The sequence below is a fragment of the Brevundimonas sp. AVps5 genome (assembly GCF_058681515.1).
On the sequence record NZ_CM178740.1, the window covers coordinates 1,727,670 to 1,785,340 of the forward strand.

At 62.3% G+C, this 57,671-nt stretch carries 48 protein-coding genes and 2 pseudogenes (1 of these 50 only partly in view); 19 read left to right on the forward strand and 31 right to left on the reverse strand.

The window, feature by feature from the left end; all coding sequences use genetic code 11:
- Positions 1-8: 8 nt before the first annotated feature.
- On the forward strand, positions 9-1,457 hold the full coding sequence (locus ACW18A_RS08955; RefSeq protein WP_492021381.1) for a dihydrolipoyl dehydrogenase: 1,449 nt from the start codon (positions 9-11) through the stop codon (positions 1,455-1,457).
- Positions 1,458-1,879: 422 nt separating this feature from the next.
- Here ACW18A_RS08955 and ACW18A_RS08960 read toward each other — a convergent pair whose 3' ends face one another.
- From ACW18A_RS08960 to ACW18A_RS09000, 9 genes are all read right to left on the reverse strand, one after another.
- Positions 1,880-2,050, reverse strand: coding sequence for a hypothetical protein (locus ACW18A_RS08960; protein WP_492021382.1), 171 nt, complete (start codon positions 2,048-2,050; stop codon positions 1,880-1,882).
- 227 nt (positions 2,051-2,277) lie between these two features.
- Positions 2,278-2,493: a hypothetical protein gene (locus ACW18A_RS08965; protein WP_492021383.1), complete on the reverse strand. Its 216-nt coding sequence runs from the start codon at positions 2,491-2,493 to the stop codon at positions 2,278-2,280.
- Positions 2,493-3,743: a thiolase family protein gene (locus ACW18A_RS08970; protein ID WP_492021384.1), complete on the reverse strand. Its 1,251-nt coding sequence runs from the start codon at positions 3,741-3,743 to the stop codon at positions 2,493-2,495. Before ACW18A_RS08970 ends, ACW18A_RS08965 begins: the two co-directional genes overlap by 1 nt.
- Before the next feature lie 69 nt (positions 3,744-3,812).
- Entirely contained in the window at positions 3,813-4,277 is a 465-nt protein-coding gene (locus ACW18A_RS08975; RefSeq protein ID WP_492021385.1) for a nuclear transport factor 2 family protein, read from the reverse strand.
- 192 nt (positions 4,278-4,469) lie between these two features.
- On the reverse strand, positions 4,470-5,066 hold the full coding sequence (locus ACW18A_RS08980; RefSeq protein WP_492021386.1) for a pyridoxamine 5'-phosphate oxidase family protein: 597 nt from the start codon (positions 5,064-5,066) through the stop codon (positions 4,470-4,472).
- Positions 5,063-5,695, reverse strand: a complete 633-nt coding sequence (locus tag ACW18A_RS08985; protein WP_492021387.1) for a DJ-1/PfpI family protein — start codon at positions 5,693-5,695, stop codon at positions 5,063-5,065. The genes ACW18A_RS08980 and ACW18A_RS08985 overlap by 4 nt, the downstream gene beginning before the upstream one ends.
- Before the next feature lie 41 nt (positions 5,696-5,736).
- Complete coding sequence (locus tag ACW18A_RS08990; RefSeq protein WP_492021388.1) at positions 5,737-6,756, reverse strand: zinc-dependent alcohol dehydrogenase family protein; 1,020 nt, start codon at positions 6,754-6,756, stop codon at positions 5,737-5,739.
- 29 nt (positions 6,757-6,785) lie between these two features.
- Positions 6,786-8,855, reverse strand: coding sequence for a 2Fe-2S iron-sulfur cluster-binding protein (locus tag ACW18A_RS08995; protein ID WP_492021389.1), 2,070 nt, complete (start codon positions 8,853-8,855; stop codon positions 6,786-6,788).
- 58 nt (positions 8,856-8,913) lie between these two features.
- Positions 8,914-9,525 (reverse strand): glutathione S-transferase family protein, encoded by a 612-nt coding sequence (locus ACW18A_RS09000; RefSeq protein ID WP_492021390.1) that lies wholly within the window; start codon positions 9,523-9,525, stop codon positions 8,914-8,916.
- A 162-nt stretch (positions 9,526-9,687) separates the two neighbouring features.
- On the opposite strand from ACW18A_RS09000, the gene ACW18A_RS09005 reads away from it, so the two are divergent.
- The 6 genes from ACW18A_RS09005 (at position 9,688) to ACW18A_RS09030 (ending at position 13,545) form a co-directional block, all read left to right on the forward strand.
- Positions 9,688-10,584, forward strand: coding sequence for a LysR family transcriptional regulator (locus ACW18A_RS09005; RefSeq protein ID WP_492021391.1), 897 nt, complete (start codon positions 9,688-9,690; stop codon positions 10,582-10,584).
- Between the two features lie 111 nt (positions 10,585-10,695).
- A complete protein-coding gene (locus tag ACW18A_RS09010) occupies positions 10,696-11,055 on the forward strand; it encodes a hypothetical protein (RefSeq protein ID WP_492021392.1) in 360 nt (119 codons plus the stop codon).
- Entirely contained in the window at positions 11,055-11,240 is a 186-nt protein-coding gene (locus ACW18A_RS09015; RefSeq protein WP_492021393.1) for a hypothetical protein, read from the forward strand. Before ACW18A_RS09010 ends, ACW18A_RS09015 begins: the two co-directional genes overlap by 1 nt.
- 255 nt (positions 11,241-11,495) lie before the next feature.
- Positions 11,496-11,780, forward strand: coding sequence for a hypothetical protein (locus ACW18A_RS09020; RefSeq protein ID WP_492021394.1), 285 nt, complete (start codon positions 11,496-11,498; stop codon positions 11,778-11,780).
- Positions 11,781-12,200: 420 nt separating this feature from the next.
- The gene (gene moaA, locus ACW18A_RS09025) at positions 12,201-13,301 is read left to right on the forward strand and encodes a GTP 3',8-cyclase MoaA (protein ID WP_492021395.1); all 1,101 of its coding nucleotides are present in this window, start codon (positions 12,201-12,203) and stop codon (positions 13,299-13,301) included.
- 1 nt (position 13,302) lies between these two features.
- Complete coding sequence (locus tag ACW18A_RS09030) at positions 13,303-13,545, forward strand: MoaD/ThiS family protein (protein WP_492021396.1); 243 nt, start codon at positions 13,303-13,305, stop codon at positions 13,543-13,545.
- A 99-nt stretch (positions 13,546-13,644) separates the two neighbouring features.
- On the opposite strand, the gene ACW18A_RS09035 is transcribed toward ACW18A_RS09030, so the two are convergent.
- The 8 genes from ACW18A_RS09035 to ACW18A_RS09070 form a co-directional block, all read right to left on the reverse strand.
- Positions 13,645-14,337: an IS6 family transposase gene (locus tag ACW18A_RS09035; protein WP_492021397.1), complete on the reverse strand. Its 693-nt coding sequence runs from the start codon at positions 14,335-14,337 to the stop codon at positions 13,645-13,647.
- Positions 14,338-14,385: 48 nt separating this feature from the next.
- Entirely contained in the window at positions 14,386-14,763 is a 378-nt protein-coding gene (locus ACW18A_RS09040; RefSeq protein WP_492021398.1) for a hypothetical protein, read from the reverse strand.
- 27 nt (positions 14,764-14,790) lie between these two features.
- Positions 14,791-17,016: a TonB-dependent receptor domain-containing protein gene (locus ACW18A_RS09045; protein WP_492021399.1), complete on the reverse strand. Its 2,226-nt coding sequence runs from the start codon at positions 17,014-17,016 to the stop codon at positions 14,791-14,793.
- Between the two features lie 216 nt (positions 17,017-17,232).
- Entirely contained in the window at positions 17,233-18,090 is an 858-nt protein-coding gene (locus ACW18A_RS09050) for a DUF2306 domain-containing protein (RefSeq protein ID WP_492021400.1), read from the reverse strand.
- A 169-nt stretch (positions 18,091-18,259) separates the two neighbouring features.
- Positions 18,260-19,192: a hypothetical protein gene (locus ACW18A_RS09055; RefSeq protein WP_492021401.1), complete on the reverse strand. Its 933-nt coding sequence runs from the start codon at positions 19,190-19,192 to the stop codon at positions 18,260-18,262.
- Positions 19,189-20,061 carry an ABC transporter ATP-binding protein gene (locus ACW18A_RS09060; protein ID WP_492021402.1) on the reverse strand — a complete coding sequence of 291 codons (873 nt, stop codon included), beginning with the start codon at positions 20,059-20,061 and terminating at the stop codon, positions 19,189-19,191. The genes ACW18A_RS09055 and ACW18A_RS09060 overlap by 4 nt, the downstream gene beginning before the upstream one ends.
- Before the next feature lie 4 nt (positions 20,062-20,065).
- A complete protein-coding gene (locus tag ACW18A_RS09065) occupies positions 20,066-20,449 on the reverse strand; it encodes a GntR family transcriptional regulator (RefSeq protein ID WP_492021403.1) in 384 nt (127 codons plus the stop codon).
- Positions 20,450-20,635: 186 nt separating this feature from the next.
- On the reverse strand, positions 20,636-21,100 hold the full coding sequence (locus tag ACW18A_RS09070; RefSeq protein ID WP_492021404.1) for a hypothetical protein: 465 nt from the start codon (positions 21,098-21,100) through the stop codon (positions 20,636-20,638).
- A 71-nt stretch (positions 21,101-21,171) separates the two neighbouring features.
- Here ACW18A_RS09070 and ACW18A_RS09075 point away from each other — a divergent pair, with 71 nt between their 5' ends.
- Both ACW18A_RS09075 and ACW18A_RS09080 read left to right on the forward strand, forming a co-directional pair.
- Positions 21,172-22,131, forward strand: a complete 960-nt coding sequence (locus ACW18A_RS09075; RefSeq protein WP_492021405.1) for a LysR family transcriptional regulator — start codon at positions 21,172-21,174, stop codon at positions 22,129-22,131.
- A complete protein-coding gene (locus ACW18A_RS09080; protein WP_492021406.1) occupies positions 22,128-22,601 on the forward strand; it encodes a GNAT family N-acetyltransferase in 474 nt (157 codons plus the stop codon). Before ACW18A_RS09075 ends, ACW18A_RS09080 begins: the two co-directional genes overlap by 4 nt.
- A 59-nt stretch (positions 22,602-22,660) precedes the next feature.
- Here ACW18A_RS09080 and ACW18A_RS09085 read toward each other — a convergent pair whose 3' ends face one another.
- The 8 genes and pseudogenes from ACW18A_RS09085 to ACW18A_RS09120 form a co-directional block, all read right to left on the reverse strand.
- Entirely contained in the window at positions 22,661-23,353 is a 693-nt protein-coding gene (locus ACW18A_RS09085) for an IS6 family transposase (protein WP_492021407.1), read from the reverse strand.
- Between the two features lie 68 nt (positions 23,354-23,421).
- Positions 23,422-23,619, reverse strand: a pseudogene (locus tag ACW18A_RS09090) (IS6 family transposase); the annotation flags it as partial.
- Between the two features lie 72 nt (positions 23,620-23,691).
- The gene (locus ACW18A_RS09095; protein WP_492021408.1) at positions 23,692-24,426 is read right to left on the reverse strand and encodes a 4'-phosphopantetheinyl transferase family protein; all 735 of its coding nucleotides are present in this window, start codon (positions 24,424-24,426) and stop codon (positions 23,692-23,694) included.
- 117 nt (positions 24,427-24,543) lie between these two features.
- Positions 24,544-30,906 carry an amino acid adenylation domain-containing protein gene (locus tag ACW18A_RS09100; protein WP_492021409.1) on the reverse strand — a complete coding sequence of 2,121 codons (6,363 nt, stop codon included), beginning with the start codon at positions 30,904-30,906 and terminating at the stop codon, positions 24,544-24,546.
- Between the two features lie 62 nt (positions 30,907-30,968).
- The gene (locus tag ACW18A_RS09105; RefSeq protein ID WP_492021410.1) at positions 30,969-31,433 is read right to left on the reverse strand and encodes a phosphopantetheine-binding protein; all 465 of its coding nucleotides are present in this window, start codon (positions 31,431-31,433) and stop codon (positions 30,969-30,971) included.
- A gap of 224 nt (positions 31,434-31,657) precedes the next feature.
- Positions 31,658-33,598, reverse strand: a complete 1,941-nt coding sequence (locus ACW18A_RS09110) for an alpha/beta fold hydrolase (protein ID WP_492021411.1) — start codon at positions 33,596-33,598, stop codon at positions 31,658-31,660.
- A 36-nt stretch (positions 33,599-33,634) separates the two neighbouring features.
- Positions 33,635-34,129: a hypothetical protein gene (locus tag ACW18A_RS09115; protein ID WP_492021412.1), complete on the reverse strand. Its 495-nt coding sequence runs from the start codon at positions 34,127-34,129 to the stop codon at positions 33,635-33,637.
- Between the two features lie 34 nt (positions 34,130-34,163).
- Positions 34,164-34,409, reverse strand: a complete 246-nt coding sequence (locus tag ACW18A_RS09120) for an MbtH family protein (protein WP_492021413.1) — start codon at positions 34,407-34,409, stop codon at positions 34,164-34,166.
- Positions 34,410-34,908: 499 nt separating this feature from the next.
- Here ACW18A_RS09120 and ACW18A_RS09125 point away from each other — a divergent pair, with 499 nt between their 5' ends.
- From ACW18A_RS09125 to ACW18A_RS09160, 8 genes are read left to right on the forward strand one after another with little or no spacing between them, the layout of a single operon-like run.
- The gene (locus tag ACW18A_RS09125; RefSeq protein ID WP_492021414.1) at positions 34,909-36,210 is read left to right on the forward strand and encodes a lysine N(6)-hydroxylase/L-ornithine N(5)-oxygenase family protein; all 1,302 of its coding nucleotides are present in this window, start codon (positions 34,909-34,911) and stop codon (positions 36,208-36,210) included.
- A gap of 10 nt (positions 36,211-36,220) precedes the next feature.
- Positions 36,221-37,258: an NAD(P)/FAD-dependent oxidoreductase gene (locus ACW18A_RS09130; protein WP_492021415.1), complete on the forward strand. Its 1,038-nt coding sequence runs from the start codon at positions 36,221-36,223 to the stop codon at positions 37,256-37,258.
- Between the two features lie 27 nt (positions 37,259-37,285).
- The gene (locus ACW18A_RS09135) at positions 37,286-39,595 is read left to right on the forward strand and encodes a class I tRNA ligase family protein (RefSeq protein WP_492021416.1); all 2,310 of its coding nucleotides are present in this window, start codon (positions 37,286-37,288) and stop codon (positions 39,593-39,595) included.
- Positions 39,592-42,954 carry an amino acid adenylation domain-containing protein gene (locus ACW18A_RS09140; RefSeq protein WP_492021417.1) on the forward strand — a complete coding sequence of 1,121 codons (3,363 nt, stop codon included), beginning with the start codon at positions 39,592-39,594 and terminating at the stop codon, positions 42,952-42,954. Before ACW18A_RS09135 ends, ACW18A_RS09140 begins: the two co-directional genes overlap by 4 nt.
- A gap of 1 nt (position 42,955) precedes the next feature.
- Positions 42,956-44,476 (forward strand): AMP-binding protein, encoded by a 1,521-nt coding sequence (locus tag ACW18A_RS09145; RefSeq protein WP_492021418.1) that lies wholly within the window; start codon positions 42,956-42,958, stop codon positions 44,474-44,476.
- Complete coding sequence (locus tag ACW18A_RS09150; protein ID WP_492021419.1) at positions 44,464-44,718, forward strand: acyl carrier protein; 255 nt, start codon at positions 44,464-44,466, stop codon at positions 44,716-44,718. The genes ACW18A_RS09145 and ACW18A_RS09150 overlap by 13 nt, the downstream gene beginning before the upstream one ends.
- On the forward strand, positions 44,675-45,346 hold the full coding sequence (locus ACW18A_RS09155) for a GNAT family N-acetyltransferase (protein WP_492021420.1): 672 nt from the start codon (positions 44,675-44,677) through the stop codon (positions 45,344-45,346). Before ACW18A_RS09150 ends, ACW18A_RS09155 begins: the two co-directional genes overlap by 44 nt.
- Entirely contained in the window at positions 45,343-46,374 is a 1,032-nt protein-coding gene (locus ACW18A_RS09160; protein WP_492021421.1) for a C45 family autoproteolytic acyltransferase/hydrolase, read from the forward strand. Before ACW18A_RS09155 ends, ACW18A_RS09160 begins: the two co-directional genes overlap by 4 nt.
- Before the next feature lie 43 nt (positions 46,375-46,417).
- On the opposite strand, the gene ACW18A_RS09165 is transcribed toward ACW18A_RS09160, so the two are convergent.
- Positions 46,418-47,332 carry a beta-ketoacyl-[acyl-carrier-protein] synthase family protein gene (locus tag ACW18A_RS09165; protein WP_492021422.1) on the reverse strand — a complete coding sequence of 305 codons (915 nt, stop codon included), beginning with the start codon at positions 47,330-47,332 and terminating at the stop codon, positions 46,418-46,420.
- 54 nt (positions 47,333-47,386) lie between these two features.
- On the opposite strand from ACW18A_RS09165, the gene ACW18A_RS09170 reads away from it, so the two are divergent.
- Together ACW18A_RS09170 and ACW18A_RS09175 are read left to right on the forward strand one after the other, a co-directional pair.
- Positions 47,387-49,684, forward strand: a complete 2,298-nt coding sequence (locus tag ACW18A_RS09170) for an iron-containing redox enzyme family protein (RefSeq protein ID WP_492021423.1) — start codon at positions 47,387-47,389, stop codon at positions 49,682-49,684.
- A 15-nt stretch (positions 49,685-49,699) separates the two neighbouring features.
- Entirely contained in the window at positions 49,700-50,866 is a 1,167-nt protein-coding gene (locus ACW18A_RS09175; RefSeq protein ID WP_492021424.1) for an acyl-CoA dehydrogenase family protein, read from the forward strand.
- 261 nt (positions 50,867-51,127) lie between these two features.
- Here ACW18A_RS09175 and ACW18A_RS09180 read toward each other — a convergent pair whose 3' ends face one another.
- The 5 genes and pseudogenes from ACW18A_RS09180 to ptsP all read right to left on the reverse strand — a co-directional run.
- Positions 51,128-51,994: an alpha/beta fold hydrolase gene (locus ACW18A_RS09180; RefSeq protein WP_492021425.1), complete on the reverse strand. Its 867-nt coding sequence runs from the start codon at positions 51,992-51,994 to the stop codon at positions 51,128-51,130.
- Positions 51,995-52,206: 212 nt separating this feature from the next.
- On the reverse strand, positions 52,207-52,956 hold the full coding sequence (locus ACW18A_RS09185; protein ID WP_492021426.1) for an isocitrate lyase/PEP mutase family protein: 750 nt from the start codon (positions 52,954-52,956) through the stop codon (positions 52,207-52,209).
- A gap of 73 nt (positions 52,957-53,029) precedes the next feature.
- Positions 53,030-53,509 (reverse strand): annotated as a pseudogene (locus tag ACW18A_RS09190) (IS6 family transposase); the annotation flags it as partial.
- Between the two features lie 100 nt (positions 53,510-53,609).
- A complete protein-coding gene (gene nagE, locus ACW18A_RS09195; RefSeq protein ID WP_492021427.1) occupies positions 53,610-55,322 on the reverse strand; it encodes an N-acetylglucosamine-specific PTS transporter subunit IIBC in 1,713 nt (570 codons plus the stop codon).
- A protein-coding gene (ptsP, locus tag ACW18A_RS09200; RefSeq protein ID WP_492021428.1) for a phosphoenolpyruvate--protein phosphotransferase crosses the window boundary here: on the reverse strand, positions 55,319-57,671 show its 3' portion. It continues 182 nt past the right edge of the window; only the last 2,353 of its 2,535 coding nucleotides appear in the window; the start codon falls outside the window, past its right edge; its stop codon occupies positions 55,319-55,321. Before ptsP ends, nagE begins: the two co-directional genes overlap by 4 nt.

Below are 57,671 nucleotides of genomic sequence, written 5' to 3' on the forward strand. Positions count from 1 at the left end.
AAACAATCATGGAATACGTTTCAGTACTGAAGGTGGACGTCGCTATCATCGGCGCAGGAAGCGCGGGCATGTCGGCGTACAAGTCGGCGCGTCGTTTCACCGAGTCGATCCTCGTGATCGAGGAGGCGGTCTATGGCACGACCTGCGCCCGCGTCGGCTGCATGCCTTCAAAGCTTCTGATCGCGGCCAGTGAGGCGGCGTACCATGCCGGTGAAGCCTCGAAATTCGGCGTCAGAACCGGTTCGATCCAGGTCGACGGCAAGGCCATCATGGCGCGAGTGAAAGAGGAGCGTGATCGCTTTGTCGGATTCGTTGTCGAGGACGTCGTGGGCTGGCCGGACGCACACAAGGTTCGGGGTTCGGCAAGGTTTGTCGGCCCGAACCGACTGGTTCTTGATGATAACACCCTGATTGAGGCCGATCGTATTGTCATCGCCACCGGGTCGCGACCGACCTGGCCGTCGGCATGGAACGATCTCGGCGAGCGCCTGATCATCAATGACGATGTGTTCGACTGGGACGATCTGCCTGGCGCAGTTGCAGTTTTCGGTAACGGTGTGATCGGCCTCGAACTCGCCCAGGCTCTTCACCGGCTCGGCGTTCGCGTCAAACTTTTCGGGCTTGGTGGACTGGTCGGACCGTTGACCGACCCGGCCATCATCGAGAGCGCGCGACAAGCCTTCGCTGCCGACTATCGTTTCATGCCTGCAACGGAAGTGCTGGCAGTAGAGAGAGACGGTGACAGCGTCGTCGTGACCGAGCGGCTTGGAGGCCGCGAGATCAAGGAGCGCTTTGACTATCTGCTGGCCGCGACCGGACGCAGACCAAACCTAGACCGACTGGGGCTCGAGCATGCGGGAATTGTGCTCGACGAACGCGGAACGCCGGTCGGCTGGGATCGGAGCACCGCGCGCATCGCCAACAGCCGCATCTTCCTCGCCGGTGACGCGGCTCCGGACGCCCCGCTCCTGCACGAGGCATCAGACGCCGGCCGCATCGCTGGCGAGAACGCGGCACGCTTCACCCTTGTCGCGCCGCGTCATCGCCGGACCCCGCTCGGGGTCGTGTTCTCCGACCCGCAAATCGCGATGGTCGGGCAGACCCATAGAGACCTGCTCAAGAGCAACACGCCGTTCAGCGTCGGCACGATCGACTTTGCGGGTCAGGGACGCGCCCGGGTCGCAGGGCGCAATATGGGTCGGCTCAACGTCTATGCCCACACAGAGACTGGTCGCTTCCTCGGCGCCGAGATGGTCGGGCCTGCTGCCGAACATCTCGCCCACCTGCTCGCCTGGTCAATAGAAGCGGAGCGGACCGTCCAGCAAATGCTCGACAGCCCGTTCTATCACCCGGTGATCGAGGAGGGAGTGCGGACCGCTCTGCGAAATGCGCGCGATGGACTCTCGACTTCCGCCACAGAGTCCGAGTCCTGCATAGATTGCCGATTGGCGGCCTGACGTCAGACCCTGACATCTCGAATGCGACGGCTCACGGTGACCCGACCTGCTCTGGTCGAACGGTCGTTGTGGGCGTTTGCAGACTTCAAGGCCGAGCCCGGGTCCCGGTGGGAACCGCGCAAGAGCCGCAGTTCAGCCTCAGTGTCCTCACAGCAGAACCCGTAAGTCCTACGCTGCGGAGGACACCGGCAAAGTCTCAGCCGAGACTATTCAGCCGTCGGCTGGCTGAAAAAGACAAGTCGGACGAAAGTGAGAGCCAGAAGCGCGAGCACGCCGCACACCGCTGTCGCCTCGATCGGCAGCATTTCTGCCGCGAGGTACCGCCCGAGTGCGAGGGCTGAAGACGAGAAAAACAGCAGGTTGCCCAAACCCAGGGGCCGCGCATAAACGCCGCCGATCGGCCGCCCCCGTGACACCCAGTTCTAAGTAGCGAGGACCAGCACGCCTATGCCGGCGAACTTGGCGAACATCCGGGTGACGAACGAGATTTCGAGGCCCAACGAACCGGCGACCTCGTCTGCCGCGAAACCGGCGAGCCCACCCGCAGCGAAGAGCAGGATACTGCTGTCCGTTAGGATAGTCCGGCTGCTCATCGGGTTTCTCTCCTTCGGGTCAATATCGTGGCCATCGTTTACTGGCATTTGCCCCGCACGGTCATTCCGTGGGTCATCTCAGGTCAACGCGGCCAGACCCAGGTATCATCAGGAAAAACAGGACACCGGTTGAGTTGGACGGTGCCGCCAGGCCGCATCTCAGTGATGCGCACGGACGAGGTATTCCCGGAACGCGCCCCGATGACTCGTTTTTCGATATCAATCCATTAGCGACGCCGACCCGCACGCGTTGCCGCGACCAAGGGCCAGACTATCCAGGGGAAAATGATCAGAAAGAACATGGCCTGCGCCATCAGGCCGACTTCATCCTTGAGCAGGAAGAAGGCCACACCCGCGTAGGCCAACAACAGGTACCAGCCGGCGACATAGCGCTCAAACCACTTGGGCCGTTCTGCAACCAGACAGTCAAGACAGATACGCATCAGACTGCCTCCACCAACAGGACCGTGCCTTGACCGCCGTCGGCACAGATGGAGATGACGGCGCGGCTGCCCGCCGGCAGGCTGGCCAGCTGGTGCGCTGTCTGGCTTAGAATGCGCGCCCCTGTTGCGGCGAACGGATGGCCCAGCGCCAGACTTCCTCCCAGAGGATTAAGCCGATCACGCGGAAACTCTCCGAGATCTCCGATCCCAGGCGCGTGTTTCGCGCGCGCGTCAGGATCCGAGGCCACAGCAATATTGGCCAAAACCTGGGCCGCGAAAGCCTCGTGGATCTCCCAGAGCGCTACGTCTTCGAAGCGAAGCCCGTTGCGCGCCAGTAGCCGCGGGATCGCATAGGCAGGCGCCATCAGCATGCCGTCGGTACGGAAATCGAGCGCGCCGAGTTCAAAGTCGACCAACCTGACAGCGGCCACGCCCGAACCCAAACTCGCAAGGCCCTCGGCTGAGGCAACCCACACACCGGCGGCGCCATCGGTCAGCGGCGAAGAGTTTCCCGCTGTCAGCGTTCCATTGGCCGTATCAAACACCGGGCGCAAACCGGCGAGTTTTTCAGCACTCGTATCGGCGCGAACCAGTCCGTCGCGCGTCTGGCCCGCATAGGCGATTACCAGGTCCGAAAACGCGCCATCCTGCCAACCTCGCGCTGCCTTCTGATGGCTGGCGAGCGCAACGGCATCCTGATCGGCCCGGGAGATGCCAAGCTCTTTCGCCGTTTCCTCCATGTGATCGCCCATGGAACGGCCCGAGATGCGGTTGCTCCAGCCCTTCCTGGGCAGGGCAAAATCCGTCGAGCGTAACTCGCCAAAGGCGCGCATCGCGGCAGCAGGGTCGCTCGCAGCCAGCGCCACCAGACGCGCCGAGACGCGCTCATCAAGCGCGATCGGGGAGCGACTCATCTGCTCAACACCTCCAACCAACGCAAGTTCGATACCGCCCCGCCCGACGAGTCCGGACGCCTGGATTGCGCCCATCAGGCTGGTCGAACAGGCCATCTGGGTGGAGTAGGCAGGGATCGTCGGATCGAGTCCTGCGTCGAGCGCCGCCTCGCGCGCGATGTTGGAGAGCGACAGGCTGGGTATCACCTGACCCCAGACGATCAGGTCGGGGCGCGCGCGGTCAGCCATTGCCTGCAAAACAGCCGCGGACAGCGTGAGCGGGGTTTCCTCGGCAAATGCGGCACCCGCCTTCACGAATGGTGTTCTGGGTCCGGCAACAAAAAAGACGTCAGACATATCTCGGCTCCTGGATAGCTATGCCCGCGGGCCGATCGGCGGCAGGCTCATCTGTTCGGGACAACACGGTCACAGACCGAGATCTGACAGGCCCGGGTGGTCGTCGGGCCGACGGCCAAGCGGCCAGCGGAACTTCCGTTCGTCCTCACCGATCGGATGCTCGTTGATACTGGCGTGGCGGCGATGCATCAGGCCATCGGCGACGAATTCCCAGTTCTCGTTCCCGTAGGCGCGAAACCAGTTGCCGCTGTCGTCGTGGTATTCGTAGGCGTAGCGCACAGCGATACGGTTACCCGTGAAGGCCCACAGTTCCTTGATCAGGCGATAGTCCAGCTCCTTCGCCCATTTGCGTTCGAGGAATGCCTGCGCCGCAGCGCGTCCACGCGGAAACTCGGCACGGTTTCGCCAGATCGTATCCTCTGTGTAAGCCAGCGCGACTTTCGCTGCGTCGCGACCGTTCCAGCCATCCTCGGCCAGGCGCACCTTCTCGCGCGCAGTCTCGGCAGTGAAGGGCGGCAACGGAGGGCGAGACATGGCAACTCTTCATTTCTGTAAGCCAAAAAAGCTGACCGGGCGGGGCGGGGGAAGTCCCGCCCGGTCGACGACACATTCGCCAAACGGCGGCGACGCATCGGTCATCAGGTCAAAGGGTCGTTATGAAGCCTGATGACGGAACAGATTTAGAGCTGGGGCGCCCGATGCAGAACGCTGCTTCCGGACAATGGATTATTCCACAGATCGATATGCCGCGATCTGCTGTTCGAGCGACGCAATCCGCGCATCACGTTGTTCAATGGCCTTGGCCACATCTTCTGCGAGGAACATTTGGGGGATATGCTGGGTGCAGTTGGCATCCCATGCCTCGATTTCGAACAGGATCACCTGTTCAGCCCGTGCGCGATAGCCTGCGGGCATCAGACTTGCCTCAAGAGCGGCGTCGCCCTCAACCACACGGGCAGTACCCCAGATCTTGATCCGCTGACGGTGGGCATAGTCCATCAAAAAGATGAAAGCTCTCGGGTTCTCCGCCAGGTTACCGGTCGAAATGAACTGCCGGTTGCCCTTGAAGTCGACGAAGGCAAGCGAATGCTCGCCAACAACGCGCAAGAACCCCGGCGGGCCACCACGGTGCTGGATGTAGGGCTGACCCTCGGCACTGGCCGTCGCCAGATAGAAGCTACGCATCTGATGAATGAACGCTGCCAGATCGGCATCAACAGTCCTGCCCATCTCCATCCGCTCATAGATCGAACGGGACTTCTTGCGCGCCTGCGCTGCCTTCACTGACGGTGTGAAGGCCACGTCGACCGGCTGGCGGGTCATGTGACGCTCACCTGCGGCGTCCGTAGCCAGATCGGATCAGGAACCGGAACCCGCATGAGCGCCCGGATATGGGCTGCATTCGCCTCGCTGGTCAGCATTGCCAACAGCCGCAGGGCAACCTCGATCGACGTGCCCGGACCGGTCGAGCTGATCAACCCGCGATCCTCGACCACGGCTTCATCAACAAAGATCGCGCCATGGCTTTCCAGCTGTGCTCGGCGCGTGCCACCGACCTGATGATAGGTGGTTGCGCGCCGGCCTTTCAGAACACCAGCAGAGCCCAGCGCAATCGAGGCCACACACACCGACGCCACGGGCCGACCGCTACCCTCGAAATATCTTATGATCTCGAGGAACGGCTCAGACAGCGCATCCGTGTAGAAGCCCGCGCTACCGAAGCCACCCGGAATCGCCAGGGCGTCGAAACCGGTCAGGTCAAGGTCAGTGACGAGGGCCTGCGGAATGACCGAAAAGCCGAATGTCGCCTTAAGGGGCGATTTGAGGCCGGCCGAAACCAGTTCGACCGGCTCGTTGCCGTCAATCGCAGCCCAACCGAAGACATCGGTAAATCCAGCCGCCTCAAGGGGTTCGAATCCGTCGGCGAGCAGCAACAAGACACGCTTGGCCATATGAATAGTCCTCAACAAAAACTCCGGATGTTCCGGACGGATCACTGATCGAATGAAACTGCGATCTTGCCGAAATGACTGGCCGAACGGAGGCGCTCGTAGGCCGCCGGAGCGTCGTTGAACGCGAAGACTTCGTCGACCAGCGGCCGCATGTTGTGCCTGGAAATGAAGCTGTTCAGTCGCTCGTAGTGTTCGACAGACCCGACGCAAATGCCGTTGATATCAGCGTTCTTGAACTGCAACGGGGTCAGGTTGGGCTGTGAACCAAAGCCGGTTAGAACCCCGATCTGGGCGATCCGTCCGCCGGGCGCGATCGCGGCGATCGAGCGATCATAGGTATCCGGACCACCGAGCTCGAGGATGTGGTCAACGCCCTGGCCGCCGGTCAGAGCCAGCGCTGCTTGCTCCCAGTCGGGCTGGTTCCTGTAGTTGATCGTCTTCCAGGCACCGAGCGCAACGGCGCGCTCAAGCTTGGCATCAGACGATGAGGTGACGATCACCTTGGCATCTTGCGCGACGGCGAGTTGCAGGGCGATCAGGGCGACGCCGCCGGTTCCCTGAACCAGGACAGTCTCACCCGCCTGTAGATCTCCACGCTCAAACAGCGCGTGCCAGGCCGTGACGCCAGCACAGGGCAAGGCCGCTGCTTCCACAAAATCTAGATGATCGGGAATTGCGACGACCGCAGTCTCATCGCTGACGAAGTATTCGGCGAGCACACCGTCCGTTTGGCCGCCGCCCAGTGCGTTCGATAAATGCGACTGAGAAAACCTGCCGCCGACCCATGCCGGAAAGAAGTTCGGGCTGACGCGATCGCCGATTTTCCAACGGGTGACAGACGACCCGACCGCAGCGACAATGCCCGCCGCGTCAGACAGCGGAACAAGTCCGTCACGCGTTCCATCAGGATCTGCGATATTCAACAAGTCCCTGTAGTTAAGGCTCACCGCCTTGACCTTGATCAGGATTTCCGTGGCTGAGGGTTCCGGTACGTTTTTCGTGGCCGGCTTAAGCACCAGGGACGCGCCGTCGCGCCCCAGCACATAGGATCGGGAGTTCATTCTGATTTTCCTTCTGGATTGGGCGGCTTCTACAGGTCGAGGATCAGGCGTTCGCCTTTGTCTCCAACGGGCGCGGCCGGCACGGCGCAGCAGATCAGTGCATGACCGTCAGCGACCTCGGCATTCGGCGGCTCGGCATAGGTGACCTTTCCCGCGAGAATACGCGTGGCACAGGTCCCGCAGTTGCCAGTCCGACAGCTGAAATCCGGGTTCAGGCCGCGGGCTTCGGCCAGTTCGAGCAACGAGCCCGAACCCGGCTCCCACCGGGCCTCCTTGCCGGATTTCATGAAGGCGATTGGAACCGGCCGCGTGGCCACAGGCAGCACGGCCGGGGCGGGTCCGGAAAGGCGCCGCTTCAATGATGCAGGTCCGAAGGCCTCGGCGTGGATGCGCTCATCTGGTGTCCCGACATCGCGCAGTTGATCGTAAATCCCCTGCATGAAGGGCGGCGGCCCGCACATGTAGAAATCGTAGGCGTCGAAGGGCAGAACCGAACGGAAGAGATTGAGGTCGATGCGGCCGAGAGCCTCGAAATCCGTGCCTTGCTCCGCCCCTTCCGGGTTATCAAGAATCCGGATTATCCGGATGGCCTCGCCGCCCTGACGAGCAAGTTCGGCGATCTCGGCGTCGAAGGCGCGCTCGGCCAGGGTGCGTGCCGCAACGAACATATAGGTCGGTCGTACCCGCCGCTTACGCAGCCCTTCGAAGACGATCGCGCGTAACATGGCGAGCATCGGGGTGATGCCCACGCCGGCCGCGAGCAATACGGCCGGACGTGGCTCAAGCGGATCGACTGTGAAACCGCCGGCCGGCGCTCGCGCCTCGATCGTATCGCCTACTGCCAGATCATCGTGCAGGTGATTGGATACCAACCCCTGCCGTTTGACGCTGATCCTGTAGAAGCCGTCAGACGGCGCGGTCGATAACGTATAGGTCCGCTGTACCGGTACATCGTCAGTTCCCGGATACACGCGAATGGGCAAATGTTGCCCTGGTTTGTGAGCGGTGATGCCGTGTCCATCCGCCGGTTCGAGGTGAAACGACCGGATGACGCTGCTTTCGTCGACGATTCGAGCGATCCGAAACGGGCGCCAGCTTTTGCGCAAGCTTTCCGCTTCGAGCCGCGCACGCGTCTGGTTCCAATCGCCCGTCATCAAACTGTTGGGCGACCATCCATCGGGCTCAAAGCGGAACCGCATCGGCAGGGCCGCCGCGCGAAGGACCGCCTTGCGCGGGCGGAAAACCCACAGCCGCTCGGCCCCCTGGAATGCGGCGATCTCGTCGGATTCCAGCACCACTTCGGCATCGCCGGTGAGGTGCAGCATGTCCCCGGTTTCGAAGTCCGGGAAGACAAGGCCGGCCTTGGGATTGAGCAGAAAATTGCCCAATGTGTTGAAGTGCAGGTTTCCGGCAAAATCGGGAATGGTGAGTGATCCGTCGGCGTTGATCCTGACGAAGCCCGGCCTTCCGCCGCGGTGCGAGGCATCAACATGGCGACCCTTGGAGTCGTCGAGATAAGAGGACACGAAGAAGGTGTCCGCGCCCACGATCATTTCGCGAGCTCGCGCATCGCCGACATCGACCTCAACCGTTCTGGGAAGGTCGCTTACGTCATCGGGTTCTCGGACAAATTCGAAATCCCGCAACTGGATGTACTGCGGACAGTTTCCGAAGGAATGCTCGACCTCAACCTGAAAGCCGTCTCGGCCGGTATGGCCCAGCCTGCCATTCATCCGGTTGCGCCGACGCGTGTTCAGTTCGATCCCCAGGAGGCCGACAGCGGCACCATCGACAAGCGAAACGGTCGTCGGATCTTGTGGGTCCGGGTGGGTCAGAAATGCCAGTACACCTGGACCCGGGCTGCGCATGAACCCTGGGCGGCCACTCATGAGGGTGACCCAGGCATCACCCGCCGGATCAACCGACCCAAGCACGATGAACGGCAGTTGGCTGTAGAAGCTACGATGCTGGTCGGTCATGTAGTCGCGAACGACCCTACGGCCGAACTTTTCCATACGCTCGGCGACGCCGACCGTCCTTTGCATCGACACTTCGCCCTCATGGAAGGGGGAATGCGGTTCGTCAGTTTGTTGCATCATCGACCCCTCCGGAGGATTGCCCCCGGGACTGTCGTCCGACAGTCCCGGGGCTTGCAGATCAGGCGTTCAGGCCGACCGCAGTCCTGCCGAACTCGACGAAGTGCGGCAGCGCTTCGATACGGGCCAGCCACTGGTTGACGTTCGCATAGTCAGACAGGTCGACGTTACCTTCGGGCGCAGTCTTGATGTAGCTGTAGAGCGCGATGTCGGCGATGGTGGCGCGGTCAGCGGCGATCCATTCACGGCCTTCAAGCTCTGCCTCAATCAGCTTCAGGATTGCATGCGAGCGATTGATCACTTCCTCCGGGTTGAACCCGGCCTTGAAGATTGTGATCAGGCGAGCTGCGCCAGGACCAAACGCGATGTGTCCCGCTGCGACTGACAGCCAGCGCTGCACCCTGGCTGCGCCCAGCGCATCCTCGGGCAACCATTCGGTACGGCCGAATTTCTTGGCGGCATAGACCATGATTGCATTGGAGTCGGCGATGTATACGCCCTGGTCTTCCAGCACCGGCACTTGACCGAAGCGGTCCTTGGCCAGGTAGTCCGGCGTCTTGTGTTCGGCCTTGGTCAAATCGACGGTAACGATTTCCACATCGGCGCCAATCAGGGAAAGGAACAGCCGCGCCCGGTGGGAGTGACCGGAAATCGGGTGGAAGTAGAGTTTCATGCTCGAGTCCTTCTGAGAAATGCCGCCGAACATCGTATCCGGCCTGGCCCCAGATGGGCCTGATCGGGTCATGGTCAGAAGTACGGAAGGGCGGAAATCACCATTCCGAAAAACAGAATTATATGTATAAGAGCGACAAAATTCGCTTTGGAGACATCAACGATGGCGCGGCTGAATGCCATGCGAGTGTTCGTCAAGGTCGCAGAAGCGAACGGCTTTGCGGAGGCGGCGCGGCAGTTGAACATGAGCCCACCGGCGGTGACACGCGCCGTTGCAGCGCTCGAGGACCAGATCGGCGCCCGCCTCCTCACGCGGACAACACGATCTGTGAAACTGACCGAAGCGGGGGCGCGCTATCTTGATGATTGTCGGCGCATTTTAAGCGACATATCAGAAGCAGAGGCTGCGGCGGGCGGATCCTATGCAACGCCGACGGGCACCCTGACGGTGACAGCGTCTGTTTTGTTCGGACAGGATTTTGTCACCCCCATACTGACCGAGTATCTCGACCAGAACCCTGAGGTGAACATCCGGGCGCTCTTTGTGGACCGGATCGTGAATATGGTCGACGAAGGTCTCGACGTTGGTATCCGGATTGGCGAGTTGGCTGACTCCAGCTTCACAGCCATCCGCGTCGGGGCCGTCCGCAGGGTTGTGTGTGGCGCGCCAAGCTATTTCGAACGGAACGGTATCCCAAAGACCCCGGCTGAGCTTGAGGCTCACCGGATAATCGCAAGCTCGTCATCCTGGTCTTCGCTCGACTGGCGCTTTGGCAGTTCGGCAAAATCAATGGTGCGGATCGCTCCCCGCCTTTCGCTCAGCACCTATGCCGCGATGATCAAGGCAACCAAGCAAGGGTGGGGGCTGTCACGGCCACTTTCGTATCAGATAGGCCAGTCTCTGATCGACGGTGAACTGCAGACGATCTTATCCGAGTTCGAAGAAGATCCGCTGCCCGTCCACGTCGTGCACCCTGAAGGCCGCAGGGCATCTGCCAAGGTTCGCGCCTTTGTCGATCTGGCCGTAGACCGCCTGCGAGCGAACAGATTGATCAACTGACTTAATTCCACGAGCAGGAACAATCCATTCCGGATTTACCGGATTATCTCGCCTCCCTCCTCGGCCTATTTCCAACTGCACGCCGAACCTGGCGCCAGATGGAGACCGCGCATGAGGACGACCCCAATATGTATCGACCTTGCTGCAGGACTCGGGGCGGCCTTGGCTTCTGCGATAGCCGAGCCCCTGAAAGCTCCCCTTTCTGGAGTCGCTACAGGTTGGATTGGCGTCCAGCTTCCCAACGAAGACATCGGTTCACGTCCGATCGAGGGTCAGGCCCCGCGCCGCTCCACCGTGACCAGCAGGTTTGCCAGGCGCATCACATCCAACTGCGAGGCCCAGCAATCCGCACGACTGTTCGGCGATAGGTTGACGTTAACGGCAGCGGACTTCTGCGGCTCGCTCGCCGCCGGGCCGTTGAAGCTGGCGGCGCTGACCTTGCCGGCTAACCTGAATACGGAAGTCCAGTGATGCGCGAATACACCGAATACAGAGACGGTACTCCGCTGGCCAGGGAGCATTGGGGGACGCTTCCCGATCCTCGCCAGCCGCCGAAATCCGATCGCAGCGAGCCCGTGAGGCTTGCAGTCGGCTTCGTCCTCAGCAGCGTTTTGCTGGCCAGCCTGGCTCTGGTCGGCGCAATCCAGCTCGCCTGACCCCACAGTCCAGAGCCGACCATTTGAGAATTACCGGCTCGCTTTCACGGATTTCCAGAAGCAAGATGACACACACAAAAACCACCGGCGACAGCAGTAGGGGCGCGGTACGCCGCTTCTGCTGCGGCGGCGATCAGGTCCATACCACTGCCCCATTGATCACTGGCCACGGCGCAGCACCCTGGGCCCTGGGCCAGAAGTACCGATCCGCCCATGTCTGAGGGGTCTCGGGCGCGCGTCCGCGCACAGCTAAAGATGGCATTGCTGGGTGACTGTGGATGTCTCAAGACCTTGGTCGGGCTCGAATGGGAGGGGCGTGCATCGGGACTAACGTGGGCAGAAATCGACGCCGCCTTCGAAGGGCGCAGCTTTGAGGCTCAAACAGCGACGATCCTGTCGTTTGCATGTGCTGTGAAGGCCGGCTCGCCGGAGTCGATGGACCAGGCCCGACGGCGCGCCCTGAACTTTGGTGTAACTGAAGAGGAACTTGCTGCGGTGGCCGAGGAGGCGAAACAAATCCTCGCGTCAACGGCTCAATGAACCGGTGGTCTCGCCTCTTTGAGTGGGCGCGCTGGACAAGCCTCCGCCTCGGGAACGCCCGTGGGCATTCCTCCGGCGGCCGCGAGCGCAAGCATCCGGACATCCTCGGCGAACTGTTACGGGCTTCTGAGCACTCTGAAACCGCGCCCGAAACCCTCATGAAAATCTTGTGAGAAACATAGGAATGGTTGAACGCCGGATCGAGCCTTTCACTGCCAATACCCCGAACGGGATCAAGACACCCATCGCCCTTGAAGAGCCCGGTGCGGGAACAATAAAGGGCGGGTCTGCTGACCAAGTGACGTTTGCGCGAGATCGGCTTCACGAAACACCATCCCGCCGGCGACCTGCGCCAACTTTGCCGGGCGCCTTTGGGCGTCAACTGACGGCGACTCCAGCACGTCTGATACATGAGCAGCCATGAAGAACCGCATCACCGACAAGATTTCATTCCCGGGGACTACGGCTCACATCCCTGTCAGCGCGCGCCCCGCCCGCCCTCTGATTTCTGAAACGACGGCTGAAGGACAGGCAAGGATGGTGGACGGGTTTTCACGGACCATCACCTACCTCCGCGTCTCGGTGACTGACCGCTGCGATTTGCGCTGTACCTATTGCATGCCCGCCCGCATGACCTTCGCGCCCAAGGCCCAGACGCTCAGTCTCGACGAACTGGCTCGGCTTTCGCGTCTGTTCATCAGCCTGGGCGTCAATCGCATCCGGCTGACCGGAGGCGAGCCACTGCTTCGTCCGGGCGCGCTGGACCTGGTGCGAGCGCTGGGCTCCGACCTTGGTGACGGGCTGGAAGAACTCACGATGACCACCAACGGGACGCATCTGGCCAGGCATGCCCAACCGCTGTTCGACGCCGGCGTGCGCCGGGTGAACGTGTCCCTGGACACCCTGGACTCGGCCCGTTTTTCCCGGATCACTCGAGGCGGCGACCTTGGCAAGGTCATCGACGGTCTGGCTGCCGCGAAGGCGGCGGGGTTGGCAGTCAAGATCAACACCGTAGCCTTGCGCCAGGACAACGCCGATGAGATCCCCGAACTGATCGCATGGGCCCATGGCGAGGGGTTCGACCTCGCGCTGATCGAGACCATGCCACTGGGGTATGCGGACGAAGACCGCACGGCTCAATTCCTGCCGTTGACCGATGTCCGCAAGGCCTTGGAGGCGCGCTGGACACTCACGCCTCTGCCCGATCGCACCAATGGACCCGCACGCTATGTCCGGGTGGCCGAGACAGGCGGGAGGCTAGGGTTCATCACACCACTGACACACGGCTTCTGCGGCGACTGCAATCGCGTCCGGCTGACGTCGCAGGGCGAGCTCTTCGGTTGCCTGGGCGCCGAGGCCTTCACCGATCTACGAACCCCGCTCCGGGCTGGAGCGGGTGACGACGAGCTCGCTGAGCTAATCCGGTCCGCGATCCGAGGTAAGATCGAGGGGCACGACTTTACCTTGGCTCGGTTGGCTCAACCCAACCTGGCGCGGCATATGTCGGTCACGGGAGGGTAGAATGGTGAAGGTCCTGCTATTGGGTCATCTGGCCGACCGCGCTGGCTGGCGTGAACGCGAGATGGACTTCACCGGGACGCTTTCGGCACTCATCGAGGCACTTGCGTTGGTGGATCCCAGGCTGGGCGATGGCCTGGTCGCGCCCGGCGTCCGGGCCGCTGTCAACCATACGATTTCGACGGAGGACCCGGCGCTGAAATCGGGCGATGAGATCGCCTTCCTGCCAATCTACAGTGGCGGGTGACGGTGACTCTCATCCTTACCGATCGCGCCTTTGATGCTGAGGCGGAGGCGCTGTCAGGGCAATTTCGCCAAGTCGAAAGCCCCCTCCCCCGCAGCCCGATCAGGCAAAGGCGGCCGCCCAAGCGGCATCAGCATCGGCGCGAAAGCGGCGAAGTGTGGGTCTGCTGATCAAATGGCGCTGGATGCTGAAGGTGTTGTAGATCGCCGCATGGGTGGTGAGGAATCTCTGGGCTGAAGCCTGGGATTTGAACCGCTGCTGCTGCCGTTCTCGTCGTCGGATCGGGAGGTGGGAGTTCTCCGCCCGATTGTTCTCCCGAAGCCGACCCGGCCGGTGCAGATGCCTCAGATCCAGCTGATCCAGAGCCGCGCCGTATGAGGCCAGGCCGTCCGTCGTGATCGTCTTCGGCTCGACCGGCTGGTTGTGTAACAGGCGACGGAGAAGCCTCAACGCGGCCTCCGTGTCCCGCCGGCGCTGGACCAAGAGGTCGAGGACCTCGCCTTCGTCATCGACAGCCCGCCACAGATACATCCGCTTTCCGCCGATCGAACAGACCATCTCATCAAGGTGCCAGCGAGGCGATGGAACTGGTCGACGGCGCTTCAGCCGCCTCGCGACCAAAGGGCCGAACTTGATCGTCCAGCAGCGGATCGTCTCATAGCTGACGTCGATCCCGCGTTGCGCCAGCAGCTCCTCGACGTCACGAAAACTGAGGCTGAAGCGAAAGTACAGCCAGACGGCATGGCGGATGATGTCGGCCGGAAACCGGTGGCGCTTGAACGAAATCGGCTTCACGAAACATGATCCCCGTCAGTGGCTTACGCCACAAATACCGGAGACCTTCTATCGTTCGCCTGACAGCACCTCCTCCCGGCCCTGGAAGAAATCCCAGCTTCCGGTTCTCCATTTGTCATACGCAGCTTGTCGCTCAGCCTCACGCTCGCGTTGCTCGCGCGCGAAACGCTCAGCTTCTTCCGCTGTCAGGCCGGGGCCCGAGTAGGTCGGTCCGTCGTCCTCCAGCTCATCGAACTGCCCGCCCCCGTAGTAGGCATGCAGGCTGGCGGCGTAGTTCTGCTGATCGGCGAAAGCGCCCTGGGCCTCCAGCGCTCCAAACATGTCCTGTGCAAGGACGGGCCGGGCGCTCAAGCCTGCTGCGGCGATCAGCGCAGCGCCCAGCCAGCGTCGCCGCCGCCGGACCGAGCGATTGAGACTGTCGAACATGGAAGGTCTCTCCTGCGCTTTTGCCGTTCACCCGCCGCTCGGCGGAGCCTGGAAGTCGAACTGCGGCTCAGCCGTTCGCCTGGGTGTCTGGCCGAAGGTGTAGGTCAGACCGACGTACCAGGCACGACCGCCGTAGCTTCGCTCGCTGCGGTCCCGGAAGGTCGAGGTCTCGTAGGCGCTCGTGTCCCCGTAGGTGCTGAAGACATCCCGCACCGTCGCCTGGAAGGCGAGTTTCGGCGTCAGCGTGTGGCGATAGCCGAGGTTGATCGTCGATCCCGTTTCCTTGACCCCTTGGGCCTGGAGCACGTCACCCGGCCAGATGGCCGAGACCTGCAGGAAATCCTCGGGCGTCGGCTGCCAGTTGAGGTTGGCGCGACCCGCGACCATAGTCGCCGAACGACTTGCATCCGCGACCAGGCCGCCAGCCTCGATTTCCTGTCGGAACACGTTGACGCTGGCGCTGTATTTCAGCGTCGCATGCAGCGCACCGTTGGCGACGAACTCGACCCCCGTGTCTCGTCGTGACCCGAGATTCTCCGGCCGGGCAAGCAGGAAACCGCCAGCGTCGGTGACCACATCCGTGAAGGCCTTCTGCGTGTCGCGGAAGTAGGCCGTCGCCTGGTAGAAGGTCTGGCCCTCCCGCATCTGCCACATGACCTCGAAGGCGTCGGTCTCTTGTGGAGCGAGGTCCGGATTGCCGGACCGTCTGTTCAGCGGATCCTGGTAGGTGGTGAAAGGGTTGAGCAGCCCCGGTGACGGCCGCTGGATCCGGCGGCTGTAACTGGCCTTGAGTTGTTGGGCATCCGTCAGTTGGTAGCCGAGATGCAGGGTGGGGTAGGCGCGGAAGTAGTTCTGGTCCGAGCGAACACCCGTCGTGATCTGATTCAGACGGATGTCGGCATATTCGAGCCTGAGGCCCAACTGGGCTGTCAGTTCGCCGAAGGGGCGTTCCAGAGTGACGTAGGCCGCGTGCACGGCCTGCTCCGCCTGGAACTGGTTGGTGACCGACGGATCGGGCACGAGTGTCGATGGGGTCGGCCCCCGGCTTGTCTCATTGTCCAGCCTGACGTCACGGCTCTCAAACTCATAGCCGGCACGAAGCTTTCCCCCCTCGCCGAACGGGCGGACGTAGGCGCTGGTCAGGCCCATGAGAGTCTGGTCGGCGCGTATGTAGGACTGCTCGAAGACATCCTGGGCGGCAGGCAGTTCAAAGTCGTATACAGCCCCTAGCAAGAAGTCGTTGGTACTGCGGTCCGCGCGAAGTTCGTTCGACCACTCATGGCCCTCGCCCGAGAATTTGCGCAGAACGCGCGAGGTCACGCCGACGCTGTCCCCGTCGAGAACAACGTCCCGATCGCGGACGTAGCGGCCGGTCAGTGCGCCGGCCGCGTCGGCCGTCTCGTAGGTTTCGACGGGGTTCGCCTCGTTATCGATCAGCGTGCCCCTGAACTCGGCGCTGACCGTTAATCCCGGGTCGACGTCATATTGCGCGCTGAGGCGCGCGGATTGGACGTCGTTGTCGCCGTCCACGTCCTGGGTCTGGCGGATTGTCTCGATGAGGGCGCCCGTCCCCGGGTCCAGCCGTTCACGCAGGCGATCGGTCTCTATCAGGACCAGGTCCTTGCGGAGGTTCAGGTCCCCCGAGAGCGTCAGCCCGCCCTGCGCCCAGGTTCCGTTGGCGCCGACGTTCCAGCGACCATTGTCGCCCACATTGGCGCGGACCGATCCCGTTACGGTCGCGCCCTCTCTGACCACGTTTGGACGTGTGATCAGGTTGATGACGCCGCCCGAGCCCTCCGGACTATAGGCCGCCGACGGGTTGGTCATGACCTCAATGCGGCTGTACCCGCCGGCCGACAGTTGCAAGAGCGCCTGGGCCCGGCCTTCGCCGGTCAGAACCCCTGAAGGCCTCCCGTCCACAAGGACGGTGACATTGGGGTCGCCACGCAGGGAGACGTTGCCCTGCGCGTCCACATCGACCGACGGGACATTGCGCAAGGCGTCGGCCAAGCTTCCGCTCGATGCCTGCAGATCGTTGGCCAGGCTATAGCTGGTTGCATCGATCGAGGTCCGGACTTCACTCGTACGTGCAGTGACGATGACGTCGCCGATCGTTGTCGCGGCCGCCGGGGCGGTCTGACCGTCCTGAGCCTGGACCGGCGTGACCGGCACCTGCCCGGCCGCGGGGGGCGCTGTCTGCGCGAAAGCGCCCCCCGCGGTGGTCACAAGCGCCGTGCCCGCAAGCAGGAACAATCTGGAACTCTTCATTGGCTAACCCCTAGTTTTCAAATACACATTTACTAGGGAATAGTGTGTCAGTTTTAGCTTCTTACTTGCAAGTTACTTCTTATTAATGAATCATTGTTCATTCGAGAAGTAGTCACAACTGAATAACAGAGTTTCATTTCTGTTTTCGTTGGCTCACCCCGCATGGGCCGCGACAGTTTATCGTCCCGCAGACCGTCATCGTCAGATGTGCGGCAGCCAGAACACGAGAACCGCCATGCCGATGCCGCCCCCCATCAACAGGGCTAGGGCCGCGATCACCCCGGCCATGGCCCATTTCGGCGCGGCCGACCTCTGACGCCGAGCCGCGAAGTAGAGCTCCAGGGTCATCAGCGGCAGGAGATAGCAGGCGAACTTGAGGAAGGTACCGACGGGGCCTTCGAGCCGCCCCCCCAGACCCTCGGTTCCCATCGCCATGATCCAGATCATCACGCCGACCCGAAGGAACCAGACGCCGCTCATGGCCAGGAACAGCCTCAAAGCCCAGCGCCGGTGAACGTCGATCCGCCGCGCCAGCGCGTTCTTCAACGTCATCCAGGCGAAAAACATTATCATGAGCGCGTTCAGGGTCAGCGGCGACGACCCAAGAAGTGTATCGTCCGCGTCACGGTGCCCCCAGATCAGGTAGAGACCGCCAAGACTGATGATAAACCCCAGCCCGACATAGATACGCCCGGTCCAGCGATGGAGCGCGGGAAGCCGCGCGCGAAGGCGGGGTATCAGCTGAAGCGGTCCGGCCACCGTGACGACGAACGCCAGCGCAACATGGGCCGCCATGGCGAGAAAGCCCACTGTGTCGCCGGCGACAACCCGGCCGGGAACGACCTCGTTCCATGCCTGCACCTCCCCGCGGAGCGAGGTCCCGCCGTAAAAGAGGGCGATATAGATCGCGAAGAACGCCTGGCCGGTCGCCGCGATGACGAACCAGAAGATCGTGGACGCTGACAGAACTTTTTCAGCATTCAGCTTGGGTCGCTCCGCCGCACCCGGTTGTTTAACCCGCGGGCGACGATCTGGATTCTGACCTTGGGTTATCGTCATGGGTATTCTCAGTTTGCTTTCGCTCCAGGCCGCTCAACTCGCTCCAGTCCGCGGTGGGACGGGATTGAGGTAGTCGGGCGGAAGAGTTGATGGCAGGAAGGTTCTGCCCCGGAGACGGTAAGCTGGATGCTGCCGGCCTCGGGCGTGTGACAGGCGTGGTCGTCCTCCCTCACATCGGTCCGCGCCAGCGGCGCACTGTGACGGCGGCGGCGAGAAAAGAGGCGGCGACTATCAAGCCGATCCACACGCCGGGCTGACCGAACAGCCGAAACGGATCGAGGTCGGCCAGGCGGCTGACCGGCGTCTCGCCCCGGCTTTCGATGGTGAAGAACCCCAAGAAGCCGCCGACGAGCCGATGCTGCAGCCAGCTCAGGGCTGTGTTTGAACCCAGCGCCAACCGCCCGACGATCGCGATCGCCGCTAATGGCGCAACCGCCCACAGCAAGGGCATGCGGCGCGCCCAAGCCGAGACCAGCAGCAACCAGGCGAATAGGGGCGCATGCCACAGGGCCATGAACGACAGGCCGTAGCCCAGCATCAGCCAATGGAAAGGCAAGCTCAACCGTGCCCACATCGCCCGCGGATCGAGGCCGTTCCCCACCCAGATCAGACTTGTGGAAGCCAGCAAAACAAGCTGAACGCCGACAACGATCGCGAACACGATCATCGGCATGACGACCAGCGGGATCGCCGCTTTGGAAAGCACGGTCATTCGGTCGGAAACCGGCTGTGATTTCCAGAACAAGATGCTGCGGTCGCGCCGTTCGCCGTACAATGCGCTCAGGCTGTAGAGCGAGGCGGCGACGATGCCAGTGAAGAGCACCGTGCCAGCCAGGAATTTGTACGACCCCATCAGGCCATTGGCCAGAACCGCATCGACAAGCAGCGCGGCGCGCTCGCTGTTCGGCTGGACCAGCGAACGGATCAGAAGTCCGACGAGCCCCAAGATGGCGATGGCGGCGGGCGCGATATAGACCGCGCGGTGCTCCCACAGCTCGCGCCGCACCAGCCAATAGAACGTCAGAACGCGCGCTTGGGCAGGCAAGCGCCGGGCGCTGCGCGCGGTCGGTGCGTGAGGCAGGGCTTGAGGTTCGAGGCTCATGCCGCCACCTCTGTCGCCACGATCCCCGCGCCGATCAAGGCGACGAAGATCTGGGCCAGACCGGGCGAGCGGACCTCGCCGAGTGGGGCGAGGTGGTCACGACTTTGCCCCTCGAACAGCAGGATGCTTCGGCCAATCAGCTGGCGCTCGTGAAGCGGCCGCAACGCGCGAGCGGCAGCCAGATGCTCCGGCGCCACGACCACCTCCCAGTAGCGGGTCGCGACGTCCTCAATGCTGGCATCGAGCACGACGCGGCCACGATCCATAAGCACGACGTCGGTCAGGATGTGCTCAACGTCGGCGACGTCGTGCGTTGCGACGAGGATGGTGCGGTTTCCGTCGAAATAGTCGCTTAGCAGCGAGTCGTAGAACTGTTTTCGGAACAGGATGTCCAGACCCAGCGTCGGTTCGTCCAGCACCAGCAGCTTCACATCCACCGCCATGATCAGCGCCAGGTGCAGCTGGGTAACCATGCCCTTGGACAGGTCGCGCACCTTGCTGGTCAGAGAGATGGTCGTTCGGGCCAGAAAGCCCTCCGCCTTGGCTCGGTCGAAGCGGGGGTGAACGCCTGCCATGTATTCGAGCGCCTGGTGCACCCGCAGCCAGCGTGGCAGCACCGACACGTCGGAGATGAAGCAGACGTCAAGCATCAACCGGTCGCGCGCGAGCCACGGGTCGCGACCCATGACCAGCAGTTCGCCTTCGCAGGACGTGAGACCAACGATGGCCTCCAGGGCGGTACTCTTGCCCGCGCCGTTTGGTCCAATCAGGCCGACGATTCGGCCTTCCTCAACGGTGAGATCGACGCCGGCGAGGGCGACGGTGTCTCGGAAGGCCTTTCGGAGGCCGCGTGCGCGCACACAGGTCATGCGCTCAATTCCCGGATCGTTTGGATGAAGTCGAAACAGCCGCCTGGTCGCCTAGCAGTTCCTGCGCCAAGTCCAGTCGCTGGATTGTCGCGCGGATCTCCGGCCACTGGTCCACCAGGAACTTCTGGCGCTCTGCCCGAAGCAACTGGTCCCGGGCACCTGGGCTGATGAACATGCCGACGCCGCGCCGCTTCTCCACGAGCTGCTCCTCGACCAGCTGCTGGTAGGCTTTGAGAACAGTCAGCGGATTGACCCGGCTCTCTGTCGCTACGGTTCGCACCGAGGGAAGCAAATCGCCGTCCTTGAGAATTCCGTCGAGCATCAAGGCGACCACGCGATCGCGAATCTGGCGGTAGATCGGCTGACTGTCGTTCCACTCTGAGTCCATCGTCCCTTCCGGACGCCCCCACAATTCCGCGCAGCCAAGCCGCGATATTGGTGTTATAGTGAACCATAACACCTCTTGTAAAGAGTGGGCTTGAGCGGTTCAATTCCAGCGGCACCTTGGACCGCCGACAGGCCGAAACCCGATCGGCCGGCGTCGGGACGGAAACACTCGATCAAACCCTTCCATTCATGGGCGCATACGTGTCCGTGTCTCGGGCCAGACCGCTGCGAGCAGCGCGATCGCCAGTATCGACATGATCACAGCAGACAGATCCATGCCGAAGACCTGCGGACCGTCGCCGCCCGGACGCGCAATCTCTCCGCCGTAAATCCCGCTGAGCCCCCAAGCGACAACGAGGGCACCCACCACGACCAGGCTGAGACCCGCGGCGAGCCGTTCGTGTCCGCGCACGATGGCGAGCCAGAGCGCGACAAGCGCCAGGGCCGCGTTTGTCAGGAGCTGCCAAGCTTCGTGAAATCGCGCATGGGCTGGCCATTCGGGGTTGAACAAGTGGCTGTCGTTCACCTCCAGCATCGGTATCAGCCCTGCCAGAATGATCGCGGACAGTGCGACGGTCGCCGTTCGCCAACCCGGTTTAGGCCGGGCCGCAGGGTCTGTCGTTTGGCCTGATGCGCGCGCGAGTATCGACATGTCTGGTCTCCTTGCCAATACGATGCCCGACCTCCGATTGCCTTCGCCAGAGCCATGGATGAAAAAGACCTATGCAAGAACGTATTGATTGGCGACCGCTGCGATTCGACTGGAACCACGCGCGGGCGTTCCTGGCGACGGCGGAACTCGGCTCTCTTTCGCGAGCCGCCGAAGCGCTCGAACTCAGTCAGCCCACCCTGAGTCGTCAGGTAGAAGCCCTCCAGAAGACCCTCGGCGTCGTGCTTTTCGAACGCGCGGGACGCGGTCTCATCGTGACCCAGGCAGGGCTCGAGCTGCTGGATCATGTCCGGGGGATGGGCGAGGCCGCCTCACGGACAAGCCTCGCGGCGGACGGCCGCACCCAGACTGTCCAAGGATCGGTGGCGATTTCCGCCAGCGACGTCTACGCCACCACGCTACTGCCGGAAGTTGTCGCCGACATCACGCGGCGGCACCCCGGACTTTCGATCGAGATCGTGGTGGCCAATGACCGGACGGACCTGAGGCGACGCGAGGCCGACATCGCCGTGCGGAGCTATCCCACGGAGCATCCCGATCTAATTGTGAAACGGCTCGGATCCGACGAAGGCGGCTTCTTCGCATCGGTGGACTGGCTTTCGCGCCACCGCGAGCCCACTCGGCCCGCGGACATGGAGGGCGTCGATATGATCGGCTACCCCGGCCAGAACTGGCTATTGAAGGGCCTGCGTGATCTGGGCTTCCCTATCTCCGAGCAAAACATGCGGATCGTTTCCGAATCTCATCTGGCTCAATGGGCCATGGTCAGGGCCGGCGCAGGGGTTGGGATCATGACCCTTCGTGTCGGCGAATCCGATCCCACGATACGACGCCTGATGCCTCAACTCCCGCCCCTCTCCTTCCCGGTCTGGCTAGTCACTCACCGCGATCTTCGTACCAGTTTGAAAGTGCGGACCGTCTTTGATCTCCTCGCCTCCAGCCTCGCGATACATCCCTTGGCTCCGACCTCGAACCGAGGTCAGTCCGTCGCAGAACCTGGAGAACGACCATGAAAGTTCGCCTGGCTCACCCCTCGGACATCGCCGCGATGCATCGCCTGCGGCAGTCGGTGCTGGAAAACCGCCTTTCGGACCCTCGGCAGATCACTGTGGCGTCTTACCTTCCTTATGTGGAGACGCTCAGCGCATGGGTCGCAGAGGTCGATAAGGCCATGGTCGGCTTCGGCGCCGTCGATGCGGCTGAGGCCACGATATGGGCCCTATTTGTCGATCCAGGCTCAGAAGGTCGTGGCGTCGGCCAAGCGCTGCTTGATCGGATGGTCAGTTGGGCTCGGGAAAAGCGGCTGCTTCAATTGTCGCTTTGCACCGAAAAGGGCTCGCGAGCCGAAGCATTCTACAAACGGTCAGGATGGATTGAGGCCAGCACGATCGAAAGCAGTGAAACTCGTTTGGAGTTCATGCTCGCGCGAACGGCGCTGTCATCTGTGGACGGCCCCTGCGCTGCAAGGGTGAATTTGGATTGAAGTGACGAGGGCCTGACAGGTTAACTTGGCCAGGTCGAAGCCCCCTACCCGGCCGCCCTTCAGGCAACCGCCGCCGCCCATGCGGCATCAGCATCAGCACGGAAGCGGCGAAGTGTGGGTCTGCTGATCAGATGTCGTTGGGTGTTGAAGGTGTTGTAGATCGCTGCGTGGGTGGTGAGGAATATCTGAGCTGAGGCTTGGGATTTGAACAACTGCTGCTGTCGCTCTCGTCGTCGGATCGGCAGGTGAGAGTTCTCGATCCGATTGTTCTCCCGAAGCCGGCCCGGTCGATGCAAGTGGCGCAAATCCAGCTGATCCAGTGCCGCGCCGTATGATGCCAGGCCGTCCGTCGTGATCGTTTGCGGCTCCACCGGCTGGTTGTGAAGGAGCCGCCTGAGCAGCTTCAACGCGGCCGCTGTGTCCCGCCGGCGCTGGACCAGGACGTCGAGGACCTCGCCCTCGTCATCGACGGCTCGCCACAGAAACATCCGCTTGCCGCCGATGTTGCAGACCATCTCGTCCAGGTGCCAGCGTGGGGACGGCGGGCCCCGCTGCTTCTTCAATCGCCTGGCGATCAGCGGTCCGAACTTGATCGTCCAGCACCGGATCGTCTCGTAGCTCACGTCGATCCCCCGCTGCGCCAGCAACTCCTCAACATCGCGAAAGCTGAGGCTGAAACGGAAGTACAGCCATGCGGCATTCCGGATCACATCGGCCGGAAAACGGTGGCGCTTAAACGAAATCGGCTTCACGAAATATCATCCCCGTCAGTGGCTTATGCCACAATTACCGGAGACCTTCTATCGTTCGCCTGACAGCACCTCTTCAGCCGCCGGGCGATCAAGGGGCCGAACTTGATGGTCCAGCACCGGATCGTCTCGTAGCTGACGTCGATCCCAAGTTGCGCCAGCAGCTCCTCGACGTCACGAAAACTGAGGCTGAAACGGAAGTACAGCCACACGGCGTGGCGGATCACGTCCGCCGGAAACCGGTGGCGCCTGAACGAAATCGACTTCACGAAATATGATCCCCGTCAGTGGCTTACGCCACAAATACCGGAGACCTTTTAGCGTTCGCCTGACAGCACCGGTCATGCCAGTTTCTCTAGGGGAAACAGCTGGCTGATGACCTTGACGGGTTGCGCGGGTGACCGACGGACGGCGAGCGCCAAGCGATGGACGGCGGTCGGCGCATATTCGCTAACCTGCCATTCCGAGGCCGCCTCTACTCGCGCGAGCTGCATCTTCGAAGTCCCGGGCTCGAGGGAAAACGCGAACTCTCGCAGCGGCACCGCAAGTCCGATGCCGACGGCCTTCAACATGGCCTCCTTCAGAGTCCAGAGACGGAAGAATATTTCTGCGCGATGTTGTGGTGCGGCTTCGACGATCAGTTCGTATTCCCGGGTGGCAAAGTATTGCTCGGCCAGCATCTCGAAATCGACGCTTCGATCCATTGCCTCGACATCCACCCCAACGGGATGATCGCGGCAAATGGCGCAAACGACCATCCCGCGGGTATGAGAAAGGTTGAAGTGGACGCCATGCTCGAAATCAAGGTCGAGTTCTGGCTTTCCGTAGGCATCGGTACGAAAATGAAGCGCGCCTCCTTCAAATATCATGCCTAGCGCATGCCGAATTAGTGCGTGTGCGGCGACGAATACCGCTCGATCCGTTTCGAAGACAAAACGGTCGGCGCGGTCCTGCTCGTGGCGGTCCAGCTTCGCGCTCAGGCGAGCGATCATAGCGCGAGAGAGCGGCGGCACCTCAGCGCGATAGAGCAGGACTTCGCCTGATCCGAGTGCCGTTTTGGGGCAAGTCGTTGCCATATCGAAGTCGCCTCTCCGGTTTTCCGACCTGTTCGCCAGGCTCTATGTTCAGCGCCAGTTTTCAATGCGGCAGAGTGAGAAGCGGCGAGCCAGCCCCGCTGGAGGGCGACCATCAAGTCAGGCTGTGGTGCCCCCCTCTGGCATTTGCTCGAGGTCCGCGAGCACGTGGGCGATCTGATCGTCTCCCCCTGTCTTGAGCATCGCTTCGACCGTCGCAATCGCCAGCGCTTCGACTGTCGGATTATCGAACATGAGGCGGACCGGCAGGTCGGCCCCGAACTCGTCCCTGATCCGCGAAATGACGCGCGTGGCCAACAGCGAGTGCCCCCCCAGTTCGAAGAAATTGTCTTTGACGCCGACAGTCTCCACCTCAAGAATCTCGCACCACAGGCGCGCCAACGTGATTTCCACGGGGGTGCTCGGGACCGCCCCAATGCCGGGACTGGACGCTGCCTCTTGCGGATCGGGCAGATTGCTGCGGCTGAGCTTGCCACTCGGCGTAAGCGGCAGCGATCCCATGATGACATGCGACGTCGGGATCATGTGTTCGGGCAAGATGGCTCGAAGGTGCGCCCGGAGGTCCTCGGTGGACACCGACGATTCCGCATCGGCCTGAATGTACCCAACCAGACGAAGCTCGCCGCGGCTTTCGCGCGCAACCACGACCGCCTCCTGGACCGACGGATGTGTCCGCAGCGCGACCTCGACCTCGCCAAGCTCGACACGGTAGCCGCGAATCTTGACCTGCTGGTCCGACCGTCCGAGGAACTCGAGCTCTCCGTTCGCCAAAAAGCGCGCGCGGTCGCCTGTCCGATACAGCCGTCCTCCGTTCGTGTTCTGGGCGTCAGGGATGAACCGCTCGGCCGTCAGGGCAGGCTGTTCCAGATAGCCGCAAGCCAGCGCGGCACCGCCAATGCAAAGCTCGCCGGGAACGCCGATCGGGCATTGCTGCCCATACGGGTCGAGAATCTGAACCTTCGCATTGGGGATCATTCGGCCAATCGACGGGCGCGCCGGCCAGTCGCTGGGCGCGCCAGTGAGCTCGAGTTCGGTAACGACATGGGACTCAGTGGGCCCGTATTGATTGTACAGATTGGCGCCGAGCCGGGCGGTCATTTCGGCGATCTGCGGCGTGACCTGGAGTTGTTCGCCGGCCGTGATCAGCTCTGTCAACGATTGGGGAAGGGCGGGAGCGTGCCGAGCGTGCTCCGCCAGCTGCTGGAGCGCGACATACGGCATGAAGAGCCTCCGTACGTCTTCCTTGTGCAGCAATTCCAATAACGCGGGCGGATCCCGGCGTTGGTCCTCATTGATGAGTACGAGCGTTCCACCTGCGCCCAAGGTCGAAAAGATCTCCTGAAACGAGACGTCGAAGCTCAACGACGAGAATTGCAAGGTGGGCGCGCCCCTGGGCAGCGCGGATCGAGCGATTTGCCAGCGGATCAGCGACGCGAGCGGGCCATGCTGCATCACAACGCCCTTCGGCCTGCCCGTCGATCCGGAAGTATAGATGACATAGGCGAGGCTGTCGGCGGCAACGGGTACGTCCGGATTGTCGCGAGCGACGACCGGGGTCTTGAACGCATCGACGGCGACGAGCGTAGCGGACGCTCCCGGCAATTCCCCGCTCAGCGAACTTTGGGTCAACACGAGCGTGACATCCGCATCCGCCACCATGAAGGCGATGCGCTCTTTCGGGTAGGCGGGGTCGATCGGGACATAGGCCGCCCCCGCCTTTAGCGTCGCGATCAGGGCGACGATCAGATCCACGCCACGCTCGATACAGATCGCGACGCGGGCCCCCGGCTTCACCCCAAGCTTGCTCAGGCGATGCGCCAGGGCATTGGCGCGGGAATTGAGCGCCCTGTAGGTCGTCTTTTCCCCTCCAACAACGAGCGCGACGTCGTCGGGATGCAACTCCGCCTGCTTCTCGAACAGCACATGGCAGACTTCCGCATGGGTCGGGTCTTCAGTGTCGTTCCAGTCTGCGAGTGCGGTCGTCTCGGCTGGCAGAAGCATCGGCAGGGACCATATCGGACGGTCCGGCTCGTCCAGCGCCGCGGTGAGCAAGGCGCTGAAGTGTCCCGCTAAACGTTCAACCGTCGACAGGTCAAACAGATCGGAATTATATTCAATTCCGGCACTGAAGTCTTTCGCCGTTTCCGACAGGAACAGCGTCAAGTCGAATTTGGAGACGCCTGCGCTCAGCGTGGGCGTCTCCCCGTCTGGCGCGCCGCCGACTTCCACAGGGCGGCCGGTGTTCTGCAGGGCGAGCATTACCTGGAAGAGTGGGTTGTACGAGAGGTTTCTCTCCGGCTGGATCTCCTCGACCAACCTCTCGAACGGAATGCCCTGGTGTGTGAAGGCTTCCATCGTCACCTCACGCACCTCCGACACCAGAGCGCGGAATGAGGAATTCGCCGTAAACTGGGTGCGAAGCACGAGGGTGTTTGTAATAAAGCCGATCAACCCTTCAAGTTCCGGACGCACCCGATTGGCGATCGGGGAGCCCACCACCAGGTCTTCCCGGCCGGTATATCGATAAAGAAGAATATAGAACGCCGACAGCAACGTCGTGAAAAGGGTTACCTGCTCCCGCTCGGAGAAGCGTTTGACGCTCTTCAGGAGCGACGCGGGCAAGGCGAACATATACATGCCCCCGGTGAAGGATTGCATCGCCGGTCTCGGTCGGTCCGCTGGCAGGTCGAGAACGGGCGGCATGCCCTTGAGTTTCTCTTTCCAATAGGTTGTGTCGCGCTGCAGTAGTGGGCCGGACAAATACCGGCGCTGCCAGCAGGCGAAGTCCGCATATTGGATCGGCAGATCGGGCAACGACGAAGGCCTGCGGTTGCGCCGGGCGTCGTACAGTTCAAGAAGCTCCCTGGAAATTATCTCCATCGACCAGCCATCGGCTGCGATGTGATGAATGGTCATGAGGAGCAAATTATCGTTATTGGACAAGCATATAAGCTTGCCACGCAAGACTGGTCCGTTCTTGAGATCGAACGGCGTCTGCGCTTGCAGTGTGATCAAGCGCTGTAGCTCAGACTTCCTGTTTCTTTCCAGTATCTTGCGCAGGTCATGTACCGGAATCTTGATTTTCAACAACGGGGAAATGACCTGAACCGGGTCGCCCTCCACCGTACTGAACGTCGTACGCAGGGTCTCGTGGCGTGCAATGATGTCATTGAGCGCGCCTTCGAGCATTGTCGCGTCGACCGGACCAGCGAAGTGCACCGGGAGAACGATGTTGTAGACGGCGCTATTCGGATAGAACTGATCCAGGAACCATAGGCGCTGCTGCGCAAAGGAGAGCGGGATCGGCCGGTCCCTGTCAACGCGAGCGATGGTGATGACCTGGGGTTGGGGATCCGAACGGTCCAAGGGCCTGATCAGCGCAGCCAACTGCTCGATCGTCGGCGCCTCGAACAGCCGCTGGAGCGGTATTTCGACCTGCAACGTATCATTGATCCGCGCAACGATTTGCGTGGCGATCAGGGAGTGTCCGCCAAGCCGGAAGAAATTGTCGCGGATTCCGACCAGGTCCATGTGAAGCACGTCCATCCAGATCTGCGTCAGGTGGATCTCCAGATTGTCGCGGGGTGCCAGATACTCTTCAGCACTGGCCATTGGGGCGTCGAGCCGCGCGCCGGCGTCCGCCAACGCGCGCCGGTCAATGGCACCCTTTCTGTCACGGGGAATCTCTCGCCCGAGTTCGAACCTGACGGGCATCAGCCTTGCCGGCAGCCGCTCGCTAAAGAAGACCTGCAGATCGGAAGCGGCAACGTTCTGCGACAGCTTCAGAAATGCGACCAACCCCCGGTCGGCCAGTCCCTGGCGGGATCTCGCCGTAACCGCCGCCGCATCCACCGCCTGATGCTCGCAAAGCATGGCCTCGATCTCGGCGAAGTAAGTCTTCAGATTCCCCGTCAGCAGCGCATCGTCCATCCCGCCGTGGAGGACCAGCTGTCCATCCTCAAGCCGAACAAAATCTTCCGTCCGGTAGCCCGGATCAGGACCGGTCAGGTCAGGATGCTGCACGTACAGATCGCCGGGAACCCGTTCCGGCACGGTGTCAAAATCGCTTCCCAGAACCTTGATTTTGACATCCGAAGCGGGAATTCCGAGCGGAATATCCGCGGCATCCGGATCGAGGAGCGCCAGGGGCTGGACCAGATAGAATCCGCCCGCGCGCGGGTCGCTGGAAACCATGTGAATACGTTGAAGTATCTCCGGCGGGAGAGTTCGCTGAAGCTCGCCCCAGTCCAGCTGCCGTTCAGCAGAAAGCACGAGCCGCACGTTCCGCAGGGATCGCGGAAATTCCCGGTTCAGCCGTTCCAGATCCGCCATGGCGAGAGACAGAACGGTAGCGGAGGCGTCCTGCAGCAAGGCTGCGAACCGCCGCGAGCGAACCGACAATGCGGGCGGCACAAAGACAATCGACGCCCCGGCGGACAGCGCGCCGAAGATTTCATACCGGGCGCAATCGGAAGCGATGTTGGAAAGATGAACGACGCGATCTTCCGGCGACAGGCGAAGAAAACGATCGTGTCCAGCGCGGCCCAGAACCCGATGGCTGACGTGTGTAATGGCTGTTTCGCTCGCGCCGTCGACCCGAGCCAGCGCCACGGCGGGAGCCTCGGGCGTTACGGCGATTTCGAGTTCGCCGTCGGGTTGGCCCTCCGCCTCATTCCAAAGCGCTTCAATCCGGACCGCCTCTACGCCGAATTTTCCGACGCATGACGCGGTAGCGTCGTCCACGACGACCAAGGCCGGCGCAAGCGCCGTCAGCATTCGCTCCGTCCGATCGGAGTTCAGCGCGCCGCCGCCTGGTTTCACGACGTCGGCGGGGTCGATCGGAGCCCAGACCAGGCCCGCCTTCAGAATCGCCAGGACGACCGCGAGCCACCCTGATCCGGACCCGCAAGCCACCGCGACGGTGCTGCCGACGCTGAGCTGGGCGAGGAAAGAGGTTCGCGCGATCCGGTTCGCCCGTTGGTTCAGCTCGAGATAGGTGGACGCACCATTGGACTCGATCGTAGCGATGGCCGTAGGGGCGCGGGCGGCATGGGCGGCGACGCGCGCGCCCATGGCCTCCGTCGGCGCCACCGCGACCTCGACGTCGTCGGAGGAATCCACGGTGGGCAGCGCCTCGTCGGCAATCCAGATGGAGAGGCGGGAAAGCGCTTCGTTCGGACTTTCGACAATCCGGTGCAGCAGCGCAATGTAGCGCGCGATCATGGTGTCGATGGTTGAGTCGTCGAAAAGGTCGGTGTTGAATTCAAGAAATCCTTGCGCCCCGGCTCCCGTGTCGACCACAGACATCGTCAAATCAAACTTGGCGGTGCCGTTGCCGACCGAGCCGGCCAGGATCTGGGATCCGAGCGGCTGGATAGGCGCCGCGCTACGATCGATTGCTCCGATGTTCTGGACCCCGAACAGAATTTGGAAAAATGGATTGTGGCCCAGGTCCCGGTCGAGCTGCAGTTCGTCGACCAGCTTCTCGAACGGCATGTCCTGATTGCCATAGGCGTCCAGCGCCACGTCACGCTCGCGCACGAGCAACTCGACAAAGCTGGGGTCTCCCGAGAGATCCGTCCGCAATACCAGGGTGTTGACGAAGAAGCCGATCAACCCTTCCAGTTCTGAACGGGTCCGGTTGGCGATCGGCGATCCGATGGCGATGTCGGTTTCGCCACTCAATCGGTGGAGCAAGACCTTCAGCGCCGCGAGCAGCGTCATGAAAAGCGAGGCGCGGTTTTCGTTGCCCAGCGCCTTGAGCGCTTCGCACAGTTTCTCATCCAGCGTGAATCCGCGTACCGACCCGTTGCTGGTCCGCACCGGCGGCCTGCGACGATCGGTGGTAAGATTGAGCACGGGCCGCAGATCCGAAAGCTGATTGCGCCAGTAGCGGAGCTGTTGTTGCAGGGGTTCCCCACGGAACCAGTCCGCTTGCCAGACCGCAAAGTCCGGATACTGAAGCGCAAGTTCCGGCAGTGGAGAGGGGCGTCCATTGAGAAACGCCATGTAGATGGTGGTCAATTCCCGATTGAGCACCGACATCGACCAACCATCAGAGACAATATGATGCATTACCAGCATCAGATAGCTCTGGTTCGCATTAAGCTGCACCAAGGAAGCATGCAGCAACGGGCCTGTTCTGAGATCGAACGGCCGCCGGCTTTCCGCATAGATGAACTTGTCTAATTCCTCTGCCTGGGCCACGCCCGACCGCGACCTCAGGTCCACCATAGTGAGCGGGATATTCAACGAAGCCTTGACGACCTGAGCGGGTTGCCCGTCGACCACCTCGAAGGTTGTCCTGAGGGCTTCGTGCCGCCGGATGATCTCGTTGATGGTTCGTTCAAGAACTCGCGCGTCAAAGCGACCGTAAAGCGGCACAGATGTCGCAATATTGTACGCGGGATTGCCCGGCTGGAACCGGTCAAGAATCCACAACCGGGATTGGGCAAAGGACATGGGACAGACACGTCGTCCGCCATCCCCCGCCACCCGGGCAACGGAGTCTCGCGGATTGGCGGTTACCTTAGAGTTAGTGGCCAATGTTGCCCCCACTGGTTGCAGGAAATCCCGGCGATTGGGCCTGGTGTGTGCTGTTCGCCCCCAGGGAACGTTGCAGCCCCGCGGGCCATGCGTGGTATTGATTGCGGATAGGCGTGCTCGCCCGCGACCTGCGCGCGTTCCACGACGCGGTCGGGATCGGAGACGATCGGATCTTCAAACAGATCCCGGCTCGACAGAGACACAAGGAACGCCCCATTCAGGCGGTCGATTGCACGGGTCGCCAGGAGGGAGTGACCGCCCAACTCTTCCGGCTCCGTCCCAGGCGCGATCTTGCCGGGGCCATCGAGTTCCCGCGCCGTCCGCTGCGACAATGGCTGGCGGTCGAGCTTGCCGCTGCCGCAAACAGGACAGGCGCGCCGGTTCGCTTCGGACTGTCGCTCCTCCGTGGAAACGGCCTCGAGGTCCGCGATTTCCACGCGCACCGGCAAATCGGACCTGACTTCCTGGACCGCCCCGCCCGCTTCAAAGCCAAAGATGGTTCCAGGACTGTCGTGGCACCGAACTACCGCCGCAGGCCCAGAGCGGCGAGCAACGGCAACCCGCGCCGTGGCTCCGAACTGGCGTTCGAGCAGAGCTCGCCTTTCAGGAGACAGGGCTGCAGTACGCACCGAAAGCACGGGGGACGGCCGATCCTTTTCTCCCGTACTCATCGGACTTCGGCCCGATAAGATCTGGCCGTTTCAGCTGAACCGTTCAGGACGGCAGGCGATGTGCGCCCATCACAGGTTGCGGACGGCCCGTTACCGGACACGAACCATTCGATCATGCGGGCGACGACATCCGCGCGATCATAGAGGAAATAGTGGGTCGCTCCCGGCGCGTGCACCAGGCGGGCGCGAGGAAACAGACCCTGCGCCCATTCCGACGCTTTGGGCGATGCGATGCGATCATACTCTGACGAAAGGAGCAGGACCGGCACGTCTACCTGGCCCGCGACATCGCTAATGTCGTAGCGCCAGAAGTCGGTCATCTGGCGGGCAAATCTGATTGTCGAGCTTGCGTCGCGAAACGGCCGAAGGACGGGCATTCGGAGATCGCGGTTCATCGTCGCCAAAACGGCCTCGGACTCGTCGGCCTCCGTCTCCATACCGTCAGGATCGGGCTCGCTTCCGCGCGACGTCAGCGACGTCGCTATCCAGGAAGCAGTCGACGGCCTTTGCTCCAGATCGCTGAAAAGCGCCTCAAAATCAACTTCGTACGGTGTGTCGAAATCGAGCGGATTCCCGAGACACTTCACCTGCATATTTAGAAATGTCATGGAGCGCACCCGATCGGGGTGGCGCAGGACGAATTCCGCCGCGATCTTCGGGGCGGTGCACCATCCGACCAAATGGACTCCCGCAAGCGCCTCCCGCTCAACGATTGCCGCCAGGTCGGCAACATGATCGAGAAGCGAGATTTCGGATTCCGTATTGTCGAGCCCGCCCGGCTGCCAACTCAGGACCCGGAACCGCGGACTCAGATGCGCTGTCAGCCGAGACAAGGGCTTCGGCCCCTGCCCCAGTGCATTGAGCAGCACCACCGCCTCGCCGTCGACGCCAGCAAAACTATAAGAAAACTCCCGGTCGCCACTCTGGGTCGTCCGGATTTCCGGTGGGCTCGACGCGTGCGAGTCGAGTGAACCCTGTTCAGATAAATGCGTCTGACGCGCCGCCTCGACCAGATCATGGAACTCGGCCGGATCCATGCCAGATGAAAGCGAGGCCATGCCCGCCGCAGCGTAAGTCTGTTCAATTGCTTCACGGTCCGGCTGCCCCAGATGCTCGGCAAAATTCATCAGCCTCCGATCGAACAGCGCATCGATTGCAGTCAGCTGCCCGGAGAACAGCGCCCTACCGTCCAATGGCAGCAGGGTGACGCCGTGAATATCCCCGACCCGTTCGAGGAAATCCTCCGCTGACAGACTATCCACGCTCGCTACGACATAGTCACCTGCTCCAGCCCGGCACGAAATCGCAGTTATGACTGCCGCAGCCTGCTCCGTGCTGATTATATTGACTCGCGCGCTCGGCGATATCTGGCACCGGAGCCCACGGTACTCAAACAGGTCCTCCGTCCGCTCATCGATTTCCGTCTTGAGATCGAACAGAGTGGACAGGAAATGGAGGACACCTTCCTGAGCGATGTCGTCGGGATGCCCGCCATCAAGCGTGAGTGTCGTGCGGAACGACCTCATCACGGGGAAATCGGCCGTAATGGGATTGCTGTCGGCGACCGGCTCGCCCCTCGGCAGAATCCAGCGCCAACGCTGACCTCCACAATATGGGGTTGCGACCAGATTCAACGTACCGATGGAGGCAAGCCGCAGGGCTTCGAGCAGCGGCCCGGGAGCGGATTCGGTACTTGCCGTGAAGTGCCAGGCTTCGGCACCGGTGGCATTCTCCAATGAGGCTAGATACTCAATCCTTCCCGCCACCCCCCCGGATGAGCGACGAAGCGAAATTCGCCGTACCAATAGCTCAAAGCGCGCGTACGCCGCCGCTGAAATCAAGACACCCACGTGCTGGGAGCGAGACAACTGCTCGGCGGCGATAAAAGCTGCCAAAAGGCCGGGCATCCCTGTGAAAACAACATTCACTCGCGACATACTGAAGTCCCCCGACGTAACCTCCTCCGTGGCGTTTCAGACGACTCCGCTCGGGGGCGTAAAGGGGTCGTTGACGACAGCTGACGCGGTGGAGTTCGGCGAGGGGAAGTTCATCGCCGTTGTCGAAACCGACATAAGGCTTTGTCCCAGAGTCCAGATATCACCATAGCCCACATCACCCATGTCGGTCTCAGAGATCAGGCTCTTCAACGCGACCTTATACCTGTCATACGCATCCGTATATTGCTGCGGCAGCGTCGTATCACTGTAGAACGCCTGAACTATCTGCTGATATTCGTCCTGTGCGTCGCGGACAAGCTCGGGCTGCTGGCTCTGATACGCCCTTTCGAGCTTGCGCTGAAATTCGGTCTGGACGCTCAGGGACCTGCTCTGCGCATCGGCACAGGCATCGGCCACATCGCGAAAGTATCTTTCGTGTATCAACTGCAACTCTCTGTGCAGCGGCTCAGTCGATCTTCCCTCATCCATGGCAACGATCCCTTCCTGCTCACTCTGGTTCGCCGAATTCACAAAAGCCTCCCTATGTTCGAATGGACTGGCTCTTCTACTGCGGTGTCACGCGCCGCGTCCTGCCTATGACTGGAGCGCGGGCGGACGGGCTTATGCCGGGCTCACCTGACGACATGAATTCCCTCAGGCTTAGGGGGCGCATGTCCGTCCAGATTGCCTCGATACAGGCGAGGCACTCCTCCTTGAGTCCGAAGTTGTCCGCATCGCTCCACCCTAGGGGATTATCCCGACTATTCGGCCATATAGAATACTGCCTCTGATGATTGACAACTACTTTCATCTGAATTTCACTAAACACAAACCCCCCCAAAACGTCAGCTTGCCAATAACATAATTCGTCCTACAATTTTCAGACTCTTAGCGAGATCAACTCGACAATTTTTGACCAGCTATCTATTTTTCTTGACGCGATCTCAATTCCAGCGAGCAATACTTTCGCTTCGCTGGGCACGATTAATAGGATATGCCTTCCCGAATGGATTGTAAACCGGCAAATTGCACTCTAGGGTCCCCGTGGGGGAGCTGCACGGGGTATTGGTTTCGTGCAATTGCTACATAGTAAATTTACGCTGCCGCGCCTGCGGCAGCGTAAGAGAGAAATGCTTTGAGTCATTCGAGACAATAGGACTCGATCGACCTGGAAATGTTACTGTTACAGTTTCTCTGAGAGCTAGGCCTAAAACACTAACTCGATGGTCGCAGTCGAACCTGATTGACGTGCCATATTGCTATAGTGCTGAGATCATAATTGACTGAGATCTTAATACCGAAGGGGAGCCATGATACATCATTGCATCGGTATCGGCGTCGGGCCGTCAAATCTTAGTCTTGCGTCCTTAATATACCCATACAAGGGCGTTAATTGTGTGTTCGTCGACAAGAAGCCTGAATTCGCTTGGCACGACGGGATGTATTTTCCCGGCGCAACGCTACAAGTGGCATTGTTCAAAGATTTGGTAACGCTATCGGATCCGACAAATCCGTTCTCGTTTATTTCCTACTTATTCGCCGAGGGAAAGATTCACCACTTTCTCAACGCGCAATTCGATGCGGTTCCGCGGCGGGAGTTCCGGAACTACCTGAAATGGGCATGCGATCTGAACGAGAACGTCCATTTCGGTGAAGAGGTCCTCGAGATCCGGTTCGACGGGCATTTCGTCGTGGAAACGGAGAAGCGCACCATCCGTGCCGAAAACATCGCTGTCGGTGTCGGTACCGAGGCGCATGTCCCCAGTTTCGCCCGGAAGCATATCGGGCCAACACAGTTCCATGTCAGCGAATATGGCGCCAGGGCAAAGTCGCTGAAAGGCAAGCGTGTCACTATCGTCGGGGGCGGTCAGTCCGGTGCTGAAGCCTTCCTGGATACGATCTCCTGCGACAACGACTTGCTCCCGAAGCAGGTTAACTGGATTTCGCGCCGGGAGAACTTCCTCCCTCTTGATGATTCTCCGTTCGTCAACGACTATTTCATGCCCTGTTTTTCCGAATACTTCTTTGATAAGGACAAGAAGTTCAAGAAGGCGTTCCTGGAACGAAATGTTCTGGCGAGCGACGGCATCTCTGAAAAGACGATACGAGATATCTATCAGCGCCTCTACACGCTCCGCTTTGTCGAGGATCGCGGCGACATGCCCGTCATGATGCCGGGCCGAACCGTGGACCAGGTGCGGCACGACGGGCGGCAGTGGGAGCTGGCCGTGACCCATCATGCGGCGGGAACGGAAGAGAAGCCCATCTATGCCGACATCGTCATATGGGCGACCGGGTTCCGCGGACACTCCATGCCGTTCCTCGCAACGCTCGCGCCGCGTCTCGAGTATGAAGACGTAGAGGTCCGCATCGACTCCAATTTTGCGGCGGTGTGGGACGGTCCCGCTGATCGACGCATTTTCATGCTGAACGCCGCGCGGCAGCAACGCGGCTTGGCCGAGCCGAACTTAAGCCTGATCGCGTGGCGCAGCCAATGCGTGATCGATGCGATGCTGAGCAGGGGTGGCAGCACGCGCGCTGCCCAGAAGCGGTCGTTTGTGACCTGGCAGCCGGGCCACGCTTGGCCCGAGCAGCAGCACCGCGCTGGGTGATGGTGGGGCCATGCGCGAACGGATCATAGTCGCGGGCGCGGGTATCATCGGCTCCGTCATCGTCAGAGAAATTCTGGCCGCGCGGCCCGGCGCGGAGATTATCGCGATCGACCGGGACCTGGCCGGTTCGGGCGCGACACGGCGTTCCGCCGGTCTGCATTTCGCGGCCGGCCGGACCGATCGCACACGCGCCATGGCCCTGACGAGCGAGCGCTATTATCAGGCGCTCGCGGCCGACGATCCCCGCCTGCCGATCTACCCGGTGGCGCTGGATGCGGTCGCTTTCGGCCCAGCCGCAGAGACGGCTCAATCCAGGTTTGTCAATGCGGGGCCAATCGAAACGTCGCCGATCCGCGCAAAGGCGGCGATGGGACAGCCGCAGGGTGCTTCGGTCTGGTCGGTCCCGGCGTGCCACTATTCCGACGTGGGAGCCCTGACGGATTGCCTTGTCCGCGATTTCCGGCCCGCGATCTCCATGCTCGAAGGCGTTGCGATCGTCCGTATCGAGGAAGAGGAAGGCGTCGCCGTAGCGGTGCTCTCGACCGGCGAGACGGTGCGTGCGGACAGACTGGTCCTGGCGCCGGGTCCGTGGGTGAATGCATCCGCGTGGCGTGCGATGGTCGCGCCGCTGGGCATCCGCGTGAAGAAGATCGTTGCCTTCCACCTGAACGCTCCGGTGGGCGATGCGGATGCTGCGGTCTTCTTCCCGGAAGAGGACGCTTTCTTGCTGCCTCTCCGGCATCGTGGCCATTGGCTTTTCAGCTATACTTGCCTCGACTGGGACGTCGATCCCGACGCGCCGCCGCCTGGCGTCACTCGACAGAATCTTGAGGAGGCGCAGGCGGTGCTTCGGCGGTATGCACCAGATCTGGTCGACCGATTGCGGTCCGGCCGAGTGTTCTGCGACGCCTATAGCCCCAGTCGAGAACCGATCGTCGCCAAGATCGGCGGCAGCGGGCGGATCATCTTCGCCGGCGCAGCAAATGGATCAGGCTACCGTCTGGCACCGGCCATCGCCGCTGAAACGCTGAGTTTGCTCGATGACTGATCACCCGGCCTCAGGAGATCGCACGCGATGAAAATCACGACCTTGGATGAAGGCGCTTACTCGGCTGCGTTCGGCATCGGGATGGCGGCCATCGACAGCCTTGCCGGTCCAGCGGGCGCCGCGAGCTTCGGACGCGTGGTGCCCGGGGGCGAGACCACCGCACACCAGCATGACGAAGCCGAGGCATTCGTCATATTGAGGGGCGAGGGCGAATTGGTGGTCGACAACATCGTCCATCCCGTCCGCCCAGGTTCCGTGGCGGTGTTCGAGCCCTTCGAAACCCACGCGCTCCGCAACACCGGCGACATCCCGCTGGAGTTTCTGGATCTCTATGGCCGCGACCCGGCTCGTGCGGCCGAAGCGGCCAGGAATACCGGCAGGGAACGCTTGATCGATCGGCCCGTCTTCGTTTTCTCAACGCCGCCGACGCCCAACGGCGATCTGCATCTGGGCCATCTCTCCGGCCCCTATCTCGGCGCCGACGTCTTCGTTCGGTTCCAGCGCATGAACGGGGTCGCAGCCTATCACCTGACCGGGAGCGACGATTTCCAAAGCTATGTGGTTGCGCGCGCCCAACAGGAGAACAGCGAACCGCTGCAGGTCGCCGCGCACTATGCTGCGGAGATACGCGCGACGCTTTCGCTCATGGACATCCCGGTCGACCAGTTCACCGTAACGGGAACGGATCCAACCTACCGGGAAGGGCTGCAAGATTTCTTCTCGCGCCTCGTTCGCTCGGGTGCCGTCCAGCGTCGGACCGATCCGGCGCTCTTCGATGGGGAGACCCGGAAATACCTCTATGAGGTCGATGTCGGCGGGCGCTGCCCGAACTGCTCGTCGCCGACCGGAGGGAATATCTGCGAGGAATGCGGCGAGCCCAATCTCTGTGTCGACCTCATCGATGCAAAGTCCAAGCTTTCCGTTGCGGATCCGGTGCGAGGGGCGGCCGATCGCTTCTCTCTGCCGCTTCATGATTTCCGCGAGACCGTGCTGGCGCATCATCGCGCCGGCAAGGTTTCGCCGCGGCTTCAGGACCTCGCCCGCCGTGTCTTTGCGCGTGAGGAATTCCACTTACCCGTTACTCACCCATCCGAATGGGGGGTGCCGCCGGTAGAACGGGTCGAAGGGCGTCAGGTCATCTGGGTCTGGCCCGAAATGGCCTATGGATTCCTGCATGGCATTGCGGAGCTTGGCCGCCGCCACGGCCGGGATTGGTCGGCGGACCTACCCCAGCGCGATTGGAAGATCGTCCACTTTTTCGGATACGATAACAGCTTCTACCACACGATCCTGTATCCCGTGCTGTACGCCCTCGCCTACCCGGATTGGGTCTGCGACATCGAATATAACGTCAATGAGTTCTACCTGCTCGACGGCGCGAAGTTTTCGACCAGCCGGCGCCATGCAATCTGGGGCAAGGATATCCTGTCGTCGGAGACGGTGGACGCCGTCCGCTACTATCTCTGCCTGACGCGCGGTGAGACGGAGCGGACCAATTTCGAACTGGAGACCTTCCAGGCCGTCATTGATGAGACATTGATCGGACGGTGGCAGCGCTGGCTGAAAGGACTGGGGGACCGCATTACCTCGCAGTTCGACGGCCATGCCCCGGATGCTGGCGTATGGTCCCCTATCCAGAGCGCGTTCCTCGCGCAGCTGCAGGCCAGACTCGACGCGATCACGGTACATTATGGCGCGGACGGCTTTTCGCTCAATGGCGTGATGCATCAGCTCAACGCATTGGTCGATGACGTCATCCGTTTCTCAAAAGCGCATCAGAGCCTGTTCAGCAATCCCGGCCTCTATGACGAGTGGCGGACCGTCATAGCGCTCGAGCTGGCAGCGGCTCGGTTGTTGGCTCAATGCGCTGCGCCGGTCATGCCACGCTTTGCCGGCAAGCTGGCCGAGGCGATCGGCGCCGATGGGGCCACGACGCATTGGCGGGATCGCGTAACGCTGCTGCCGCCCGGCGCCGAGATACACCTTGCCGGCGCGCCCTTCTTCGCCGTGCCGAGGACCGCATCGTCTCGCGATACCGGGCAGGCGGAGGCTCAGGCTCCGTCTCCATCCGATCCCGGACCTGTCGAACAGACGGCATTGGAAGCGATGCTCCGGGCAATCCTGCGCCTTGAGCCTGATGCGCCCGTCCGGTCAAAATCGCCGCGCGATCTCGGGCTTACCTCGCTCGGCGCCATCACACTTCAACGCAAGCTGCAGACTGAATGGGGCGTCGATCTGTTGGTCAGCAACATTTTGGAAGCGGAGACGATCGAAACGCTCTTTGCGCTGACGGTCGAGCGGAGCGCCATCGGTGAGGAAGAGGGGGTCTCGATATGAGCGTCGAGAGCATTCTGAGCACCGTCGCTGAACGCGGCCTCGTCTTGTTGCGGAACGGCTCGAACCTGCGTCTGGAGGGGCCGCGCTCGGCGATCGACCCGGCGCTGATCGGGCTGATCCGCGAGTCCAAATCCGAGCTTCTCAAGCATTTGCAGGCCGCACCTACCAGCGACGACGGGCGGATCGCCCTGACGCCGATGCAGGCAAGCTATTACTATGGCCGCCAGGACCATTTCTCGATGGGGGGCGTGTCTTCGCATGTCTACCGCGAGATTGAGGGCGTGTTCGATGCCGTTCGGCTCGAAGCGGCTCTGTCCGCGGTCGTCGAGCGGCATGGCATGCTGCGGACCAGCTTCGCCGACGATGCGACGCAGATCGAGGCCGGTCCGGCGGAGCGGTCGCCGGTGCGGATCGCGGTAGCGGACCTGCGCGACCTCCCCCCCTCCGCGCAGCAAGCGGCGCGGGATCGTACGCGGGCGGAAATGGCCCACCAGGTGTTGCCGGCCGACAAGGCGCCGCTCATCGATGTGCGCCTGAGCATCGTCAGCGATGCCGAAATGATCCTGCATGTCGGTCACGATGGGCTGATCATCGACGGCGGCAGCGCATTCCTGTTCTTCGACGATTGGCGCCAGGCCTATGTCGAGCCCAACGGACAGGGTTCGCGCGACACCCTGGGGGTATCGTTTTTCGACCATGTTCGCGCGCTCGCGACGTCGCAACTCGCGCCAGACTACCGGCGTGCGCGCAATTACTGGCTGGGCCAGCTGGAGACAATTCCGCCCCATCCGCAGTTGCCGCTGACCGGCAACCCCGAGACGATAGGAAAGCCGGTTTCGGTCCGCCATGAATTTCGCATCGAGACTGAGCGCTGGTCCGCGCTCAAGGTCCAGGCGGTCCACCGGGCTCTGACACCGACGGCCGCGCTCGCCGCCGCCTATTCAGAGGTCTTGTCGCTTTGGGGTGCCGGCGAGCGTTTTACGCTCAACGTCACCCTGGCGAACCGACTGCCGGCCCATGGCGATATCGACCGCGTCATCGGCAACTTCACCGATTGCATGCTGCTACCGATCGAGATCGATACCGGAGCCGATTTCGCCGCGCGCGCCGCTGCGGTTCAGGCCCGCTTGCGCGAGGGGCTGGATCATCGCCAGTTCTCCGGTCTCGACGTCATGCGGGAAATCGGCCGGCGCGCCGGCAGTGGCCAGGCGGCGGCGATGCCGTTCACCTTCAACAGCACGCTCGGAGCGTTTCCGGACGGTTCGGCGATCGCCGCCTGGGGGAACGAAGTCTATTCGGTCAGCCAGACACCGCAAGTATGGCTCAACGCCTTCGCACTGGAGTGCGACGGCGCCCTCGTCATCCAGATGGATTCGGTGGACGCGCTATTTCCGGAGGGGCTGATCAGCGCACTGACCGAGGCCTATGAGCGGCTTCTCCGCGCGCTCGCCGCCGGTGACGCGGCATGGTCCCGCACCGATCAGGAACTCCTGCCGCCGGATCAATGGGCGCAACGCCGGGCAGCCAATGATACGGTGGTCCCCCTTCCCCTCGGGCGGCCCCACGCCGGCTTTCTCAAGCATGTCGCGGCAGCGCCGGACGCCCTGGCGATCGATTGCAGCGCGAAGCGCCTGACCTATGGCGAGCTGTGCGCCGGTGCGTGCGCGGTGGCGCGCTGGCTCAACCACAATCGCATCGGCCGCGACGACCTCGTCGGCATTGTAATGCACAAGGGGTGGGAGCAGATCGTCGCGATCCTGGGGATAGGCCTCGCCGGCGCCGCCTATGTGCCGATCGAGGCTGGACTTCCGCCAGGCCGGATCGAGGCTCTGCTGTCGAGCGGGTCAATACGGTGCGCGCTCGTGCAGCATGGAGAGGCGCTGCGCCGTGAGGGCGCGGCGACGCTGACGATCGATGACGCCTTTCTGGAGGCGGCCCAGCAGACGGAAATGGATACGCGGCCCGAGGATTTCGCCCCGGCCGATGCGGCGCAAAGCGATCTCGCCTACGTCCTCTACACCTCAGGCTCGACGGGCGCGCCGAAGGGCGTGATGGTCACCCAGAGCAACCTGATCAACCTGATCGCCGATACGACAAGGCGCTTCGCGATTTCCGCCAAGGACCGCATCATCGCGGTCAGCAGCTGCAGCTTCGATCTTTCGGTTTTCGATATATTCGGGGCGTTCTCGGCCGGCGCTGCGCTGGTCATTCCCGACGCCGTCCGCGCGGCTGATCCGGCGCACTGGCTTGATCTGGCAACGCGCGCCGGCGTTACGATGTGGAATTCGGTGCCGGCGATCGTGGAGCTGCTGGTAGAAGAGGCCGTTGCGTCCGATCGGATGCTGCCACGGTCGCTTCGCTGCGTGATGATGAGCGGCGACCGCATTCCGGCGACGTTGCCGGCGCGCATCGCGGCGCTCCAGCCGGATGTCCGGATCGTCAGCCTGGGCGGGCCGACGGAGACGACGGTCTGGAACATCCTGTATCCCATCGACGACCCCAACGCGATCGACGGGCCGATCCCCTATGGCAAGCCGAACGAGAATAACCGCGCCTATATCCTTGATGCGCAGCGTCGCGAGTGTCCCGACTGGGTTCCCGGCGAACTTCATGCCGCCGGAGAGGGGGTCGCCAAAGGCTATTTCGGTGATCCGGCGCTGACCGCCGCCAAGTTCTTCCACCACGAGCCGCTGGGCGAACGGCTCTATCGTACCGGCGACAGCGCCCGCTATCGGCCGGATGGAAACATCGAAATCCTTGGCCGGGTCGATTTTCAGATCAAGCTCAATGGCTATCGTATCGACCCAGCAGAGATCGAAGCCATTTTGGTCAACCAGCCTGGCATCGCCGCCGCCGCTGTGGTTGGCCGCGACACGCGGGACGGTCCCAGCCTCGTCGCCTTTCTCGTCGAAACGGGCGATGAAACCGTGGTTGGCGAATGCACCTTGACCGCTGCGCTCGAAGCGGCCCTGCCCGCCTACATGGTGCCGCGCCAATTCGTTTGGCTGGAGCGTCTGGTGCTGACCCGCAACGGCAAGGTCGACCGGACCTACCTGACCAGGACCGCGATACCGGATGACGCGCCCGCCGCGACCATTGAAACCGATCCGGCCCCGCCGGCCGAAATCGAAGCGAAAATTATCGACATCTGGTCCGAGATATTGCGCAACGACGGAATTAATCCGGTCAGTGGTTTCTACCAACTGGGCGGCACGTCGCTGTCGGGTGTCCGACTCCTCGCGCGCATACGCAAGGAATTCGGCGTCTCCGTACCCATCGCCAACCTGCCACGCTTCGACACGCCGCGTAAGATGGCCAGCCATCTCGATCAAGCGCGATCCCACGCGGAGATGGCCTGAGATGGAACAGATCATCAACCGGGTCGCGAATGGCCGGCCGTCGACCGCACATTCGATCACCATCTATGGCCCGGGTGGGCGAACCGTGTTGTCGCTTTCCGACCTCGACCGGCTTGCCCGCAAGACGGCGGTCTATCTCAAGCACCTTGGCATTTCCGCCGGGGACCGGATCGGCATCGTGGCCAAGAACCGGCTCGAATGGCTTTTGCTCGATCTGGGCGCGTTGAAGATCAAGGCGGTCACCGCCGCTTTCGAAGCTGGGAAGGTCGCGCCGACGGCCGCACTCGCCGAGCAATACTCGCTCCGCATTGTCTTCAGCGACGAAGCGTCGGACGCGCCCGGTATCCTGCCGATAGACGGCCTGCTTGCCGCACTGGAGGCGCTGCCGGAGGATAGCGACCTTAGCCCCGTCGTCTATGCCCCGGACGAAGTGACGACGATCAAGTTCACGTCCGGGAGCACCGGTGAGCCCAAGGGGCTGGCGGCCACGGTCGGCAGTATCGACAGCTCGATCAGTGCGACGCAGGTCCTGTTCAACCATTCGTCTGACGACAAGCTGTTCATTTTCTTGCCGTTGTCGCTGCTGCAACAACGATACTGGGTCTATTCCGCGCTCGTCTATGGTCACGATGTCGTGCTGGCGACGTACCAGTTGGCCTATTATGCGCTGCCGCGCGAGGCACCGACCGTCGTGATGGGGGTTCCCGCCTTTTTCGAGACGCTGCGCAAGGCGATCGCGGCGCGCGTCGAGAGCGATGATCCGGCGGCGCTCCACCGCGCGGCGATCGAGGCCATGGGGTCCCGGATCCGCTATCTCTGGACCGGCTCGGCCCCGGCTTCCCCGGAGATGTTACGCTTCTTCGAAGATTGCGGAATGGCGATCTTTGAAGGCTATGGCATGAACGAGACCTGCATCGTCACCAAGAATGCGCCAGGCGCGCATCGGCGTGGCAGTGTCGGTAGGCCGATAGACGGCAAACGCCTCTCGATCGACGAGGACGGCATTATCGTCGTGCACAGCCTCTTCCCGGTGAACACGCGCTATCTGTTCTGCGCGCCCGGCGACTCGGAACGCATCTTTCAGCCCGACGGCTCGGTGCGCACCGGCGATCTCGGCAGTTTCGACGAGGATGGATTTCTCTACATACTGGGCCGAGCCGACGATGTCGTCGTGCTCGCCAATGGCCGCAACGTGCTCGTCCGGTCGATCGAGGAGAAGCTTCGGACCTGTGCCGAGGTAGAGAACTGCATCGTTGCAGGATCGGGGGAAGACTGCCTTTCGGCGATCCTCTGCGCGCCACGCGGCGAGGCGGCGCGCGACGTTATCAAGCGTCATATCGCCGATCTCAACCATCTAAACGGACCGGATGAGCGGATCGGCAGCTTCCTGATTGTGGACGAGCCGTTCAGCATCGAGAACGGGATGCTTACATCGCAGTACAAGCCGAAGCGCAGGGAAATTCTTGACCGGCTCTCAAATGAAATTTCTCACGCGACAAGAAGGGTCTCATGCAGGATATAGAACTTATAGTAAAAAAGAACATAGGACGACTAATTGATATCGATGCCAATCGCATTGATATTGATTTGAATATCTTCGATAGCTATGGCCTAACTTCTCTTAATCTGGTTATCCTTATAACAAATATCTGCGACGAAACGGACATACCCGTTTTCAACTTCACTGACAATGATATCGCTAATCTGAGGACTTTGCGTGATGTCGTCACCATGTTCACAACAGCCGCCGGCCAGGACGCTTGACTGGTTCAGGGACCTCGCCAGCGTTGAGCTCGAAAACGAGCATGTCCGGCTGAGGCCCATCGCCCTCACCGATCGTTCCGCGCTCGCCGAAATCGCCTTCGATGCCGATATCTGGCGCTATTTCGTGCAACGCATCGACAACGATGCGGATCTCGACCGCTTCATTCAGCTAGCGGTCGAGGACACCGCCGCCAATCGCCGGGTCGTCTTTGCGGTCATCGACAAGGAGACGGGCGCGGTGGCCGGCAGCATGGCCTACGGCAATCTGGCCGAGGCCGACCGGCGGCTGGAAATCGGCTGGTCGTGGCTCGGGCGCGCCTATCGGGGGAAGGGAGTCAACCGCTGGGCAAAATTCCTGCTGCTTCAGCAAGCCTTCGAACAGCTCGATTGCGAACGCGTGGAGTTCAAGACTGACGTGCTCAATCTCCAGGCGCGCAAGGGCCTGCAGAATATCGGCGCGACCGAAGAGGGCGTGCTGCGGAGCTTCAACTACATGCCGGACGCACGGCGCCGCGACGCGATCTACTGCAGCATCCTGCGCCGCGAATGGCCGGTCGTTCGGTCCGGCCTCCTCCAGGGCGCAAAGCTGCCCCAGGCCGCCGGCGAGCTGGTTGGTGCGGGCCGGTGACGCCGTTGTGCCTTGAGGGCGCGCCGTTCGAGCTTGGACGCGCCCATGGCGCGGCGCTACGCCAGCAGATCCGCGGCTTTCTCGATGACGATCTGGCCCGGCTCAACCTCGTCATGCCGCAGCCGACCAGCCTCACGGCGCTTGAGCCGGAGATCGCGGCCTATCGCTGCAAGATCGCCGCGGCGATGCCTTCACTCTCTGAGGAGATCGAAGGCCTAGCCGAGGGTGCCGGGATTTCCCCGGACGAGGCGATGTTGCTGCAGATGCGCCGTGAAGTGATGGGCTATTCGCGTTTCACGGCGGGGGACTGTACGACCCTTTGTCGGCGCGGCGAAGGCGGCCCGGTGCTTGCCCAGACGATCGACCTCAATGGCAATCTTGAGGATCAGATAGTCATTCTCCGGATTGCCCACAGGGCCAGTTCGCGCCGGGTCCTGCTGCTCAGCTTCACGGGGCTGCTAGGCTACCTCGGCCTCAACAGCGACGGTCTCGCGATCGGGCTCAACCTTGTGCTCGGCGGCACGTGGCGCCCCGGCATCCCGCCCTATCTCGCCATCCGGCATCTGCTCGATACCTGCGGCGACATAGAGTCATGCCTGGAGTGGTTGTCAGGGGCGCAGCTGGCCAGTTCGCGCTCTCTGCTCCTGTGTGATGCACGCCGCAGCGCTATCGTCGAACTATGCGACGGGAGACTTTCCCTCCGGGAGGGCGCGACGCTGGCGCACACCAATCACTTCCTGTCGGAGGACTTTGTGGCGATGGACCAGATGAACCCGTTCTCGCGCAATAGCTCGGCGCGCCGACTGGATGCGTGCGTCGCGCAGCTCGATCGCCTGGGCCAGCAGGGAGGCGTGGAAGATTTCATGGCGCTTTTGGGCCGGGAACCGATCAACGTGCCTGACACCGGCAATATCCGCCGCGAGAAGACCGTCGCCGCCGTGGTGCTGTTGCCAAAGGATGGCGAGCTCCATCTACGGCGTGGGAATCCCGCACAGGCTCGGACCGAAAAATACCGTGTGGCCGTGTGATATGGCCTGTCACCTCCCCGTTTCAGCCGGACCAGGTCAGACATCACGTCTTCCGCAGCAATGCGCCGAAGCGAGCTCCGGAAACGCTCGATCCCAGGGCCAGCAGTTCTCCCGGAGCCACGAGCCCGCTTGCCGCCAGGTCGATCATGTTGATCAACGGGTCGCAGGAAAACACGTGACCGATCCGCGGGATGTTATCGAGATAGAGCTGATCGCGGCGAAATCCGGCCTGCTGCTCCTTCATGACGATGATCGGCTTCCACAGATTATTGTGCGCGAGGCGCTTGATGTCGCGCAGATCAACCTGCGCCCGCTCGAAGAGTTCGGCATTCGCCCGCCGGGTCAGATCGGCCGAGATCTCGCCATTGCGCTTCATCATCCTGGCGTCGACCGCCGCCGCAGCGCCGAGCAGTTGGAATTCGCCGCCCTGTCCGGCACTGACGATGCAGCTTGCCGCACCATCGCTGAACACGGCGAAAGGGCGCAGCCTTTCATCATCCGCACCGCTCGTATCTCCGGCCGCCACCAGGATCGAATGGTGCCGCCCGCTACTGACCAACGCCGCGGCCAGACCCAGCGCAGAGGTAAGCGTCGCACAACGATTCAGGGTGCAGCCGTACGGGATGGCATGGTGCAGGCCCAGCATTTCGAGCAGCCGTCCGATGAGATCGGCATGCCCGTCGACGTCGATTGGAAAGCGCGTTGCGCACAGGATCACGGCATCGACCGGCGGCTGACGCGCGTCGAAATCCGCCAAGGTCCGGCGCGCCGTCTCGGCCATCAGCTCAACCGCCGGCCTGTCCGAAACATGAAAGCGGTCCCAGCCCCACACCCCCGCGTCGTCGATCATTTGATTTTGCTCGAGCCAGCCGGCCAGCCCGGGAATCTCCGCTACACGCCGTTCCTCTTCCCCCAGGAAATAGTGACAGCCGTGAATATACACCTTCGATTTTTCCATGCCGCGCCGATCCGCCAGTTGGTGTGATGGACGTCTTTGAAGCGGGAGTGCGAAATGAAATGCCTGCCACAATCAACCGATACATCGCCGAAATCGCATGCCGGCGTAAGTGAATTTCAACGCACGCCCATACATCGCTTTCTTGGCGGCAGGATCGGCAGGTTTCATTTCACTCCGGCGGCCCGGCCGCTGGCCGACACCCTGTTGGCAGCGGAGCCGGACCAGATCGCCGCGTCCTTGTTGAAGGAGTGCGAGAGCGAAGAACTTCTGCTGGCCGCGAAGCAGATCCTGGATGCCACCCTCAGCCTTGCGGAATGGGACGATGGGACTCAGGAGACGATCGTTCCGCCGCCCGCGCTCCGCGACGGCCGCGTTGACCGAACCGCGTTGTGGCAATGGCTCGACACCCACCGCATCGCCGCCGCTGCGACATGTGACGGCGTGGCCGCCCTGGGAAAGGCGGCGAAGCATGATCTCCTTCGCGGTCGGGCGGCCCTGTCATTGCTCGGCGATTGCTGGCTCGACACCGTGTCGCAACCCGCGTCCCAACCTGGCGCTGTCGTCAATATCCTGTTCGGCCAACGATGGTCGCTGCTGGGCGAGGGCTGTCCGGCCCGGTCCAGTGTCGCCATGCGCCGGCGGTCCCTGGAAACGGAAGGCATTTTCCTTCCGCAAATCTCCGAGGCAGGCTTCTTTCGTGCGGCCGCACCCGACGCGATGACATCGCTGCAGGCAGCTTTCCTGCTATCCCTGTCCCGGTATCCGGCTACGTATCTCCCCGAGGTGGTCGGGATCCACGCCGCCTGCCACACCCTGGGGATCGATGACGACCTTGCGGGGCTAACCCCCGTTGTAACCCGCGAAGCCGCGTGGGAGGCGCTCAACACCTATCTCGATGCGCTGGAGGATGACCCGGAGGCGGAAGCCCTGTCCCGTCGCCTCGTCAATGCGATGCGCGTCTTTGTCTGCCTGGAAAGGCGCCAGGTATCCATGCTGGCGGAACGCGGGGGGCAATCCGCCGACCATTCCCTGGATCTTGAGGTTGCCGGGGTTATCCGGCGTCATGCGCCCTTTGCCGGAAAGCAACACAAGCTTGTCCGGATCGGTGGCAAGCCGCTCTCGGAAGTTGTTGTTGAAACCGATCGGGATATCGCCGGCTTCCTGCGGGACTTAAAGCGTTCCAGCTATCTGCGAGCGGATGCGAAAGGCAGCTGCCGTTTTCTCGACGCCATCAAGTTCGGCGGGCCGATGTTCGGCATTTTTTCCGAACACGAAGCATCCATCCTCAAGTCGTGGTTCCAGGACGCGGCCCAAACGGTCGACGAGCCGATCCTCCTGCCGGAGGCGCGTGACGAACCGTCGGCGCAATTGTGGCTAGCCAACATCCGGAAGCGTCCACCCCGTGACACGGTATTTGAGACAGTCGCCGATCTCGATGACCGGACGCTGTTCTATCGGCTGGTGAATATCGAGAATTTCGCCAACACATTGCCGGTCGCGCTGGACCGTTTGCGCGCCGGACTGGCTCAGGCGGAGACCCTTTTCAACGCCAGGACTGCGGGGCGATACACGGACGCGCGCTTCTTCGAGTATTCGCCCGAGGCCCTCGTGGCCCGGATCGAGGCGATCTATTGGACCCAACTCGTCGATCCCTATGCGCCACTTGGCGAAATCCCGTCCCGCGATGAGGTCGTGTTCGGTCAGAAATATTACGCGCTGGGCAATCTAGTCGATGGCGCGTGGGCCTATCGAAGCAGCGGCACAGGCCGCGTCGAGAGAGTTGCGGATACGGGGTTGTTCGCCATCTACGCCGACGAGATGGGGCTGGGCGACCTTGAGAAGAACCACATCACGCTGATTTATCGCGTCCTGAAAAGCCTGGGCATCGATCAGCCGCATATCCGCGAAGAAGCGTTCATGGATCAGGACGAAATCCCTGACATCTTTTATACGTTTCCATTGAATCAGCTGTCATTCGGCCTGTTTCCGAACCGCTTCTATCCAGAGATACTGGGCTATAACCTGGGCGTCGAAATGTTCGGCCTGGGCGAGGTGCGGCTGCATGAGATCCAGAAGCTGAGGCACTGGGGCTTCGACCCCATCTATGAGGCGGTGCACCTGTCGATCGACAATCTCTCTGCCGGACATGCACGGCAGGCGTTGACGATGATTCAGGCGCATCTCACCGAAACAGAGCGCCGATACGGAGCCGCTGCATGCGCCGTCGACTGGCGCCGCATCTGGAATGGCTATGCGTCCTTTGCCTATTTCGTGGAAGGCGGGACGCTGGAAACATCGCCCTCCGCGATGATCCACGACGTGGCTGGCGATCATTGCGCCTTCACGCTCTGACCCTTGGGAGACGACGTGAAGATATTCGATACATCGGTTCTACGGCTACCGCTCTACGAGGAACGGCATCGGCAGCTCGCGGCGCGCATTGAACGCTGGGCTGAAGAGATCTCGCCGGCACTCGGCGAGATCGAACTTCTGCCGCCCGCCGAGATGGGACGCCATCTGACCGCGCTGTTCGGAGAAGCCGGCTGGTACGCCGCTGTCGGCGGCGCCGACACGCCCCCGGATTTCCGCAGTATATGTTTGATCCGCGAGGGCTTCGCGTTCATCCACGACCTGTTCGATTTCGCGTTCTCGATCCAGGCGCTCGCCGCTGCATCGCTGGTCCAATACGGATCCGTGGAACAGCGGGGAGCTCTACTCCCCGATATCCTGGCGGGACGGTCGATCGGATGCCTGGCGATGTCTGAACCGCAAGTCGGCTCGGACCTTGCCAATGTATCGCTGCGTGCGGAACGTCGTGGCGAATCCTATGTCCTGAATGGGACGAAGACCTGGATTTCCAACGCCGACATTGCCGATTTCGCGATTGTTCTGGCCCGCACGGCAGAACGGGGCGGACCGTTGGGGCTGAGCCTGTTCTATTTGAGCACGCAAACGCCCGGAGTGTGTGTCTCGGAAACGATAGAGGCGATGGCGCCGCGCTCCTTTGGGAGCCTGACCTTTGACGACTGCATTGTGCCCGCGGAGCAGATGATCGGAAAGCCGGGGCATGGCTTCAAGATCGCGGGCGAGATCCTTGAACTATACCGGACGACGGTCGGCGCCGCTGCGACCGGTTTCGCGCGCCGCGCGCAGAGCGCGGCGCTAAGCTGGGCGCGCTCGAGACACCTCTCCACCGGCACGGTGTGGGACATGCAACTGACCAAATCAAAATTCGCCGACAGCGAAGTGGCGTTGACCGCCAGCGCGTTACTGGTCGCTCAGGCGGCGTGGGAAATCGACCAGCAGATCCGTGGCTATGGGAAGCACTCAAGCATCGCCAAGCTCTTCGCGACGGAACAGGCGCAGCGAATTGTTGACGATGCAGTGCAAATTTTCGGCGCCGCAGGACTCGTGAAGGATACCGTGCCAGAACGTCTCTATAGGCAAATCCGGTCGCTGCGCATCTACGAAGGAACCTCGGAGATTCAGCGTCTAATCATCGCAGCGTATCTGCAGAGTCCTGAAATCGGTTAACCCCTCAATCTGGCACCTGCCGTTGGAATGAAGGGGTTCCGGGCGTCCGAAAATGCTGATCACTTCATGGTCTTCCACACCTTTCCAGCCGGGGAAAACTCAGCAGAAAACTCCAACGTCCAGTGATCCAGTTTCCGGGGAGCGGATCACTTCCTCGGCTTCGTGCTCGTTGCATCCATCCGAATGTGGATCAGGCACTTCGTCCACACCGCCCAGGCTGGTTGCCGATGAAACGGCCAAGAACCTCGCAGCCGGAACTTCCTAACCGGTCGTGATATCGAGTTGAGTTCGCGACCCGAGGAAAAATTGGTTAACCGCATCGGCGAACTGGTCTGGATCGTCAACCATCACGGCGTGGCCGGCCCCGGAGATTTCGCATAGATGGCCATCTTTCAACATCCCTACTATACTTAATGCTTCTTTTTTCGATAAGACTGCGGACCCCCTACCCCTCACCAGCAATGTTCTGCATAGTATTCTATGCAAACAATCTTGATCAGTATTTGTACGCGTCGATAATTTGCTGAATATTTCTGTGACTCGCCGATCGGCTTTGAGCACAAATTTGCCGTCAGCGGTCTCACGCAAAGCATTGACGACCATGTGGCGAAGCATTCTGGGATGGGTCAGTGGCCGCCTGTCCAATATCCAGGCAGCATACTCAGAAAGCGAATTGTAGCCATCGCATTGTTCGTGAAACTGCGAAAAAATATTATCTTGGGCAGTCAATACCGTGCTCGAAGCCCAATCCACCAGGATCAAATTCGACACGATATGGGGCACCGATGCGGCAACCCTTATCGCCACCCCTGCGCCAAGCGAATGACCTATAATAGAGATACCGCTATAGGCACCAGACTTGATTAGACCTAGAATATCGTCGGCATAAATTTCAATACTATAATTTGCCGTCGGATCTTCACGTGAGTTTCCATGACCCCTGAAATCTACCATTATGGAGCGATAACTCTTCGGCAGGCGAGGTGCCAGGTCGTGCCATACATAGGCACCTTCGCCGAACCCATGAAGAAGTATGCAAATCGCGTCCCCACTGCCATATTCCTCAACGTGGAAAGGGAAGCGATCCGCCCCTGGCGTCGGCGCGTGCGGCAAGAATTGCTCTTTCATAAGGACCGCCTTGTCGGCTCTGTGGAGCATATATACTATCGGGCATTCAGTATAGACAGGATGACGTGATCATGAGGTCCGGCTCATGTGCCGTGGCCGTCGCAATTGTAATTCGCACGGGTCCGGACATCACCGCGACAGATCCGGGCGCCTGAAGCGGCGACGCGTTGGACGGGTCGAAAGACGCGGCAGGCAAGCCCTTCAGTGCAGCGTCACACCTCACAATCCTTGAGCGTTCTGGCCGCTTCGTCGAATGCCGACCATGACCGTTTGGCCAGGCTGCCACCGACGCTGCACCGACGGACGCCGAGTTCGGCAAAGGCACTGAGTCTCGCGTCATAGTCGTGCACCACCACATTGACTGGTTTCGGCGCAACGGCCGCCACCAACTCGGCGACAGCGCCAGGATCAAGGATGAAGGGCACGAACAGGCAGTCCGCGCCGGCCTCGGCATAGGCGACCGCGCGGGCGATGCTCTCGGCGACGGGCATGTCGGGTACACGGAAATTCTCGTTGCGGCCGATCAGCATCATAGTCGGATCGACCGCATCGATTGCGGCCCGCGCGGCGGCGATGCGCTCGACCGCGAGGCCGCGCGCGTACATCTCGCTACCCGACCAATCCTCGATCGAAAGGCCCGCGATCCCCGTCTCCATCGCCAGCGCGACGTTCGCGGCAACTTCGGCGGGGTCATCGGCGAAGCCGTTCTCGAAATCGGCATTTATCGGGAGAGGGGTGGCGTCGACAAGCATCCTGAGATGCGCGAGCACCACGTCACGGCTCAGATCGCCATCGTCCCTGCCGGCGGCCCAGGCTGCTCCGGCGCTGGTCGACGCGACCGCCTTAAATCCCAGCTTCGTCAGGCGGACGACGCTGCCCGCGTCCCAGGCGTTGGGGATAATGAAGAAGCCGTCGTCATGCAGCCTGCGGAAGGTGGTGCGTTTCTCGGCGATCGTCGGCATGGCCGTCGCTCCTCTGCTTCCGGTGTTGTCAGGATATGTTTCACAGCTTCTATTCAGGCCCGACTTAGTGGAACCGGCCGGGTCGGCTTCGGGAGAAATCCCTGAGATCCAGGACATCGAGCGCCGCTCCATATGAGGTCAGGCCGTCAGTCGTGATCGTCTGCGGCTCCACCGGCTGGTTGTGTAGCAGACGTCGGAGAAGCCTCAGCGCCGCCTCCGTATCCCGCCGGCGCTGGGTCACGAGGTCCATGACCTCGCCTTCATCGTCCACTGCGCGCCACAGATACATCCGCTTGCCGCCGATCCAGCGGACCATCTCGTCTAAATGCCAGCGCGGCGAAGGGGCCCCTCGCCGCTTCTTCAGCCGCCGGGCGATCAGGGGGCCGAACTTGATGGTCCAGCACCGGATCGTTTCGTAGCTGACGTCCATCCCACGGTGAGCCATGAGCTCCTCGACGTCCCGAAAACTCAGGCTGAAGCGAAATTACCGCCAGACGGCATGGCGGATCACATCCGCCGGGAACCGGTGGCGCTTGAACGAGATCGGCTTCACGAAATATCGTCCCCGTCTGTGACTTTTGCCACAAATACCGGAGACCCTTTATCGTTCGCCTGACAGCATCTGCGCTGTTGCTGTCATCTGTAGATGGCCCTCAGGTTGGCCGTTGCTGTGGATGCCCCAGCGCCAGCGCCAGATCGTTTGCGTCGGGGCCGACAATCAGGTGAATGACGCCCGTTTCGACGAACGAAACACCGCGCAACCCCATCTCGCTGAGCGCGCGTCGATCAACACGATCGTCGTCGATCACAGTCACGCACAGTCGCGCCCCCCGCGCCGCGACGGATCGGACATTCCCGGCACCGCCCAGCGCGCCACAGACCCGGTCGTTAGAACCCGCTTGCGCAGGCTGCCCGGATGCCAGCCAGGTCCTCATATCATCAGCCACGCCGTCGGCGATCGGCCCCAGAATGACCTGCAGATCGGTGGGCGAAGGGAAATGCACACCCAGCGCGCCAAGCGCCTTCAGCGCCGCTTCGTCCACCCTCGCCCGGTCGCGGATCACGAGCCTCAAACGAGTCGTGCAAGCCGCCGTACTGACCAGGTTTGTCGCCCCGCCAACCGCCGCGACATAGGCCTCGGCACGGCCCGACGCGGTCGTCGGACGCAGGCCCGACACCGGGCTTGCCGTCTCAGCGACAGCCTCACGCCCCGGTGTCTTCAGGTTGAAAACCTGGATGAAGAAACGAAACAGCCCGTAGTAGATCGCGCCGTAGGCCAGACCCACCGGCAAGAGAATCCAGGGCCGGGTCGCCTGGCCGTAGTTGATCACATAGTCGAAAAGACCGGCCGAGAAGGTGAAGCCCAGGTGGGAGTCCAGCCGGCTCATCACGACCATGGCGACGCCTGTGAGCAGCGCGTGGATGGCGTAGAGTACGGGGGCCAGGAACATGAAGGTGAACTCGATCGGCTCGGTCACGCCCGTCAGGAAGGCGGTCAGGGCCAGCGAGGCCAGCATGCCGCCGACGGCCTTGCGCTGTTCGGGCAGCGCCGCGTGATACATGGCCAGACAGGCCGCAGGCAGGCCGAACATCATGACCGGGAAAAAGCCGCTCATGAAGGCACCCGCCGTCGGGTCGCCTGCGAAGAACCTGTTGAGGTCGCCTGACGCGCCCTGGAAGTCGCCGACGATGAACCAGGCGACGTTGTTCAGGATGTGATGCAGACCGGTGATGATGAGCAGCCTGTTGAGCAGGCCGTAGACGAACAGCCCGAGCTCGCCCGAGCCGACGATGGCGCGGCTGAACACATCGATACCGTGGTCCAGCGCTGTGAAGCTCAGCCCCACGGCCATGGCTACGGCCAGACCGGCCAGCCCGGCCGCGATCGGCACGAACCTGCGCCCGCCGAAGAAGGCGAGATAGTCCGGCAGCTTCAGGGTCGCGAACCGGTTGTAACAATCCCCCGCGATCAGGCCGGACAGGATCCCGATGGGCACCCCAAGGCGCGAGAGGGCCCTATCGCGAAACGCCGCCTCGGCCAGGCCTCGCGCGCTCTCGGCGACGTCGGCGAGGGCTTCCGGCGGAACCGCGATCAGGACCTTGGCACCTTCAGTGGCGATCAGGAAACAGATCACTCCGGCCAGGCCCGCCGCCCCGTTGTTGTCCCGGGCGAAGCCGACCGCGACGCCGATGGCGAACAGCAGGCCCAGGTTGGCGAACACCGCCTGGCCGGCGGCGGCGATGAAGGCGATGTCGAGCAGGTCGGGCTGCCCCAGACGCAGCAGCAAACCCGCCACCGGCAATACGGCGATCGGCAGCATCAGCGCCCGGCCGAGAGGCTGCAGGCTGGAAAGACCGATCTTCATGCCGGGGCTCCGATGAGGTCTCGGGGATGTTTCGCGCGGTCCAGCGCCTCTCGGGCCAGCGCCCTGACGGCATCGGGGCTGTCCAGCGTCAGCGCCCGCGCCGCCAGCGTCCGGCACTCCGCCAGGGTAAAGCCACGCACCACCGCCTTGATCTCGGGGATCAACGCTGGCGACACTGAGAGCTCGGTGACGCCGAGGCCGACGAGGATCGGAGCGGCCAGACGATCCGACGCCAGGGCACCGCAGACGCCGATCCACCTCAGGGTCTCCCCGCCCGCCGCCGCCGTCGCGATCAGCCGCAGCACCGCCGGATGCAGCCCGTCGAGCTGCTGCGCCAGATGCGGATTCTGTCGGTCCATGGCCAATGCATACTGGGTCAGGTCGTTGGTACCGACCGAAACGAAATCGACCACCCCGGCCAGCAGGTCGGTGGTCACGGCGGCGGCTGGCGTCTCAATCATGACGCCCAGCAGGGGGGCCGGGGCCCCGGTGTCAGCGACGGCGCGATCCAGCAGGCCTCGCACCTGACGCACCTCTGCGACCGAGGCGATCATGGGCAGCATGATCGCGACCGGCCCCTTGGACGTCACGCGACAGACGGCGCGCAACTGGGTCAGCAGCAGCTCGGGATTCAGCAGTCCCGACCGCACGCCGCGCAGGCCCAGCGCCGGATTGTCCTCGTGCACCGAGGGCATGAAGGGCATGGGCTTGTCGCCGCCGGCGTCGAGCGTGCGCACGATCAGTGGACGTCCGTCGAGCGCATCGGCGATCGCCTGGTACTGCACCAGTTGCTCGTCCTCCGATGGGGCCGTGTCCCGCTCCAGGAACAGGAACTCGGTGCGAAGAAGGCCGCATCCTTCAGCGCCCTGGGCGACGGCCGGCCCGGCTTCGGCGGCGGTGCCGAGATTGGCGAACACCTCGATCCGGGTCCCGTCCGCGGTGAAGCACGGTTCGGCCGCGGTCGCCCTGGCATCGTCGCGGCGACGGCGGTCGGCGGCGGCGCGGCTTTCCGAAGCGGCCTGGGTCGCGGCGGATGGCGAGGCGATCAACCTCCCCCCGTCAGCGTCCAGGACCACCAGCATCCCGTCATCCACCCGGTCCAGTCCCTCCCCGACCGCGACCAGGGTCGGTATGCCCATGGCGGCGGCCAGGATGGCGACGTGAGACGTCGGTCCGCCCCGCCCCGTGCAGATTCCGGACAGTCGGGTCCCGTCCAGGGCGAGCAGCTGTGATGGCAACAGATCGTCGGCCAGAAGGATTTCGCCCTGCCCCAGGCTCAACGGCACGGTCGGGACGCCGGTCAGTTGCGTCAGGACCTGGCGCTCTATGTCCAGCAGGTCATCGGCGCGCTCCGCCATACGCGGATCACCGAGCGACCTCAGCAGGTCGGCTGATGCGCGACAGGCCGTGCGCCAGGCCAGGGCTGCGCTCCGGCCCGCCGAAACTTCGGCCTGGGCCGCAGTGAGGAGTTCCGGATCAGACAGGAATGCGGATTGTGCCGCCAGAATACTGCGGCGCTCGAGCGTGGTGGCCTGGCCGGCGGTGTCCAGCCTGGCTCGGACTGCGGCCAGCGCCGTGTTCAGCAAGACAGTTTCGTCAGCGGCGTCTCCGCCGTGCTCGACGATCTCGATCTCGGCGATCCGCAGGTGAACGGCCCTGCCGATCGCCAGGCCGGGCGCGGCGCTGACCCCGGTAAACACCAGTTCGCCGTCGGCGGCCTGTCGCGGCCCGGACGACCGGGCAGCCGGGGTCGGGACGACCAGAGACCCGGCGTGCGCCGCCTCCCCCATTCCACCGGACACCAGATCGACCACGGCTTGGGCGGCCCCTGCGGCATCCCCCCCGCGCGCCGAGACGATCAGGGTGTCACCGGGTTTCAGGCCCAGAGCCATCATGGCGACCGGGCTCGCGGCGTTCGCGCTGCGGTTGGCGACACCCAGGGTCACCTCTGCGGCGAACGTGGCGACGAGGGCGGCCACACGCGCGGCCGGTCTCGCATGAAGTCCATGCGGCAGGGGCGAGATCAGGCTCTGTTCGACGACGGGACCGGATGCGAGCGCTCTCGAGGCGACGCCGGGCGAAGCGACCCGAAGGACCTGCTCGCCGACCTTGACCATACGGCCGGTCACCGGATCGGACAGGCTCCAGCCGCTGCTAGTCACGACGATGGGGGTAATCAGGCTCTTCGAACCCAGGGCGACCGTCTGCATGTCGAACGACAGCAGCCGATCGCCGGCCTTGACCCTCTGTCCCTCGGAGACGTGAGCCGTAAAACCCTGACCCGCCAGCGCGATTGTCTCCAGGCCGACGTGGATCAGGACCTCCAGCCCCTCGTCGGACCTGACGCTG

What these genes read in the sequence shown, in the direction of transcription:
- ACW18A_RS08955 (WP_492021381.1), top strand. Translation starts at nt 9, where the DNA reads ATGGAATACGTTTCAGTACTGAAGGTGGACGTCGCTATCATCGGCGCA.
- ACW18A_RS08960 (WP_492021382.1), bottom strand. Translation starts at nt 2,050, where the DNA reads ATGAGCAGCCGGACTATCCTAACGGACAGCAGTATCCTGCTCTTCGCT.
- ACW18A_RS08965 (WP_492021383.1), bottom strand. Translation starts at nt 2,493, where the DNA reads ATGCGTATCTGTCTTGACTGTCTGGTTGCAGAACGGCCCAAGTGGTTT.
- ACW18A_RS08970 (WP_492021384.1), bottom strand. Translation starts at nt 3,743, where the DNA reads ATGTCTGACGTCTTTTTTGTTGCCGGACCCAGAACACCATTCGTGAAG.
- ACW18A_RS08975 (WP_492021385.1), bottom strand. Translation starts at nt 4,277, where the DNA reads ATGTCTCGCCCTCCGTTGCCGCCCTTCACTGCCGAGACTGCGCGCGAG.
- ACW18A_RS08980 (WP_492021386.1), bottom strand. Translation starts at nt 5,066, where the DNA reads ATGACCCGCCAGCCGGTCGACGTGGCCTTCACACCGTCAGTGAAGGCA.
- ACW18A_RS08985 (WP_492021387.1), bottom strand. Translation starts at nt 5,695, where the DNA reads ATGGCCAAGCGTGTCTTGTTGCTGCTCGCCGACGGATTCGAACCCCTT.
- ACW18A_RS08990 (WP_492021388.1), bottom strand. Translation starts at nt 6,756, where the DNA reads ATGAACTCCCGATCCTATGTGCTGGGGCGCGACGGCGCGTCCCTGGTG.
- ACW18A_RS08995 (WP_492021389.1), bottom strand. Translation starts at nt 8,855, where the DNA reads ATGATGCAACAAACTGACGAACCGCATTCCCCCTTCCATGAGGGCGAA.
- ACW18A_RS09000 (WP_492021390.1), bottom strand. Translation starts at nt 9,525, where the DNA reads ATGAAACTCTACTTCCACCCGATTTCCGGTCACTCCCACCGGGCGCGG.
- ACW18A_RS09005 (WP_492021391.1), top strand. Translation starts at nt 9,688, where the DNA reads ATGGCGCGGCTGAATGCCATGCGAGTGTTCGTCAAGGTCGCAGAAGCG.
- ACW18A_RS09010 (WP_492021392.1), top strand. Translation starts at nt 10,696, where the DNA reads ATGAGGACGACCCCAATATGTATCGACCTTGCTGCAGGACTCGGGGCG.
- ACW18A_RS09015 (WP_492021393.1), top strand. Translation starts at nt 11,055, where the DNA reads ATGCGCGAATACACCGAATACAGAGACGGTACTCCGCTGGCCAGGGAG.
- ACW18A_RS09020 (WP_492021394.1), top strand. Translation starts at nt 11,496, where the DNA reads ATGGCATTGCTGGGTGACTGTGGATGTCTCAAGACCTTGGTCGGGCTC.
- moaA (WP_492021395.1), top strand. Translation starts at nt 12,201, where the DNA reads ATGAAGAACCGCATCACCGACAAGATTTCATTCCCGGGGACTACGGCT.
- ACW18A_RS09030 (WP_492021396.1), top strand. Translation starts at nt 13,303, where the DNA reads ATGGTGAAGGTCCTGCTATTGGGTCATCTGGCCGACCGCGCTGGCTGG.
- ACW18A_RS09040 (WP_492021398.1), bottom strand. Translation starts at nt 14,763, where the DNA reads ATGTTCGACAGTCTCAATCGCTCGGTCCGGCGGCGGCGACGCTGGCTG.
- ACW18A_RS09050 (WP_492021400.1), bottom strand. Translation starts at nt 18,090, where the DNA reads ATGACGATAACCCAAGGTCAGAATCCAGATCGTCGCCCGCGGGTTAAA.
- ACW18A_RS09055 (WP_492021401.1), bottom strand. Translation starts at nt 19,192, where the DNA reads ATGAGCCTCGAACCTCAAGCCCTGCCTCACGCACCGACCGCGCGCAGC.
- ACW18A_RS09060 (WP_492021402.1), bottom strand. Translation starts at nt 20,061, where the DNA reads ATGACCTGTGTGCGCGCACGCGGCCTCCGAAAGGCCTTCCGAGACACC.
- ACW18A_RS09065 (WP_492021403.1), bottom strand. Translation starts at nt 20,449, where the DNA reads ATGGACTCAGAGTGGAACGACAGTCAGCCGATCTACCGCCAGATTCGC.
- ACW18A_RS09070 (WP_492021404.1), bottom strand. Translation starts at nt 21,100, where the DNA reads ATGTCGATACTCGCGCGCGCATCAGGCCAAACGACAGACCCTGCGGCC.
- ACW18A_RS09075 (WP_492021405.1), top strand. Translation starts at nt 21,172, where the DNA reads ATGCAAGAACGTATTGATTGGCGACCGCTGCGATTCGACTGGAACCAC.
- ACW18A_RS09080 (WP_492021406.1), top strand. Translation starts at nt 22,128, where the DNA reads ATGAAAGTTCGCCTGGCTCACCCCTCGGACATCGCCGCGATGCATCGC.
- ACW18A_RS09095 (WP_492021408.1), bottom strand. Translation starts at nt 24,426, where the DNA reads ATGGCAACGACTTGCCCCAAAACGGCACTCGGATCAGGCGAAGTCCTG.
- ACW18A_RS09100 (WP_492021409.1), bottom strand. Translation starts at nt 30,906, where the DNA reads ATGTCCTTTGCCCAATCCCGGTTGTGGATTCTTGACCGGTTCCAGCCG.
- ACW18A_RS09110 (WP_492021411.1), bottom strand. Translation starts at nt 33,598, where the DNA reads ATGTCGCGAGTGAATGTTGTTTTCACAGGGATGCCCGGCCTTTTGGCA.
- ACW18A_RS09120 (WP_492021413.1), bottom strand. Translation starts at nt 34,409, where the DNA reads ATGAAAGTAGTTGTCAATCATCAGAGGCAGTATTCTATATGGCCGAAT.
- ACW18A_RS09125 (WP_492021414.1), top strand. Translation starts at nt 34,909, where the DNA reads ATGATACATCATTGCATCGGTATCGGCGTCGGGCCGTCAAATCTTAGT.
- ACW18A_RS09130 (WP_492021415.1), top strand. Translation starts at nt 36,221, where the DNA reads ATGCGCGAACGGATCATAGTCGCGGGCGCGGGTATCATCGGCTCCGTC.
- ACW18A_RS09135 (WP_492021416.1), top strand. Translation starts at nt 37,286, where the DNA reads ATGAAAATCACGACCTTGGATGAAGGCGCTTACTCGGCTGCGTTCGGC.
- ACW18A_RS09140 (WP_492021417.1), top strand. Translation starts at nt 39,592, where the DNA reads ATGAGCGTCGAGAGCATTCTGAGCACCGTCGCTGAACGCGGCCTCGTC.
- ACW18A_RS09145 (WP_492021418.1), top strand. Translation starts at nt 42,956, where the DNA reads ATGGAACAGATCATCAACCGGGTCGCGAATGGCCGGCCGTCGACCGCA.
- ACW18A_RS09150 (WP_492021419.1), top strand. Translation starts at nt 44,464, where the DNA reads ATGCAGGATATAGAACTTATAGTAAAAAAGAACATAGGACGACTAATT.
- ACW18A_RS09155 (WP_492021420.1), top strand. Translation starts at nt 44,675, where the DNA reads ATGTCGTCACCATGTTCACAACAGCCGCCGGCCAGGACGCTTGACTGG.
- ACW18A_RS09165 (WP_492021422.1), bottom strand. Translation starts at nt 47,332, where the DNA reads ATGGAAAAATCGAAGGTGTATATTCACGGCTGTCACTATTTCCTGGGG.
- ACW18A_RS09170 (WP_492021423.1), top strand. Translation starts at nt 47,387, where the DNA reads ATGAAATGCCTGCCACAATCAACCGATACATCGCCGAAATCGCATGCC.
- ACW18A_RS09180 (WP_492021425.1), bottom strand. Translation starts at nt 51,994, where the DNA reads ATGAAAGAGCAATTCTTGCCGCACGCGCCGACGCCAGGGGCGGATCGC.
- ACW18A_RS09185 (WP_492021426.1), bottom strand. Translation starts at nt 52,956, where the DNA reads ATGCCGACGATCGCCGAGAAACGCACCACCTTCCGCAGGCTGCATGAC.
- nagE (WP_492021427.1), bottom strand. Translation starts at nt 55,322, where the DNA reads ATGAAGATCGGTCTTTCCAGCCTGCAGCCTCTCGGCCGGGCGCTGATG.